Source organism: Mesorhizobium sp. M0496 (assembly GCF_040321205.1).
In the GTDB taxonomy this organism is placed as follows: domain Bacteria; phylum Pseudomonadota; class Alphaproteobacteria; order Rhizobiales; family Rhizobiaceae; genus Mesorhizobium.
Window position 1 is genome coordinate 1 of sequence record NZ_JAMYRC010000028.1, and the last position, 56448, is coordinate 56448.

The 56448-nt window shown below is 60.7% G+C and carries 54 protein-coding genes and 4 pseudogenes (1 of these 58 only partly in view); 32 read left to right on the top strand and 26 right to left on the bottom strand.

Annotated elements, in window-relative coordinates; genetic code table 11:
* Positions 1 to 502: 502 nt before the first annotated feature.
* Positions 503 to 1327 carry a 3-methyl-2-oxobutanoate hydroxymethyltransferase gene (gene panB, locus NKI73_RS21710; RefSeq protein WP_352632938.1) on the top strand — a complete coding sequence of 275 codons (825 nt, stop codon included), beginning with the start codon at positions 503 to 505 and terminating at the stop codon, positions 1325 to 1327.
* A gap of 16 nt (positions 1328 to 1343) precedes the next feature.
* Entirely contained in the window at positions 1344 to 2234 is an 891-nt protein-coding gene (gene panC / locus NKI73_RS21715) for a pantoate--beta-alanine ligase (protein ID WP_352632939.1), read from the top strand.
* Positions 2235 to 2385: 151 nt separating this feature from the next.
* Here the strand turns inward: panC and bioZ are convergent, their stop codons facing one another.
* From bioZ to bioB, 5 genes are read right to left on the bottom strand one after another with little or no spacing between them, the layout of a single operon-like run.
* Positions 2386 to 3369: a 3-oxopimeloyl-[acyl-carrier-protein] synthase BioZ gene (gene bioZ, locus NKI73_RS21720; RefSeq protein ID WP_352632940.1), complete on the bottom strand. Its 984-nt coding sequence runs from the start codon at positions 3367 to 3369 to the stop codon at positions 2386 to 2388.
* Positions 3366 to 4631 (bottom strand): adenosylmethionine--8-amino-7-oxononanoate transaminase, encoded by a 1266-nt coding sequence (locus NKI73_RS21725; RefSeq protein WP_352632941.1) that lies wholly within the window; start codon positions 4629 to 4631, stop codon positions 3366 to 3368. Before NKI73_RS21725 ends, bioZ begins: the two co-directional genes overlap by 4 nt.
* Positions 4628 to 5266, bottom strand: coding sequence for a dethiobiotin synthase (gene bioD / locus NKI73_RS21730; RefSeq protein WP_352632942.1), 639 nt, complete (start codon positions 5264 to 5266; stop codon positions 4628 to 4630). The genes NKI73_RS21725 and bioD overlap by 4 nt, the downstream gene beginning before the upstream one ends.
* A complete protein-coding gene (locus NKI73_RS21735) occupies positions 5263 to 6411 on the bottom strand; it encodes an 8-amino-7-oxononanoate synthase (protein WP_352632943.1) in 1149 nt (382 codons plus the stop codon). Before NKI73_RS21735 ends, bioD begins: the two co-directional genes overlap by 4 nt.
* Positions 6408 to 7412 (bottom strand): biotin synthase BioB, encoded by a 1005-nt coding sequence (gene bioB, locus NKI73_RS21740; RefSeq protein WP_352632944.1) that lies wholly within the window; start codon positions 7410 to 7412, stop codon positions 6408 to 6410. The genes NKI73_RS21735 and bioB overlap by 4 nt, the downstream gene beginning before the upstream one ends.
* Positions 7413 to 7687: 275 nt before the next feature.
* Between bioB and NKI73_RS21745 the strand changes: the two genes are divergently transcribed.
* Positions 7688 to 8473 carry a GGDEF domain-containing protein gene (locus NKI73_RS21745; protein ID WP_352632945.1) on the top strand — a complete coding sequence of 262 codons (786 nt, stop codon included), beginning with the start codon at positions 7688 to 7690 and terminating at the stop codon, positions 8471 to 8473.
* A 760-nt stretch (positions 8474 to 9233) separates the two neighbouring features.
* Positions 9234 to 9446, top strand: a complete 213-nt coding sequence (locus tag NKI73_RS21750) for a cold-shock protein (RefSeq protein ID WP_023749661.1) — start codon at positions 9234 to 9236, stop codon at positions 9444 to 9446.
* A gap of 246 nt (positions 9447 to 9692) precedes the next feature.
* Here the strand turns inward: NKI73_RS21750 and NKI73_RS21755 are convergent, their stop codons facing one another.
* The 3 genes from NKI73_RS21755 to NKI73_RS21765 form a co-directional block, all read right to left on the bottom strand.
* Positions 9693 to 10157, bottom strand: coding sequence for a Ros/MucR family transcriptional regulator (locus NKI73_RS21755; protein ID WP_352632946.1), 465 nt, complete (start codon positions 10155 to 10157; stop codon positions 9693 to 9695).
* Positions 10154 to 10414, bottom strand: coding sequence for a hypothetical protein (locus tag NKI73_RS21760; protein ID WP_352632947.1), 261 nt, complete (start codon positions 10412 to 10414; stop codon positions 10154 to 10156). The genes NKI73_RS21755 and NKI73_RS21760 overlap by 4 nt, the downstream gene beginning before the upstream one ends.
* A gap of 385 nt (positions 10415 to 10799) precedes the next feature.
* Positions 10800 to 11102: a hypothetical protein gene (locus tag NKI73_RS21765; RefSeq protein WP_352632948.1), complete on the bottom strand. Its 303-nt coding sequence runs from the start codon at positions 11100 to 11102 to the stop codon at positions 10800 to 10802.
* A gap of 1370 nt (positions 11103 to 12472) precedes the next feature.
* Here NKI73_RS21765 and NKI73_RS21770 point away from each other — a divergent pair.
* Positions 12473 to 12772: a hypothetical protein gene (locus tag NKI73_RS21770; RefSeq protein ID WP_352632949.1), complete on the top strand. Its 300-nt coding sequence runs from the start codon at positions 12473 to 12475 to the stop codon at positions 12770 to 12772.
* Here NKI73_RS21770 and NKI73_RS21775 read toward each other — a convergent pair.
* The 3 genes and pseudogenes from NKI73_RS21775 to NKI73_RS21785 all read right to left on the bottom strand — a co-directional run bounded on the left by NKI73_RS21775 (position 12757) and on the right by NKI73_RS21785 (position 16459).
* Complete coding sequence (locus NKI73_RS21775; RefSeq protein ID WP_352632950.1) at positions 12757 to 13908, bottom strand: porin; 1152 nt, start codon at positions 13906 to 13908, stop codon at positions 12757 to 12759. The two genes, NKI73_RS21770 and NKI73_RS21775, sit on opposite strands and share 16 nt — an antisense overlap.
* Positions 13909 to 14226: 318 nt before the next feature.
* Positions 14227 to 14886, bottom strand: a complete 660-nt coding sequence (locus tag NKI73_RS21780; protein WP_352632951.1) for an antitoxin Xre/MbcA/ParS-like domain-containing protein — start codon at positions 14884 to 14886, stop codon at positions 14227 to 14229.
* A gap of 624 nt (positions 14887 to 15510) precedes the next feature.
* Positions 15511 to 16459 (bottom strand): annotated as a pseudogene (locus NKI73_RS21785) (NUDIX hydrolase).
* Between the two features lie 800 nt (positions 16460 to 17259).
* On the opposite strand from NKI73_RS21785, the gene NKI73_RS21790 reads away from it, so the two are divergent.
* Positions 17260 to 17511 carry a DUF309 domain-containing protein gene (locus NKI73_RS21790; RefSeq protein WP_352632952.1) on the top strand — a complete coding sequence of 84 codons (252 nt, stop codon included), beginning with the start codon at positions 17260 to 17262 and terminating at the stop codon, positions 17509 to 17511.
* A 261-nt stretch (positions 17512 to 17772) separates the two neighbouring features.
* On the opposite strand, the pseudogene nadA reads toward NKI73_RS21790, so the two are convergent.
* Positions 17773 to 17978, bottom strand: a pseudogene (nadA, locus tag NKI73_RS21795) (quinolinate synthase NadA); the annotation flags it as partial.
* 63 nt (positions 17979 to 18041) lie between these two features.
* Positions 18042 to 19004, bottom strand: coding sequence for an NUDIX hydrolase (locus NKI73_RS21800; RefSeq protein ID WP_352632953.1), 963 nt, complete (start codon positions 19002 to 19004; stop codon positions 18042 to 18044).
* A 282-nt stretch (positions 19005 to 19286) separates the two neighbouring features.
* Here NKI73_RS21800 and NKI73_RS33685 point away from each other — a divergent pair, with 282 nt between their 5' ends.
* The 17 genes and pseudogenes from NKI73_RS33685 to NKI73_RS21885 all read left to right on the top strand — a co-directional run bounded on the left by NKI73_RS33685 (position 19287) and on the right by NKI73_RS21885 (position 36545).
* The gene (locus tag NKI73_RS33685; protein ID WP_502909582.1) at positions 19287 to 19436 is read left to right on the top strand and encodes a hypothetical protein; all 150 of its coding nucleotides are present in this window, start codon (positions 19287 to 19289) and stop codon (positions 19434 to 19436) included.
* 300 nt (positions 19437 to 19736) lie between these two features.
* On the top strand, positions 19737 to 20201 hold the full coding sequence (locus NKI73_RS21810; protein ID WP_352632954.1) for a cold-shock protein: 465 nt from the start codon (positions 19737 to 19739) through the stop codon (positions 20199 to 20201).
* Positions 20182 to 20334 carry a cold-shock protein gene (locus NKI73_RS21815; protein ID WP_352633011.1) on the top strand — a complete coding sequence of 51 codons (153 nt, stop codon included), beginning with the start codon at positions 20182 to 20184 and terminating at the stop codon, positions 20332 to 20334. Before NKI73_RS21810 ends, NKI73_RS21815 begins: the two co-directional genes overlap by 20 nt.
* Before the next feature lie 432 nt (positions 20335 to 20766).
* The gene (locus tag NKI73_RS21820; RefSeq protein WP_352632955.1) at positions 20767 to 20970 is read left to right on the top strand and encodes a hypothetical protein; all 204 of its coding nucleotides are present in this window, start codon (positions 20767 to 20769) and stop codon (positions 20968 to 20970) included.
* A 592-nt stretch (positions 20971 to 21562) separates the two neighbouring features.
* Positions 21563 to 21688, top strand: a complete 126-nt coding sequence (locus NKI73_RS21825) for a hypothetical protein (RefSeq protein WP_352632956.1) — start codon at positions 21563 to 21565, stop codon at positions 21686 to 21688.
* A complete protein-coding gene (locus NKI73_RS21830) occupies positions 21685 to 21945 on the top strand; it encodes a hypothetical protein (protein WP_352632957.1) in 261 nt (86 codons plus the stop codon). Before NKI73_RS21825 ends, NKI73_RS21830 begins: the two co-directional genes overlap by 4 nt.
* A gap of 381 nt (positions 21946 to 22326) precedes the next feature.
* Positions 22327 to 22395 carry a hypothetical protein gene (locus NKI73_RS21835; protein ID WP_352633012.1) on the top strand — a complete coding sequence of 23 codons (69 nt, stop codon included), beginning with the start codon at positions 22327 to 22329 and terminating at the stop codon, positions 22393 to 22395.
* A 1123-nt stretch (positions 22396 to 23518) separates the two neighbouring features.
* Positions 23519 to 23707: a hypothetical protein gene (locus NKI73_RS21840; RefSeq protein ID WP_352632958.1), complete on the top strand. Its 189-nt coding sequence runs from the start codon at positions 23519 to 23521 to the stop codon at positions 23705 to 23707.
* Positions 23708 to 23887: 180 nt separating this feature from the next.
* Positions 23888 to 24787 carry a DUF3991 and toprim domain-containing protein gene (locus tag NKI73_RS21845; protein ID WP_352632959.1) on the top strand — a complete coding sequence of 300 codons (900 nt, stop codon included), beginning with the start codon at positions 23888 to 23890 and terminating at the stop codon, positions 24785 to 24787.
* Between the two features lie 303 nt (positions 24788 to 25090).
* Positions 25091 to 25696: a DUF1419 domain-containing protein gene (locus tag NKI73_RS21850; RefSeq protein WP_352632960.1), complete on the top strand. Its 606-nt coding sequence runs from the start codon at positions 25091 to 25093 to the stop codon at positions 25694 to 25696.
* A 10-nt stretch (positions 25697 to 25706) separates the two neighbouring features.
* Positions 25707 to 26105 (top strand): DUF3085 domain-containing protein, encoded by a 399-nt coding sequence (locus NKI73_RS21855; protein ID WP_352632961.1) that lies wholly within the window; start codon positions 25707 to 25709, stop codon positions 26103 to 26105.
* 86 nt (positions 26106 to 26191) lie between these two features.
* A pseudogene (locus NKI73_RS21860) lies at positions 26192 to 31281 on the top strand (helicase-like domain-containing protein).
* Between the two features lie 329 nt (positions 31282 to 31610).
* Positions 31611 to 31799, top strand: coding sequence for a hypothetical protein (locus NKI73_RS21865; RefSeq protein ID WP_352632962.1), 189 nt, complete (start codon positions 31611 to 31613; stop codon positions 31797 to 31799).
* 418 nt (positions 31800 to 32217) lie between these two features.
* Entirely contained in the window at positions 32218 to 32688 is a 471-nt protein-coding gene (locus NKI73_RS21870) for a Ros/MucR family transcriptional regulator (RefSeq protein WP_352632963.1), read from the top strand.
* Between the two features lie 659 nt (positions 32689 to 33347).
* A complete protein-coding gene (locus tag NKI73_RS21875; protein ID WP_352632964.1) occupies positions 33348 to 35090 on the top strand; it encodes a ParB N-terminal domain-containing protein in 1743 nt (580 codons plus the stop codon).
* Between the two features lie 97 nt (positions 35091 to 35187).
* Positions 35188 to 35664 carry a UCP036055 family protein gene (locus NKI73_RS21880; protein ID WP_352632965.1) on the top strand — a complete coding sequence of 159 codons (477 nt, stop codon included), beginning with the start codon at positions 35188 to 35190 and terminating at the stop codon, positions 35662 to 35664.
* Positions 35661 to 36545, top strand: coding sequence for a DUF7007 domain-containing protein (locus tag NKI73_RS21885; protein WP_352632966.1), 885 nt, complete (start codon positions 35661 to 35663; stop codon positions 36543 to 36545). The genes NKI73_RS21880 and NKI73_RS21885 overlap by 4 nt, the downstream gene beginning before the upstream one ends.
* A 344-nt stretch (positions 36546 to 36889) precedes the next feature.
* Here the strand turns inward: NKI73_RS21885 and NKI73_RS21890 are convergent.
* Positions 36890 to 37189, bottom strand: a pseudogene (locus NKI73_RS21890) (alkylphosphonate utilization protein); the annotation flags it as partial.
* 509 nt (positions 37190 to 37698) lie between these two features.
* On the opposite strand from NKI73_RS21890, the gene NKI73_RS21895 reads away from it, so the two are divergent.
* On the top strand, positions 37699 to 38286 hold the full coding sequence (locus NKI73_RS21895; protein ID WP_352632967.1) for a hypothetical protein: 588 nt from the start codon (positions 37699 to 37701) through the stop codon (positions 38284 to 38286).
* 225 nt (positions 38287 to 38511) lie between these two features.
* Here the strand turns inward: NKI73_RS21895 and NKI73_RS21900 are convergent, their stop codons facing one another.
* Positions 38512 to 39021 carry a GrpB family protein gene (locus NKI73_RS21900; protein WP_352632968.1) on the bottom strand — a complete coding sequence of 170 codons (510 nt, stop codon included), beginning with the start codon at positions 39019 to 39021 and terminating at the stop codon, positions 38512 to 38514.
* Positions 39022 to 39139: 118 nt separating this feature from the next.
* Positions 39140 to 40024, bottom strand: a complete 885-nt coding sequence (locus tag NKI73_RS21905; protein WP_352633013.1) for a LysR family transcriptional regulator — start codon at positions 40022 to 40024, stop codon at positions 39140 to 39142.
* A 137-nt stretch (positions 40025 to 40161) separates the two neighbouring features.
* On the opposite strand from NKI73_RS21905, the gene NKI73_RS21910 reads away from it, so the two are divergent.
* The 3 genes from NKI73_RS21910 to NKI73_RS21920 all read left to right on the top strand — a co-directional run bounded on the left by NKI73_RS21910 (position 40162) and on the right by NKI73_RS21920 (position 43436).
* A complete protein-coding gene (locus NKI73_RS21910; protein WP_352632969.1) occupies positions 40162 to 41073 on the top strand; it encodes a DMT family transporter in 912 nt (303 codons plus the stop codon).
* A gap of 439 nt (positions 41074 to 41512) precedes the next feature.
* Positions 41513 to 42439, top strand: coding sequence for an ArdC family protein (locus NKI73_RS21915; protein ID WP_352632970.1), 927 nt, complete (start codon positions 41513 to 41515; stop codon positions 42437 to 42439).
* A gap of 688 nt (positions 42440 to 43127) precedes the next feature.
* Entirely contained in the window at positions 43128 to 43436 is a 309-nt protein-coding gene (locus NKI73_RS21920; RefSeq protein WP_023819777.1) for a DUF736 domain-containing protein, read from the top strand.
* A gap of 191 nt (positions 43437 to 43627) precedes the next feature.
* On the opposite strand, the gene NKI73_RS21925 is transcribed toward NKI73_RS21920, so the two are convergent.
* The 4 genes from NKI73_RS21925 to NKI73_RS21940 form a co-directional block, all read right to left on the bottom strand.
* Positions 43628 to 44923 carry a DUF2130 domain-containing protein gene (locus tag NKI73_RS21925; protein WP_352632971.1) on the bottom strand — a complete coding sequence of 432 codons (1296 nt, stop codon included), beginning with the start codon at positions 44921 to 44923 and terminating at the stop codon, positions 43628 to 43630.
* A gap of 166 nt (positions 44924 to 45089) precedes the next feature.
* Positions 45090 to 45677: a DUF309 domain-containing protein gene (locus NKI73_RS21930; protein ID WP_352632972.1), complete on the bottom strand. Its 588-nt coding sequence runs from the start codon at positions 45675 to 45677 to the stop codon at positions 45090 to 45092.
* Positions 45678 to 45946: 269 nt separating this feature from the next.
* A complete protein-coding gene (locus NKI73_RS21935; protein ID WP_031193926.1) occupies positions 45947 to 46159 on the bottom strand; it encodes a hypothetical protein in 213 nt (70 codons plus the stop codon).
* 160 nt (positions 46160 to 46319) lie between these two features.
* Positions 46320 to 46724, bottom strand: coding sequence for a hypothetical protein (locus NKI73_RS21940; protein WP_155924271.1), 405 nt, complete (start codon positions 46722 to 46724; stop codon positions 46320 to 46322).
* Between the two features lie 334 nt (positions 46725 to 47058).
* Here NKI73_RS21940 and NKI73_RS21945 point away from each other — a divergent pair, with 334 nt between their 5' ends.
* Both NKI73_RS21945 and NKI73_RS21950 read left to right on the top strand, forming a co-directional pair.
* Positions 47059 to 47445: a hypothetical protein gene (locus tag NKI73_RS21945; RefSeq protein WP_502909583.1), complete on the top strand. Its 387-nt coding sequence runs from the start codon at positions 47059 to 47061 to the stop codon at positions 47443 to 47445.
* A gap of 330 nt (positions 47446 to 47775) precedes the next feature.
* Positions 47776 to 50619: a valine--tRNA ligase gene (locus tag NKI73_RS21950; RefSeq protein ID WP_352632974.1), complete on the top strand. Its 2844-nt coding sequence runs from the start codon at positions 47776 to 47778 to the stop codon at positions 50617 to 50619.
* A gap of 278 nt (positions 50620 to 50897) precedes the next feature.
* On the opposite strand, the gene NKI73_RS21955 is transcribed toward NKI73_RS21950, so the two are convergent.
* Positions 50898 to 52553 (bottom strand): MFS transporter, encoded by a 1656-nt coding sequence (locus NKI73_RS21955; RefSeq protein WP_502909581.1) that lies wholly within the window; start codon positions 52551 to 52553, stop codon positions 50898 to 50900.
* A gap of 329 nt (positions 52554 to 52882) precedes the next feature.
* On the opposite strand from NKI73_RS21955, the gene NKI73_RS21960 reads away from it, so the two are divergent.
* A complete protein-coding gene (locus tag NKI73_RS21960) occupies positions 52883 to 53155 on the top strand; it encodes a hypothetical protein (RefSeq protein WP_352632975.1) in 273 nt (90 codons plus the stop codon).
* Between the two features lie 503 nt (positions 53156 to 53658).
* On the top strand, positions 53659 to 53883 hold the full coding sequence (locus NKI73_RS21965) for a hypothetical protein (protein ID WP_352632976.1): 225 nt from the start codon (positions 53659 to 53661) through the stop codon (positions 53881 to 53883).
* Between the two features lie 134 nt (positions 53884 to 54017).
* Here the strand turns inward: NKI73_RS21965 and NKI73_RS21970 are convergent, their stop codons facing one another.
* A complete protein-coding gene (locus tag NKI73_RS21970) occupies positions 54018 to 54725 on the bottom strand; it encodes a phosphotransferase enzyme family protein (protein ID WP_352632977.1) in 708 nt (235 codons plus the stop codon).
* A complete protein-coding gene (locus NKI73_RS21975; protein ID WP_352632978.1) occupies positions 54670 to 54933 on the bottom strand; it encodes a hypothetical protein in 264 nt (87 codons plus the stop codon). Before NKI73_RS21975 ends, NKI73_RS21970 begins: the two co-directional genes overlap by 56 nt.
* Positions 54934 to 55158: 225 nt before the next feature.
* On the opposite strand from NKI73_RS21975, the gene NKI73_RS21980 reads away from it, so the two are divergent.
* The gene (locus tag NKI73_RS21980) at positions 55159 to 55347 is read left to right on the top strand and encodes a hypothetical protein (RefSeq protein WP_352632979.1); all 189 of its coding nucleotides are present in this window, start codon (positions 55159 to 55161) and stop codon (positions 55345 to 55347) included.
* A gap of 215 nt (positions 55348 to 55562) precedes the next feature.
* Here the strand turns inward: NKI73_RS21980 and NKI73_RS21985 are convergent, their stop codons facing one another.
* The 3 genes from NKI73_RS21985 to NKI73_RS21995 form a co-directional block, all read right to left on the bottom strand.
* Positions 55563 to 55835, bottom strand: a complete 273-nt coding sequence (locus NKI73_RS21985) for a WGR domain-containing protein (RefSeq protein WP_023819768.1) — start codon at positions 55833 to 55835, stop codon at positions 55563 to 55565.
* A 211-nt stretch (positions 55836 to 56046) separates the two neighbouring features.
* Entirely contained in the window at positions 56047 to 56388 is a 342-nt protein-coding gene (locus tag NKI73_RS21990) for a hypothetical protein (RefSeq protein ID WP_352632980.1), read from the bottom strand.
* Positions 56385 to 56448, bottom strand: partial view of a nucleotide-binding protein gene (locus tag NKI73_RS21995; protein ID WP_352616720.1) — the end only. Its footprint extends 629 nt past the window's final position; 64 of the gene's 693 nt are visible here — the last part of the coding sequence; the start codon falls outside the window, past its right edge; its stop codon occupies positions 56385 to 56387. Before NKI73_RS21995 ends, NKI73_RS21990 begins: the two co-directional genes overlap by 4 nt.

Genomic DNA, 56448 nt, shown 5'->3' on the forward strand with positions numbered 1-56448 from the left:
GATCGATGCTCCAGCGCGAACGGCCCCGAGGGCAGGCAATCCCCCTGCCCGATGGTGAGAACCGCTGGTTCACCGTCATTGACGGCCACGACAACGGCAATCAGCTCCGCTTCGACTTTTTTGGCCTTGGCGGCGGCCCTGCCGTTGCGTGTTGATTTTGGGTGATCGTCCATGGTTGCCTGGGTTGGGCAGTGAGAAGCTTCTCAATCGATTTAACCAGCGTGTAGCAGCCCCTTTAGCCTGTCAACACCACACTCTCCGTAAAGGCCTAGACCTTCGGTCTACACAAGAGTGTCGCAAACGCGAAGCCGCTCGGCAGTGACGCCAGGGAAGTGGACTGGGCGCTTAGGGGCCCCCCGCTTTCAGACTCGTGCTCATTCGAAGCGGCGTCGCAGCTTGCGGAATAAATAGTCAGCAAATTATTATGCACTGCAATTTCTTCTTCGCATCTGCACAAATTTGTGGCAGATGGCTTCGGGTTGACCTTACGTGAGAGAAGTTGGTGAGCGCAACGCGAGCAATCAGGGCCTTGACCCCACCGGACATTGCGGCACGCAAGGGTGGGACGCCGCTGGTCTGTCTGACTGCCTATACAACGCCCATTGCACAACTGGTCGATGCTCACTGCGATGTGGTGCTTGTCGGTGACAGCGTCGGCATGGTGCTTCACGGGTTGCCTTCGACGCTCGGCGTCACGCTCGAAATGATGATCCTGCACGGCCAGGCTGTGCGGCGGGGCCTCGAACGGGCGCTGATGGTCGTCGACATGCCGTTCGGCTCCTATGAGGAAAGTCCTGAACAGGCTTTTCGCAATGCTGGTCGCGTGATGGCGCAAACTGGCTGCGCGGCGGTTAAGCTCGAAGGCGGCGAAAGCATGGCCGCGACCATACGCTTCCTTGCTATGCGTGGCGTGCCGGTGATGGCTCATGTGGGGCTGACGCCGCAGGCGGTGAATGCACTCGGCGGCTACCGCGTCCAGGGGCGGGGCGACGATGCCGATCGCATCCAGCGTGATGCGGTCGCGGTCGCCGAAGCAGGCGCCTTTGCGGTCGTGCTGGAGAAGACACCTGAAGCCCTGGCGCGGCGGATCACGCAGGAGATCGCGATCCCGACCATCGACATTGGCGCCTCGCCGGCCTGCGACGGCCAGATCCTCGTCGTTGACGATATGCTGGGCCTGTTCGGCGCCTTTCGTCCAAAATTCGTCAAGCGGTACGCCGAACTGGGCGAGGCGGCTTCCGCGGCAGTCTCGGCCTACTCGCATGACGTTCGTGAGCGCCGCTTTCCAGCGGCAGAACACGTGTTCGGGGACGAGCCGAAGACCTGAAAAGAGGAGATCCAACGTGGGCATTCCCATTATTCGGACAGTTGCTGAACTGCGCAGCATAGTTGCCGTGTGGCGCCGGGATAGTTTGAAGGTGGCGGTCGTGCCGACCATGGGCGCTCTCCACGAGGGTCACCTCAGCCTTGTGCGTGCCGCCCTCGCAAAGGCTGATCGGGTGATCGTCACGCTCTTTGTCAATCCGAAGCAGTTCAACAGCCCGGCGGATCTGATCGCCTATCCGCGAACCGAGTATGACGATGCCGCCAAACTGGCGCCGCTCCGCGCCCACATCCTCTATGCGCCCGACGCGGCGGATGTGTATCCGCAAGGTTTTGCCACGACGGTTTCGGTGAGTGCGGTGAGCGAGGGGCTTTGCGGCGCGTTCCGGCCTGGCCATTTCGACGGGGTGGCGACCGTCGTCACCAAGCTTTGTCTCCAGACCGGTGCCGATATGGCATTCTTTGGCGAGAAGGATTTCCAGCAATTGCATGTGGTGCGGCGGCTTGTTCGCGATCTCGACATTCCCATCAAGATCGTCGCCTGCCCGACGGTGCGTGAAGGTGATGGGCTGGCGATGTCCTCGCGCAACGCGCGGCTGTCGGCTGCGGAACGGCGCGCGGCACCCCGCCTTGCCGAAATCTTGTTCGAAACTGCCCGGCGGCTGAACTGCGAAGATTGCATCGATCGTGTGCTCGATGAGGCACGGCAGGCCATCCTTGCTGCAGGCTTTTCGCAGGTCGAGTATCTTGAGCTGCGGTCAGGCGAGGACCTGGCTGTCATCGCCATCCCCAACCGACCGGCGCGACTGCTCGTCGCCGCCTCGCTTGGCCAGACGCGGCTGATCGACAATGTCGAAGTGTGGTCGCCAGGCTCGGTACAAGGTTTCGTGCAGGCCGCCGCCGCAGCGTGATGTTCTTCGCTGCTCTCCCAGCAAGCAAGGAGCGCCTCCAAGGTTCTCGTCACGCCGGGCGCTGCCGCATTGGGATGTGCCCTGCACACCACCGGCGACAATCCACGCAGCCAATGGGCGCCTGAGTTGCTGCCCGCCCTCTAGTCTTAGTCTAGACGCCGATCACGAGCGCGCCGCCGGTAAGCCCGGCTCCGGCCGCGGCGAGCAGAAGCCTTTCGCCCGGCGCAAGCGGGTTGGCCTGATGGGAGAGGGACAGCGACAGCGCAATTGTCGCGGCAGAGGAATTGCCGAACTCTGCAATGCTTCTCACCACCTTCTCAGGGCCAATATCGAGCTTGTCGGCGACGGCATCGAGAATGCGGGCGTTGGCCTGGTGTGGAACAAACCGATCCACGGACTGAGCTGAAACGTTCGCTATTTCCAGCGCCTCGACCGAACAGCGCGCCATCATCTCGACCGCCTTGGCGAACACGGCGCGTCCATCGGCGATTGTCATGCGGGTTTCGGCTATGTCGAAATCTCCGCCAAACGGCCGGCTGCTGCCGCCTGCCGGGATCTGAATCAGGCCATAACCCGATCCGTCGGAATCCAGCGAAGCGCCGAGGACACCGTGATACGGATCGGACGACGGGACCAGCAAGAGCGCGCCCGCGGCGTCGGCGAACAGCACCGCGCTGGCACGTTCGGCTGGGTTGATGCGGCGGCTCAGAATATTGGCGGCAATGACCAGCGCCGGCTTGCCGTGCGTGCGCACGAAGGCGTCGGCGAAAGTAAGCGCATAAACGAAACCGGCGCAGGCGCCGGCAAGATCGACCGCGCCGGCATGAGCAAGGCCCAGACGATGCGCGACCAGCGGCGCGCTTGGCGGCAGCAGATGATCGGGCGTCGATGTTGCCAGTAGCAGAAGGCCGATCGCGGCGCGGTCGGTGCCAGCCATGTCCAGCGCCATATCTCCCGCCTGCCCGGCCAGGCCCGATAACGTGTCGGAAGGCTCGGCCCAGCGGCGTGACCGGATGCCAGTCCGCCTCTCGATCCAGCCGGCTTCCAGGCCAAGCGAGGCCTCGATTTCGGCATTCGGCACGGTCCGCGCCGGCGCGTGGTGGCCGAGACCGATGATCTTCGCGCCTCGGATCATCCGGCTTGCCCAACAAGGTCGGCGGCCTCGTCGATCGCATCATGCAAGCGACCAAGCTCGCTGGCGCTTACGCAGTAGGGCGGCAGGAGATAAATTACATTGCCGAGCGGGCGTACCAGGAGATCGCGCTCAAGGAAGAAAGCGCGCAGCTTCGGGCCGATTTCAGCCAGGTAGCCGGAGTTGGCGACCGCCAGTTCGAAGGCGGCAACCGTGCCGGTCACCCGGACATCGGCGAAGCGGGGATCTCCGGCAAAGCGGCGAGCCCCTTCGGCCTGCAGTCGCGAGAGGGTTGTGACGCGCTCCATGACCGGCTCGTCGCGCCAGACTGCGATGTTGGCAAGTGCGGCCGCGCAGGCGATCGGATTGGCGGTATAGGAGCTCGAATGAAAGAAGGTGCGGCTGCGATCCGGCGAATAGTAGGCCCGAAAGATGGCGTCGGTGGCGAGCGTGGCGGCAAGCGGGATCGCGCCGCCGGTCAGCCCTTTCGACGTGCACAATATGTCGGGCGCAATAGCTGCTTGCTCGCAGGCAAACAGGGTGCCTGTCCGGCCCCAGCCGGTCATCACCTCATCGGCGATGAACAGCGTCCCGGAGGCCGCGGCGATACGTTTCAATTCGGCCAGGATGCTTGGCGAATACATCCGCATGCCGCCTGCGCCCAGGACCAGCGGTTCTACGATCAGCGCCGCCGCCTTGCGATCACGGCTGAACGCCTCGAAAGCGTCGAGCGTTTCCTGCTCGCGGCCCGCGGCAGGGAAAGGGATGGTGTCGACGTGGAAGAGCAGGGGTTCGTAGGCGGCGTTGAAGACGCCGCGGGCGCCGACGCTCATCGTCCCGATTGTGTCGCCGTGATAACTCGATTCCATCACAACGATACGCGAGCGCGGCGCGCCGATGTTGCGGAAATAGCCAAGCGCCATTTTGAGCGCCACTTCGACACTGGTCGAGCCGCTGTCGGAATAGAACACCCAGTCCAGACCCTTCGGCGCCAGGCCGATGAGCGCGCTCGCCAGCTCTTCGGCGGGCGCGTGGGTGAGACCGGCAAATATGATCTGGTCGAGCGTTTCGGCAGTTGAGCGGATTGCCTCGACGATTGCGGGATGGCGATGGCCGTGGGTCACCACCCACCATGAGGATATCGCGTCGAGAATGCGCCTTCCGTCATCCGTCTGCAGGTAGGCGCCTTCCGTCCGAACAATGTTCGGCAGCGCCGGTTCGACGGCGTGCTGGGTAAAGGGATGCCAGACGGCCGAGCGGCTCATGCGCTGGCCTGCTGAAAAGGCACCATGTCGAAATGCGCTGCCATGGCCGACAGGAGAGTGTCGGGCGCCAGCGGATCGAGGAAAGGCAAGCGACCAAGCACACGCACCTTGCCGATCGCAGCGATCGTGCATTCAGTGTCGGGCATAGGGTCACCAATGAACGCTATGCCCAAAAGCGGAATGTCGCGGCGGCGCAGCGCCTCGATCGATAGAAGCGTGTGGTTGATCGTGCCGAGCGCCGTGCGCGCACAAAGCACGACCGGCGCGCGCCAGCGGGCGAACATGTCAATGAACAGGAAGTTGCGCGTGAGCGGCACCATGAGACCGCCAGCTCCCTCGACGATCAGCGGACGCGCCATTATGGGCAGAACGAGGCGGTCGGGATCGATCAAAGCGCCATCGAGTTCGGCGGCGCGATGCGGCGAGAGCGGTCGCACGAGCCGCCAGGCTTCCGGGACGATCCGATCTGGGGGCAGCTCCGCGAGCCTGGCTACCGTCTGGGTATCGGTTTCGCCGTCGAGCCCCGACTGCACCGGTTTCCAGTAGGCGCCATTGAGCAGGCCGGCCAGACCAGCCGCTATAACCGTCTTGCCGATTCCGGTGTCCGTGCCGGTGATGACGAAGGTTTGGCTCATGCCGCCATTCGCTCCCATTCCTCTGCCAGTGCCTTGATCATCGCAGCGACGTCGGCCTGCTCGACATTGAGCGTCAGCGAAATCCTGAGCCGCGCGGTGCCTTCAGGCACGGTTGGCGGGCGGATACCGCGCACGTCGAAGCCGCGCGCCTGCAGCGAGTGGGCGAGCGCCATGGCGCGGGCGTTGTCGCCCACGATCACCGGAAGGATCTGCGAGCCGCTCGGTGTGATTGCGCAGCGGGCTTCGATCTCCCGGCCGGCGAAGGCGACGAGTGCTGCCAGCCGCTCGCGGCGCTCGGGTTCGTCACGTAGGATGGCGAGCGCCTCGGTTGCAGCGACCGCCATAAGCGGCGAGGGGGCGGTGGCATAGATGAACGGTCGGCAACGGTTGATGAGATAGTCGCCGATTACCTTGGGTCCGGTCACCAGCGCGCCGGAGGCGCCGAGCGCCTTCCCGCAAGTGTGCAACAGGACAACGTTGTCGCGGCCTTCGAGGTCGTGCGCAAGGCCGCGTCCGTCGGGACCATACACGCCGGTGGCATGCGCCTCGTCGATCAGGAGGAATGCGTCGTGACCGTCGGCAAGTGCTGCCAGATCAGCAAGGGGCGCGCGGTCGCCGTCCATGGAATAGAGGCTCTCGACCACGATCCACGGGCGGCCGGTGCCGCCCGAACGGCGCCACGCCAAGATGGCGTCTTCGAAGCCGTCGACGTCATTATGTGGGACCTCCGCCACCGCCGCCCGGCCAGCCCGCGCGCCCTCATGGGCGCTGGCATGGATGAGTGCGTCAAGCACGACGAGGTCACCCTTTTGGGGAAGGGTCGTCAGGACGGCGAAATTCGCGACATAGCCCCCGCTGAAGAAAAGCGCACGTTCGACACCGAAGAAGCGCGCCGCTTCGGCTTCAAGCGTCTCGTGCTCGGGCGTATTGCCGCGCAACAGGCGAGACCCCGTGGCGCCGATCGGCGTGCCGGCAGCGAGTGCTGCTGCGACGGCTTTGGCCAGGCGCGGCGAGGCTGCCAATCCGAGATAATCATTGGAGGCGAAATCGAGGCCGGTACGCGGCGACAGCGCGCGCAAACGGTTCTTGCGCGCAAGCCCGCTTAGCGTCGTCTCGTAACGGTCGAGCAAGCCCCCTGCGCTCACCGGGCGGAAAGCTCCATTGGTTCAATACCGAGCTTACGAAACAGGGCAGTGTCCTTATCCTCACTCGGATTGTCCGCCGTCAGCAGCGTATCGCCGACAAAGACCGAATTGGCGCCGGCAAACAAGCACAGCGCCTGCATCTCCTCGCTCATTGCCGTGCGGCCGGCCGACAGGCGAACATGGGATTGCGGCATCAGGATACGGGCGAGCGCAATCGTGCGGACGAATTCGATCGGCTCTATCGGCTGCGCCTCACCAAGCGGTGTGCCTTTAATCGGTATCAGCATGTTGATCGGAACGCTGTCGGGCGGCTCCGGCAGATTGGCAAGGGTCACCAGCATGTCCACGCGGTCAGCCAGTTCCTCGCCCATGCCGACAATGCCGCCGCAGCAGACTTTGATGCCGCTGTCGCGAACATTGTCCAATGTTTCGAGCCGGTCGGCGAACGAGCGCGTCGTAATGACTTCGCCGTAGTAGCGCTCGGACGTATCGATCTTGTGATTGTAGTAGTCGAGCCCTGCCGTCTTCAGTTGCTGAGCCTGCTCAAGATTGAGCATGCCAAGCGTCATGCAGGTTTCCATGCCGAGCGCCTTGACGCCTTCGACCATTGCGACCACCGCGTCCATGTCGCGCCCTTTGGGGCTGCGCCAAGCCGCGCCCATGCAATAGCGCGTCGCACCCATATCGCGCGCCTTGCGGGCTTCCTCGATGACGCGTTCGACCGCCATCAGCTTGGAGGCCTTCAGTCCGGAATTGTGATGCGCGGACTGGCTGCAATAACCACAATCCTCGGGGCAGCCGCCGGTCTTGATGCTCAGCAGCCGGCTGAGCTGAACGCGGTTGGGATCAAAGTTCGCACGATGGACGCAATGTGCGCGAAACAGCAGTTCGTTGAAGGGAGACTCGTAGAGGGCCCGGGCTTCGGCTTGGCTCCACAGGCGGCGGCTTCTGGCAGCTCCCCTACCTGCGGTCGAACCTTCCGTGGGCGAAACAAGCGTCATGATTTCCCCTATCCGTGAGCAGGCCCGCGCTGTTTACAGCAGGCGGCGGGTTTTTCCAGCCGAAATCTGAAATTCACTGCGGGTCAAAATGTCATTTCCCTCCGCCAGCATAATGGGCCCAAGAACCGACCGAGGCGAAGTGTCGGCAGGACGCGGGCGCATTTGCTCGACCTGGCCTTGAGGACCCTGCCGGTTCGGCTCCTCGCCGGTGTGTCCAGAACAATCCTAATCAAGCTGGTAACATGTCATTCAGCCGGACTGTCTATAGCAACACTATGACGCCGCGCAGCAAACGGATTCTGGGCAAATCTACAGTCGTGACGATAATTGCAGTCGTCGCGACTTTCGGGCTGTCGTTCACGGCAAGACTTGGCCTGCAGATGCCGATCGACTGGCTGAGTTGGGTGGAATGCACCGTCATCCCGATTCTCATCGGATTGCCCGTTAGCGCCTTTATTTTCACCCAGGGGGAAACGATCCAGGAAACATGCGACAAGTTGGAGAAATCATACACAGCCCTGAGGGACGCACATGATAGGCTGACCTTCGTGACCAGTCACGACCCGATGACGGGCCTTCTCAGTCGCGGTGAATTTATCGCAAGGATGGACAGAAAGCGTGACGAAGGTGAATGCGACACACTGCTCCTGATCGATCCGGATCACTTTTCCATGATAAACGACCAACACGGCCATTCCAAAGGTGACGAGGCTTTGGTTCGAATTGCAAAGGCGCTCGTTTATCTGACACGCCCGGGAGACTCGATCGGTCGTCTTGGCGGAGAAGAGTTTGGTGTGTTGCTACGCAGCGCGCGTAAAGAGCAGGCAGGTACCATCGCGGAAAACATACGCCGTCTTATCGAGGCGGGCCCGATGGCGAAAGGCCAACAGGACGGCGTGAAAGTGACTGTCAGCATCGGCGGCGCGGAAATCTCTCCCGATGCAGATGCTCAAGACGTCCTTCGCACCGCCGGACGCTGCCTTTTTGAAGCGAAACAGCGTGGACGAAATCGTGTTTCGTTCGACTATGAATCGGCCAAATTGCGGGCCGTGACGCCATAACCCAGCTTAGGCCCAGCCTGACGCGGGCAGAGTGTTGCCTGATGGGCCTGCTTTCGGCCTGCCCATCTGCACGACCAGCCCCAGCCAGATCACAAGCCGCACAGCCTTGCGGACCGTTTTTCCAGTAGACGGCATTGTTGGAGCCGTCTCCCAAGTGACACAAAAAAGCCCGCTCCATTGTCTGGAGCAGGCCTTTATGTGCGGTACTCAGAACCGTGCCGCTGCGCGAAAGATAGAAGCGAATGGTAAACACCGACTGAAGGTCGATGCCGTTTTGATGGCCTTTGAGCTTCCGGCCCTGCCAGCCGACAAAGCTGGCGAGTTGACAGCCTGCTCAATGCAGGCCGAACTCGCGCAATCCCTCCCCTCGCGATAGCGCATAAACCGGCTTTCGCTGCGCTCGCGCGGCCGCGGCAAGTCAACGGTGATGAAGCCGCGCCGCGCCGACCTTATCGCAGCACCCTGTCGGCGAGATAGATCGCCTAACTCGAGTTCATGGGGAACGATGACCACGGATCGGCAGCCACTCGCTGCTTTCAATCCAGCTCCGCCACGCGGGATGTTCGGTTACCCGGCAAACGGCTGCCCAGCAATTGCGCAGGCTCGCGATGTTGTCTTTAACTGACCGGTCGTGACGCCATCCGAGAATGCCGGGTCTTGCAATTTTTTCTTTGCTGCGTCTAATTCCAATGCCTTGATCTGAACCGGCCTGGCACAACTGCCAGGCCACACTGCAATTGTTACGAAGGAATACGTAGATATGGCGACCGGCACCGTGAAGTGGTTCAACAGCACCAAGGGATTTGGATTCATCCAGCCCGACAATGGTGGTCAGGACGTTTTCGTCCACATTTCCGCTGTCGAACGCGCGGGCCTCTCGACCCTCGCTGACGGCCAGAAGATCAATTATGAGATCGAGCAGGACCGCCGCACCGGCAAGTCTTCTGCTGGCAGCCTCAGCAAAGCCGGCTGAGTTTTCTGCTGCGTCCCGGCAAGAGCCGGACGCGGCAGGTCCCGGATGTACTGGCGACCGCTCGACAAGAGCGAGCAAGGACATGGCTAAACCGCAAGGCCGGGGCAGCAGATTGCTGCAAGGGCGTTGCGAATTCCTATGAAATAGAGTCGTTCGAAGGGAAAGGCGGGGCTGGTCCCGCCTTTTGATTCCGCGCAGATTACGCCAATGGCTGCTGCCCACCAGAACGAAGCCCAAAGATTGATGTCAGGCTGCGGCCTTCTTGCGCGTCTGTTTCTTGGGCGCCGTCGCTTCCGCCTCTTTCGGTTTGCGGCCGAGACCCATCGTCTTGGCCAACGCCGAGCGCGTGGCGGCGTAGTTCGGCGCGACCATGGGATAATCCGAAGGCAGACTCCATTTGGCACGATATTCGTCCGGCGTCAGCCCATAGCGGCTCGACAGATGGCGCTTGAGCGACTTGAATTTCTTCCCGTCGTCAAGGCAGATGATGTAGTCCGGCGTCACTGACTTCCTGATCGGCACAGCAGGCTTGAGAGCCTCCGTCATTTCTGCGGGAACGTTGCCAATCGTGCCTTTCAGTGCTGCGTGCACTTGGCCGATCAGCGCAGGAAGATCGCTCACCGGGACCGGATTGTTGGAGACATAGGCTGAGACGACATCGGCGGTGAGCTCGATGAGGGCGTCGATGTTGTTGTCGGCTTCTTCTGTCATGAAAAATCTCCGGGTGGGCTGAAAGACAGTCGGCGAAGTGTTGCTTCATAGTGGCGGTTGTCGGTGGAAGCAACAAAACCCCGACAAATGCTAACCGAGATAAGCATGATCAGACGGTTGGCGACGCGACCTGCCAGCAGGCTCATTGGCGTTGCGGCAGCAGGGCTGAACCAGCCGCCTGTTGCTTGCCCCTGCTCCTCTTCGGGTGGCGGGCCTTTTGCTTTCGGCGTCACCGCTTCTCGATGATCGATCGCCAACTGTCCGCGTCCGCATCCCGAGCTTGTCAAATATGGAAAGCGAGCGTGCCGGTTTGCCGCGGCGCCATGGCCCTGAGCCTGCCTGGCGGCCGGGCCCATGTTTCGGCCAATCATCTCGACGGTGACGAGGCGTAACGATGAAATGTCTCGCGAGCAAGGTGAGTTGGTGCATCGCGCGGAACGCCTCCGTGGCGCGCCCCGAAGTCGTGATCATATACGGCTCGTACGCGTCCTCAACTGCCGCAGCTTTCATCGGCTCCGCACTTCGCCATCCGGGCTTGGGACACTGCCTGCTCTGCTTCCGTGCAAAGTCCGCGATGGCGGCTCGATTCCTCGGCCGAGACGCCATTTTTGGGCGGCAATTCCAGCGCCGGCCCTGAACGGATCATGCCGCATATCTCTTGGATTCCCCATCGTCGTGGCCCCGCTTAACCCGGCCGGGCCTCCCGACCGCCGGATCGATAATGATGATCGCCTCTGGAGAATTGTTCTTGTTGTCGAGCGCGACGGTCTCCACCGTCTTGCCGTGTTCGACTCTTTGCCAATGGCCGGCACGCGGCCGAGCGATGTCATGGGCGTCGCAGGCCTGCGCGACGTGCTGGTCCCTGACGCCATGTAGTCTTGCGATCTCGGTCATCGGTTTCGACCAGACAAGCCCATGAAGCTCGGCACGCGTCATTTTCAGCATGTTTCTTTCCGCTCGCATCAGTCATGAGCAACGCCAGTCAGCCTGTCGACACGACGAGGTCCCCTGCCTTATCTGCACCGTGTGAAGTTTTTTGGGTCGCTCAGGCCGCGTCACCCCAGCCTATCTTCCTCCACCTCCAACAGCGAAGCATTCAATCCTAATTCGTGAAGCATGGAGAAAACAAAAATTTGACTGGCAACCCAGGCTTCTGCGGCGCCGAGTTTCCCTGGATGCGAGAGCCAAACAGCCCAACCCACTGCGGAATGCTTGCTGCCTAGATCTCGCTCCAACCGGCCGAGCGCCCTCTGCGGTGCAGCTGTCAATCCGGACTTTCCGACGCCAAACGTCGCCGCATCCGTTCACGGCTCAATCGTGATTGTCCATTCCACCGCCGTCGCTTCCTCTCCAGACAAAGCGACGGTGATGGAATGCGCAGGCCTGACAACCCGTGTCCAACCCAGAGAAGTTTCCACTCGCGTCCTTACGGGCGCGATACAAAGGGCACAGGCTGAACCTGGCTGCCGGGAGCAGGGCTTGTCGACCGCTGGATCGAAAGCGCGAGACGAGGAGGACAACCAGCCGCGGCAACGAATGACAATTGCACGACGTGATTCCATCCTTCGTGCGCGACCACAGGAGAGGCCACGTGACGGAACTGACAAAACATCTCGGCACCGTGATGGTGAAGTCGGACGGCACCGTCCTGTCGGCTCCCGGGCGCATCAGGATACGGCGGCGCGGTGGCTCGGCACGGCGCCTCAGAATGTCGAGACGAATTTCTGGCTCCGCTGGACGCTGGATGCCTCGTTCCCTAACCTGAAAGGCACGTCCGCTTTGGCGTTTTGCGCTCAAAAGGAATCGTTTAGTCTTTCTCCGGCTGGCGTTCTGGTGGGACATTCTATCCGCCTTGTCTGCAGAGGAAACTATGAAGAGACTATTGTTTGCATTTGCATTTTCGGTGGCGACATCGGGAGCGTTCGCTTCCGGGCTTGGTGTCTCATTTGAATGGGGACCTACGAAAAGGCAACAAATCGGCACCAGAATGAATATGGCCGCGCGAACTGACAGACGCGTCAACTATCGGCATCTCGCATGGTCGGTGGCAGTGGACTTGGCGCGAGATCCGCCCACCGTGCTAGCGCGGTTCCCCATCAACGTCGTCGCGGTTTCGCTTGGCGAGAAAAACGCCCGCGTGTGGCAGAATATATCGGCAATCCGATCTCAATAAAAGTCGAGGAGATCGGCGAAAGCGCTTTCGATACCGCCGGCAGGGAACGCCTAACTTTCCAAGGGCGGGAAGCTGGTCCAGGACGGCGGCGCGGACCTCTTGCCGGCCGGGCATCGGGTGGCCGGATGCTGGATCGAGGCCTTTGCTTTTCAACGTTGAACTGCCGCCAGCGCCGTTTTGCGGGCATGGAAGAGCGGTCCGCCGCACAGTTGCGCGCGATCCATCTCGCTTCCGCGAGCCTGATGATAACGCACAAAAAAAGGGCGCCCGGGAACTGGGCGCCCTTCTCATCGACGAAATGCTCGGATTGGAGGTCCGTGATCAAGCAATCCGCCGACAACCTCTTCGAACCTCACCACAATGGTTCAGCCGCAAACTGAAGGCTCGCAGTTACCGCTTCGAACGCAGCAACGGGCCCTTCAATCCTCAGAACGAGCGCTGAAAGCGGAGGAAACCGCCAACGTTGTTCTTCTTGTCGGCAGCGGTCCAGTTGCCGTACGGGGTGCCGTCGTTGAAGTGACCATAGTGATCGTAGTCAACTTCCGCGGTCATCGTGAGGCCAGAGACGATGTCGTAGGCAACGTTCGCCGCCACGCCATAATTCTTGTCCTGGTCACCCGAAACCTGCAAGTTGAACGAGGTCTTCTCGTTGAACTTGTAGGTGCCACCGCCCCACACAGCCCAGTGACCGCCCCACTGCTTGTAGAAGCCGCGACCGCTGGCAAAGTCGACATAGTTGTCGTCAGTGCCGTAGCCGGCCATGATGAACAGCGACAGCGCGTCGTTGACGTTGACGTCCAACCGAACCTTGCCGGCCCATTCTTCGTAGTTGCTGTCATAGGCGACGACGCCGGTGATGGCGCCCCAGCCCTGCGTATACTTCACGCCACCGACGACATGCGGAACATAGCTGTCGATCGTGCCCACGTAAAAGACATTGTTGGTGTCCACCGAACCTTCTTCGAGTGAAACAACCGCCGAGAAGCCGTTGCCAGCATCGAAGTTGTACTGGACGACGTTGGTATAGAAATCACCGTACGGAACGATCGTATCGTTGATCACGTTGCCGGCGTAGCCGATGAACGAATCGAAGGCTGAATCGTCCAAACCGACGCGAAGGCCGCCGAGTTGGATCCAAGCCTTATTCAACGTAGCGCCCTTGTTGTGAGCGGGATTGCCGTCGTCCCCAGCGTAGTAGGCCGAGTTACCGAAGTTGAAGCGGGATTCGGTGTAGGTCTTCAACGTGCCGAGTTCGGTTTCCTGGCCCGTCCAGGTCTTCAGCGAGAATCGGGCGTTCTTGTGCCAAGTGCCCTGGTCCTTGCCGTTGAGAACGTCTGTCGAACGTGCGCCATCGAAGCTGCCGACATCGCCAGCGCTGATGTCGTAACGGACATAACCGCCGATGCGCAGGCAGGTTTCGGTGCCGGGGATGTAGAAGTAGCCCGAGCCATAGACGTCGCAGATCTTGACGTATTCGGCCGGTTCCGGCTCGGCGACGACGACGGCGTCGGCGGCCCGCGCACCGGAAACTGCGATCAGGGCCGCAGCTGAGCCGAGAAGAAGGCTCTTGATGTTCATGCTTGATCTCCATTCATTGATTTGACAAGGGCGAGGACGTCGATGGACGAACCGCTCCCTGTCCCCACGATCGAAAAAGATGCGCATCGCGATGCATCCTTCCCTGCTCGAACGCTATTCACCGGGCGAATTAGTGCAAGTTCAAATTCCGTTTGCCGGACACATAACGAAGTATCAGTTGCATTTTTATCACTAAATACTCGGAATTACTTGCACAAATTGTACAACTATACATTTGCACAAATCGCACAATTGGTACATTCGCTGTTTGCGCACGTATAGAATGTGCGCGAGCAGCCACCGGCGTCCGGCCAATCGTCAGATCGATCCAACCAGAGAAACAGCCTGGGCGGCCGATGAAACAACTTCTGTGTTCATACCTTCTCTGAGCAATTCGATAGGGACGCGACCCTTGAGAAGAGGCGAGGGGCTGATCAGCCACAGCCAAGCCAATCTGGGATCGGAGATCGAGGAAAGGACCTGCCTGATTCCGGGCATAGGCCTGCCGTCGATGAACTGAGCTAGGGGAAATACATGCTTACGGGAGCCTCTCCGAAAGGCAACCACATCATTGTGCCGCTGCCACCAATGCAGCGTGGACCGCGGTATTCCAAAACGTCTCTCGAGATGCGTCGACCCCGCAACTGGACCGGCCCACTCTGCAATGCGCGCGCCTTCTCTCGGACAATCTTTCAGAACCGGATGCCCGAGCGGATGATCGGCTGCCCGGGGTCGCGAAGCGATCTCACCCGCCTGGGCGTTTAGCCGTCGCGCTGCTTCGGCCTCGAGCCTACCAAGAAATTCGGCGGCCACGGCGGTCGTATCGTTGGAAGGAGAACCCGAAGGCGCAAAAAAAGCAACCTTGTCACCCTGCTTCGCCTCATCGCATTGGGCAAGAATGCGCTGCACCTCCCTCATGACAAAGCTTGAAAGCTCGGTCTGGCGCTTTTCATCCCCAAGATCACTCGACGCGGACATATGTGGCTTTCCCAATAGCATTCCCTCAGCAAGCCGCCGAAAGAGCGTTGAAGACACGAAGTTTGGGGGACGGCGATGTGTTGCGTTTTCGTATGCTCGCAACCTAGCAGCCGTCTTGCGGCTTCAACTTGTGCCTCTCAATAAAAAAAGGGAAGAACATCAATGGACGACCGTCTTGCCCCCACGATCGAAACAGACGCACATCGCAGTGCATGCTTCACAGCGCGAAGCTATCCGTGACGCTCATTTGTGCAAGTTCAAAGTTTATCTTGCAAGCTTTGTATAATTAGACGTTGCTTTTATGCAACAATGTGCCAAGTGTTACTTGCACAAATCGCACGTATTGCACATTTGGACGAACTGTACATTCGACCGAGACTTTGACGCACGCATTTACTGGCGGTATACATCCTTCACCATTGCCGCAAGGCATTGGCCCGGCGCGCGGCACCTCCTTCATGACAAAGGGTAAAAGCCCGTCCTCGGGCGTTTCATTTCCAAGATCACTTCATCCACTCATACGGGCTTCCGGAGCGAGACCGTGGCTTCGGACGGTGCAAAGGAATATCCCGTTATAATCGAATTGATTATAAGGACATATTTCTACGTTGAGTATAAAGGATGTCAAGCCCGCGCCAGCGGTAATTTTGTCCCGGCGACCGCCGTTTCGTAGAGGACATCTTGGCGGAAGCGATAAAGCTTCGCCGACCGACCGCCGGTATCAAAAGCACTTTCGCCGGTCTCCTCCACCAGTTCCTGCTGCTCCATCAACCGGCGAAAGTTCTGCTTATTGATGAGCCTGCCGGCGAGCGCTTCCACGGTCCGCTGCAGTTGCAGCAGCGTGAAGGCCGATGGCATCAGCTCGAAGACGACGGGCCTGTATTTGATCTTCGAACGCAAGCGCGCAATGGCTGTGGCCAAGATGCGGCGGTGATCACCAATCATCGATTCGCCTAGCATCGAGGCACGCGCGGCCGACCGCCTGTTGCGCGTTGCATCTTCCACGAGGCGTGCTTCGTAGAGCAGTTCATAGCGGCTCAGAGCCAATTCTTCATTCCATGACCGGCCCTCGAGGCCGAACGCAACCGTGGCTTGACGCCGGCGCTTCATGCGGATCGCGCTTTCTGCCCAAGCGAGAAGGCGCGGCGATATCGTGTTCTCAATTATCGGGGGCGTTCCGAAGCGATGGTCTTCCCAAGGGAAGTATTGGTACCAGCTTCGCCAAACGCACCCCTGCGTGCCAGTAGCGTCGTCTTTGCGGGTCAACGCCAGATAGCTAATCGAGATAATCCGCTGCTGGTCAACCTCATCGACGCGATCCCGGTCGGCGAACGTATAAAGCTGCTCGATGTAGCCCAGTGGATGCCTATTCCAGCCAGTCTCTCAATCCGGTCTGAAGCGATCGGCGTTCAAACGCGAAGGGCCCTGATGGTAGGGTATCACCCTGTCCCATCGTGAGGGCTAGTGGTTCCCCGTCGTTTACAGCCACGACTACGGCAATCAGGTCCACTCTGACGTCATTTGCCATGCTGGTGGTTGTGTCTTTCCTTGTTCCCTTTGCCCGCTCGACCATGGTTCCAAAAAACGTTGCGAGAATTCAGAATAGCACCTTACGGGATCCTAATAGGCCAGCGGGTGCCGCACATCTAATCGGAAACCGAGATTCACCTACAGGCATGGGAAACGCCTCGTCAGGCCTGTGACGGCCAATTGAGATTCGCGATTGTGGCCCTCAGGAAAGAGCGAGCAGCGGCCTCGCTCTTTCCTGCCTTCTATCGCCTTGGTCGGTAGTGACGAGGACGGCGCCTAGCCCTCGGCTGCAGATAGGGCCGTCAGTATCTTGTCTTCGGAACGGCGGTCGCGACTGCCGCCGTTGGCACATTTCGGCTGTGGAGCGAGCGGGTCTTTCGATCCTTATCGAGGGTCGGACGATCAACTACGAAATCCAGCAGGATCGCCGACGGGCAAAATCCTCCGCCGGACTCTCAGCAAGGTACGCCAACCGTCCCTTGCGCTCCATCCGGACCAGGCGGATGGCAAAGGCATGTGCCGACCCGCCGCAGCGCCCTCGGGCCCCACCGAAGACATCAAAGCGGTATGTGCGCGGGGCGGGCTCGTATTCGGCAAATCGGACTGCGCGGCGTCCAACTCGTCAACTCACCGGCTATCGAAAACCTTCCAAGGAGAATGCAGGGCGGTGTCCCGTCAGATTCCATGTGACATGAATTGCCGTCAACGTGCGTTCGTGATTGCTGAGTCTATGTCACGTCCTCGCTTGCTGCCCGAAAAGGGTTCCCGAGCTACGCATACCTACCTGGCAAAAATCCACATCCGGTTCGTGACCCATTGGGTCACAGTTACCAAAGCGACCCGGTGACCGTTGTTGGCGTCGAGGAAGCTCTTAGCTCAAACGTGTTCCGATGGGGAATCGACCTTTTCAATCACGGCTATTACTTGGAAGCTCACGAAGCCTGGGAGCCTCTTTGGCACGCTGCGAAACAAAGCGCTCAGCATCGGCTGTTCTTCAAGGGATTGATCCTGTTGGCGGCGGCCGGGGTGAAGATCCGCGAAGGAAAGCAGGTCGCCGCCGCGCGCCATGCGGCAAAGGCCGAACGGGGTCTTTGAGACTCGGGATGACACCTGCCGCGCTTGCAGTATATGCCGCAGCGGCCCGTAACTTCCCCGGCTGTTTTGCGAGAGCCGATTGCCACAGTGCTCTCGGCGGACTTGGGGAGTTGCGAATGTCGTCTAGGCGGATAGCATGCCTTCGTCCACCTGCTCCCAGGCATTCTCCAACGGTTTCTTTGCCGTCGCAAGCCACGAGACTGAAGCGGCTCACCGCCGACGCCTTGCCCACGCTCCTGATCTCTTGTCCTGCCTTGCGGGCAAGATCAGGCTGTCGCCGACGATGTCTGCGACCCAGTGGAAGTTTCCGGTGTCTGGTAGTTGTGCGCCAGGATGACGGCGTTTCGGCGCCGCTTCAAATCGAGGATGGCGTCGATATCGTCGACGAAAGTCAGCCATTCGGCTGGCGGGATCACGCGCCGGACGCGATCGTACAGGGAAGCGCCCGAAAGCAGCACGGTGCTCATCGAGCCCTCCGATTATATTCCAACTGAATATAACGCGTATATATTCGTGGAGAGTATAAGCGGTCAACCCCGTGCCAGCGGCAATTTTGTCCCGGCTATCACCCTCTCGTCGAGAACAGCGTGGCGGAAGCGAAAAAGTTGCGCCGGCCGGCCGCCGGTTTCCGCGGTCGTCTCACCGGTCTCTTCGACCAGCTCCTGCTGTTCGATCAGGCGGCGAAAGTTCGGCTTCCGCACGAGCCTGCCGGCGAGTGCCTCCACCGTGCGCTGCAGCTGCAAAAGCGTGAAGATCGGCGGCATCAGTTCGAATACGACCGGCCGGTATTTGATCTTGGAGCGTAGCCGCGCAATGCCCGTTGCCAGGATACGACGATGATCGGCGATCATCGATCTGCCCGACACCGAGGTGGACGCCGCCGAATATCCGCCGCGTATTGCTTCCTCCACCAGGGCGGCTTCGTAGAGCAGCTCATAACGTTGAAGCGCGAGTTCCTCGTTCCAATGGCGGTCGTCAAAGCCGAAGGCGATCGCCGCCCGCCGTCGTCGGTCGAGGCGTGTCGTGCCGTCGTCAGTGCCATCCGCCCATTCCATCAGGCGCGGCCGCAATTCGTCCAGCACGACCGCCGGTGTGCCGGAGCGGTGATCCTCCCACGGGAAATAGTCGTACCAGCTTCCCCAGTGTGGCCCGGCCGAGCCGCCAGCTTCGTCTTGGTGGGTGAGCGCCAGATAGCTGATAGAGATCACGCGGTCATCAGCGCCAACCCGGTCGCGATCGGCGAAGGTGTAGAGCTGTTCGATATAGCCGAGCGGCTGGCCCGTCTGCTGTTCCACCCATCCCCTGAGGCCCGACTGCAGCGAACGGTGAGTAAGCTCGAACGGGCCCGAGGGCAGGGCGTTTGCCTGCGGGATGGTCAGAACGCAGGGGGCGCTGGAGTCCATGGCGACCACGACGGCGATCAAATCCGCATTGACGTCGTTGGCCTTGCCTCCAGCTCCGCCTTTCCTGATCCCTTTTGCGCGATCGTCCATGGTCCCCGACGTTGTTGGGCAGAGCGCTGCCGCGTAGGCGGCTGAACCGATTTAATTTGGTTTTGTCTGATAATTGTCGACGCGCGTCAACACCAAGCGTCGTGGCGATTTTAGCTGGTCACAGCTGCACCAAAATATGCGAAGCGCGACACCCGTGTTGGTAACGTTGGGGAAGGAAACGGCCATTATGGCGGTGGCTGACGCCAAGGCGATCACACCGGATGTCCGTTCGGGCAAAGGTGGGGGACGCCGCTCGTCTGCCTGACGGCCTATACCACGCCGATTCCAAAGCTCGTCGATCGACATTGCGACATTATCCACGTCGGCCACAGCGGCATGGTTCTCCACGGCTTGGCGTCGACGCTGGGCGTGACGCTCAAGATGATGATCATGCGGAGTCTGCCCTGCGCTGTGGCCTGGGGCCGGCGCTGATGGTCGTCGACCCGCCCCGTTCGGTTCTAAGAAAACCCGGAGCGGGCTTTCCGCAATGCCTGATAAGGCCCTTCCAGTTCGCCCGCGCCGCCATCATCGCATTCGCACTCCAGCACTACCTATGCGAGTCAGTAAATCGACTCGCCGGCACTATTGTTTCAGGGGAAATGAATCTAGTTTTAAAGGGTTCGGCCGGTAGGCCGGGCACAGCTGCGGCCATCACGGCCTTTTAAACGCGTCGCCCGATTGAGATTATCTTGACGGTAGCGTAGTGCGCCATCCATGCCAGTCGAGATGATCATGGGCAAATATCGAGACCATCGCGAGCCACGCGGGCATCGCCATGAAGATGACCCCGTTTCCTTTTCGGAAAGGACCTCCGAGCCAAGCTACTTTCAGCGCCCGGCGCCCGTCACCGCACACCCTGTCGACGCGGAGGTATTGTGGTTCACAGTCAGCAAGGGTTTTGGCTTCGTCAAACTGTCGGTCGGCAGGGAGGCCTATCTGCACGTGCGAGTGCTAGACGCGGCCGGAAGCCGGGATGTTGCCGCGGGGACGCCTCTCAAGTTCACGGTCGAAAAAAGTCCAAAAGGTCATCAAGTCGCGCAGGTGCTGGAGATCGGCGATCACATCGCGAAAACTCCGTCACATACGCGCTTCGTTGAAGGGACCATCGTCGAGACGGGTGCGCAGCTAGAGAGCGGGGCACGTCAAGTGGTACAAACCCGACAAGGGCTTCGGCTTCATTGCTCCCGACAACGGTGAGAAGGACGTCTTCCTTCATGCCAGCACCCTGACCCGCTCAGGGCTCAGCGTGCTGGTGGAGGGACAGAAGGTGTTTGTCAAATGCGGGCAAGGCAAGAAAGGCTTGGAAGTCCGGAGCATTCGCCTCGCCTAGACGGCGATGCATCGCCCATGGCCCGGAACTGCCGCTCCGCTCATACAAAGAAAAAGCCACTGCCAGGCGGAGGTGACAGCGCGCTTGATTTGAATGCATCGCGGGAGGATGTGCGCCGCATTCAGCGCCCGCATCACATCTGGGAGGACTAGATCTTCGAAGACAGGATCATATCCAAACGCAAATTATTGCAATGCACAATTTGCCCATCGCACAGGCGCAGGCGTTACCTAGCCGGGCGGCATGATCGGATCTGCCAAGAAAGAGGAATCCGCGCAGGCTCTGCTGGGCGGTGCAGCTGGCCGCGCGAGCTATGGACCAATTTGGTATGGGCATTTTCGAAGAAGATGCTCTTTACAAGAACCTGCCATGGGCAGCTAATCATTGTGGGCTCAAAGAGGGGATGGTTGGGAACCCGGGAGGAGATGATCGATGGACTACGAACTTGGTATTCGCAATCAAGATGACGATCGGCCTTACGAGCTTACCTCCTTCGCCAAAAAGCATGGCCTGACGCTTCCGATTGCGGATGCCGTACTGTTTGCAAAAGGGCCCTCTCGAACGGCGTGTGACACCGCTGCTTTGGCTTTCCTCTGCGCCGTCGCCACATATGCCAGGAAACAATCGGCGCGCTAGTTTTCGTCGAGAAAATCCCAGTAGCGAAGCGTGGCGCAAGTCCGGTTCGCTTGGCAGGTGGCTGATACTGCCGATCCGGCCGCCTTCAGCCGGCCGATCGAAAACTCATCTTCGGGCAAGAGAAGCCCGAGCGCCGGCTTGAGATTGCAACGCTAGCGGCTTTGCGACGAGCTGGATGCCGATGTATCAATCATCCATGAGTTCGTTCCTACATGAAGGCCGGCTCTTTGAGCCGGCCCTTCCCTTATTAGCGTCGGCAGGCGATCCGGCTGGCGTCCAACGGCGAAGTCCTCACCTCGGACCAGCCTCAACGCGACGACCATTCTTACCAAGTGACTATCAGCTCCGTCGAAGCCGACATTCGCGAGGTCAACAACGATCAATGGTGATGGCCCGCATCTTTCGTGTTCACAAGGTCACCGTCGGTCGCATCGGTGCCGAGGTCAGAACAGAAGTTCGCTGATTGTTCTGTCAGGGCCCGTTTTCAGAGCAACGTACGCGCTGGGCCCGATGTCAGTCTCGTAGGGCTTCCAGGCGCCGATTTGGCCGGTTAGGCTTTGCAGGGGCGCGAACAACCGGATGAACGAACGGCATGATGCTGGAAAAACTGCGCGCCTATTGGGGCTTTAGCCCCACCGTCAATAGGAACGTCGCCCTGGTCGAAGGCTTTCTGAAGGGCAAGCGCTTCGCCGACCTGGCGCAGGAACATGGCTTGTGACAACGAGGGTGCGCCAAATCATCGAAAGGGCCGATCGGTTCGTGGGCGGCGGCATTCTGACCGAGGCTAAACCGTCCAAGACCTCGCCTCGAACCGAATTCATGGCCGACTATCCGTATGTGTGGAACCTGGCCCAGATGCACAGGCTCGGCAGGGTCACTCCGCACCATTTTTTTAGGGAGTTGGAACGCGCGGGATCGCTGGAGCGCCTGATTGACAAGATGAAGCGGTTGCCGAGCCGCGCACGAACAACATGAGTTGGTGCGCCTCGTTTGGCTAAAGAAGAAGGGCGAGAGCCCATGGCCTGCAATGAAGCGATCAAGCATTGCGATCGTGCAACCAGGCTACCCGGTCGACCATCCGGACCGCGGCCTTCGGTGCCAGCTCGCCTTGGGACCGGCTTTTCAGCAATTGTTTGAGCGCGCAGCGGAATCCGGTGGACCGAGGACGAGATAGCCTGTGCGCTCCTCGAGCTCGCTCGCGTGCGTCTCAAGGGACAGCAACCGAGCGGGGCGTTATTTGATCGGTATGGTACCTGAGGCATGGAATTTAGCCATATTGCCAAAACAGCTATTTCAAGGGGTCAAGATGGAGAGCCAGGATGACCAGCTTCCGACCTCGACAACAAGTCCGGCGAGGTGGTCGAGGCGGCATACCGAGGACCTGTGGAGATCACAAAGCGCGGCAGCGCAAATTTGTGCTCCTGACCGGAGCAGGTCGACCGATTGTCCGGACGAAGCGCACAGCGAGCGTATCGTGTCGAAGAGCTCAAGGGAGCCGAGCGTGATGAAATTCTCGCTGGCTTGGACGCCGTCACCTTGAGGGATAGCGGAGAATGACGGAGCCTGAACACGGCCACCTCATTTTCTATTCCTACCTGTGGGCGCGAGAATTCGATCGCGGTGAAGAAACTGGCCGAAAGGTCGGCCGACTTGCGTGATGGTAATCGTCGCAGGCAAGGATCGCCGCACGCGGCCTCTGCTTTTCCCATCACGAGTAAGGCTCCGGGACCTGACCGAGCGTTGCGTCGAGGTCCCGGAGACTGAGGCGAAGAGGGCGAAGCTCTATACGCCGGCCTGGGTCATCGTGGACGAAAATCAATGTCGATGACCGCGCGACTTCATGGGCTTTGGAGTCCAAGGTTCCGGTGGGCCAGTTCACGCGACGTTTCATGGCGAAGGTTGCGGCTGAGGCAGCGGCGGCCATCCGGGCCAAAAACATCCGCAGCATACCGCGGTAACGATCATCGCATTGCTCGCTGAAATCCGGCGCGTCCCTCACTTGATCAGTATCGACGAGGGGCGCGCCGGATTACCCCGGTCGCCTTTCCAGCCTCCCCATCGATACCTGCAAGAACCTGGAACGCGGCTTTTGCAGCTCCTCCACCGCCAGTCCTAGGCGACAACGCTATCGGCGGTCAGCCCGATCAGGCTTGATGTGCCTCTCGTATTCTCGGCGGCCATGGTGTTGCCCGGATGGGTTCTTTGTGCGGACGCCACTATCGTGGCGGCGTCATCGGCACAGGAAGAACGGCTTTTTTCGCCTAGACCTTGATGAAGCCGGCATAACTCAGCCGCAAAGTGCTGCAGGCATGAATCCGCGAGGTTTCGTGGCGAGTGACTTGGCTCCTGTGCGGGGTCCATTTCCCGCTCTTTCGGCTTAATTCCCTTGTTCCAGCCCGGACCTTGCCGATCAACCCGCTTCGGGGGTCGGACTACGCAAGCGTGCCGTCGCTCAAGGCTTCGCCATCGCGATGATCGCGGTCCCGGCTGGACCCGACGGGCGCCTGTCGAGCGGGGAATGGTCCCCGCGAACACGGGAGCCAAACAAATGTCGCACGAACTCAGCCTCGCTCAGAGCCACGCCTGGAACCTCGCTCGCACCTTGATGACGCCGGTCATCCTGTTCAGGGTCAATGACAACGAGTACGGCGTTCTCCCTGCCGAAGACCTCGACGGCGACGAGGTCGAGGCGATCGCCGAATACTGTCCATACACAGGAGGCCGGCCGGTTCATTGAACCGGCCTCTATGCCACGGCGTGCCGCTTGCGAGCGGCAGGCCGCAAGGGAGGCTGCGCCGCGGCGAAAGCCGCGCCCTTGCGCCCTTTGCTCTTCGCGGCGGTTGGGGAGTGTTCCGCCAGTAGTGCGGAACAAATTGACTTGAAGAAAGGCCGGCCGGAAGGCTCTCGGGAGAGAAAAATGGAAAAGACGAATATAGAAGCGCTGCGCGGCCGGGTCGGCTGTGCCGCGGTGCTGGAGACCAGCGGCTTCGCGGTCGACCTCAAGGAAAGCACGCGCAAAGCGGTCAAATACCGTCGTGGCGACGATATCATCATCGTCATCCATGACGGCAAGGGATGGTTCGACCCGTTGTCGGATGCAAAGGGCGATGTCTATTCGCTGGTGCAGCATTTGGACGGCGGCGATTTCCTGGAAGCCCTCTTGCAGGTAGCCTCGCTTGCGGGGTTCGTGCCGAGCGAGCCGCAATGGAAACGACAGTCGCGGAAGACCGAACCCGGCCAGTCAGTTCCGAAGCGATGGGCGGCCCGACGCAAGCCGTGGCGCGGATCGGCGACCTGGCGCTATCTGCGCGATGAGCGGCACATTCCCGAACAGGTCATTGCGACTGCGATCGCTCAGAACGTTCTGAGGGAAGGCCCGCGCGGCAGCATGTGGGCCGCCCACAGCGACGCGGCCGGTCTCGTCACCGGCTGGGAGGAGCGTGGCCCGCAATGGCGTGGTTTTGCCGCCGGGGGCGGCAAGGTGTTGTTCCGGTTGGGGTCCGAGACAGCCACCCGCATCTGCGTCAGCGAAGCGGCCATCGACGCCATGAGCCTGGCCGCGATCGAACGGATCCGGCGCGATACGCTCTATGCCAGCACCGGCGGCGGCTGGTCGCCGGCGACGGACACGGCTCTTCGCCTGTTGGGAGGAAGGCCGAACAGGCGGCTTGTAGCGGCCACCGACGCCAACCCGCAGGGTGAGGCATTCGTGTCGAGGCTGCGTGAACTTGCCGGCGAGGTCGCCTGTGACTTTGAGCGGCTGAAGCCGCGCGCGGAAGACTGGAACGCGATGCTGCAGGACGCGGCATCCGCATGACGGCGCCGATCACTCAACCGGGGCGCAGAATTGAAGATCGCCGGCCGTAGTCATGTCCGCTCGAAAAGGTGCGCACGTTGCCACCAAATTGGGGAGGGCAACATGGGAAAGGTAGAAAAGGAAACCCGGCTGCCGCATGCCCGCCGGTCGCGTGCAAGGGTGAAGCTTCGCCCGGCTGCGCCGGCCCTTGACCCGCCCGGACGGAGAGGCGGCCGCAGGGGAGGGGTCATGAAGGGCTGAAGACGATGGGCATCCACGAGGGTGCTGCGCGCTCAGGCCCGACGAGGCTGAAGGAGCCCGCAAATGAACCCCTTTTTTCCCAATTGTAAAGTCTACCAGGGCATCGCCGACCGCCGGCAGATGTTTCGCATGTTCGATCGCCATGCGCAGCGCCCGAACCGGGAGCATGTCGATGCCGGATTTCTCTATAGCGGCGAGTGGTTCGAAGTCGGCCGCGTCGAGCACGACTACATGCTGGAGATCCTGCCACCGCTCTGGATGCGGGGCGACATGTTCGCGCTGCGCGAGTTCCTTACCGACAGCATCACCAGCGTCTTCTACACGCTGCGCATCGACGGCAAAACGCGCTACTTCCATGCCTACTGCGACCTGAATGTGGCGCGATCGGCTGCCGAAATGCGCGATGCCATCGTCGAGCGCGAGTCCTGGCCGGTGAAGGCGATGACGCGCGAAGAGCGGCTGGAGCATCTCTGGAGCGCCACCCACGACGAGTACCGTGGCTATGCCGGGGACCGCTGGCTGCCGGAGCATCACGGCAAGCGCACGGTGCTCTGTTATGGCGGCCGGCAGGGCGCCATGCTGAAGCTGCTCGACGAACTCACCGATGATGAGATCGCGGCGAAGCTGCCGGTGCATCTGCGCCACCTTCCCCTGGCCGTTGCCGCGTGAGGGGGATGCGATGTTCACTTTTCCCATTCTTGCCGTTCGCAAAGTCATCGAGCGCGGAAAAACCGATGCCGCCAACAACGGTGGTTTCCGCAATCCCTATTATGGCCTCAAGCCCGGCCAGGGCGAGATCCCCGGCCTGTGGCTGGTCGGAGACCAAGGGGTCTACATCATATCGAACGGAAAACTCGCAGACGGCGCGCGCCCGCTCGTCCTCTATTCCGAAGAATGCCACCCGATCGGCAACCCCGACTGGTTTCACTACAAGCAGCGCCATTTCGGTGGTGATGACGGCATCGAGTTCATCGACGCCGAGCAACTGATCCCGCTGTTCGATCGCAACCTTCGCTGCACGCATCTCAACGTGCAGCTCACCGAGACCGAAGTCTCGCTGTCCCTGATCGCCCGCTAACCGCTTCCAAACCTGCCAGCCCTTTCACGCGGCCGCCAACGCCGTACGCCCGATCGTGCTCGCCCTCAAATCCAAGGAGATTTTCCATGGCTCATGACGACCCCTTTACCATCGACCTGTTCGGCAGCACGGCCATTTCGTCCGGCCTTGGCCTTGGCGTCACGGCCTTCGCGGCTGACTTCCGGCCGGGCGATGAGAATGATCCCGATTCTTCCGCGCCTTCGCCGGTCACGCCGGCGGTTGCAGCCATGCAACCGACGTCGAAGCCTCGACAGGTTCATGGACTGAACTTTCATCTTGCCGGCGATCGTGGGCTGGCCCGTGGCCGGAAGGATCGGGCCCGCGACAACATCGCCTCGATCAGGCTCGCCGCCGAGATCGAGGCCGACGAGCGTCCTGCCACGCGTGAGGAGCAGGAGCGGCTGATCCGGTTCACCGGCTTTGGCGCGTCCGACCTTGCCAATGGTGTCTTCCGCCGTCCCGGCGAGCTCGGATTCCGTAAGGGCTGGGACGAGATCGGCTCGGACCTGGAACATGCCGTCGGCGAGATCGACTATGCCTCGCTCGCACGCTGCACCCAATATGCCCACTTCACGCCTGAGTTCATCATCCGGGCGATCTGGTCAGGTCTCCAGCGTCTCGGATGGCGCGGCGGTCGGGTTCTTGAACCGGGCGTCGGAACCGGCCTGTTTCCGGCGCTGATGCCCCAGTCCCTGCGCGGCGTCTCCCACGTCACCGGGATTGAACTCGATCCCGTCAGCGCGCGCATCACCCGGCTGTTGCAGCCGCAAGCGCGGATCATAGCCGGCGATTTCGCCCGCACCGACCTGCCGGCGAGCTTCGACCTCGCCATCGGCAATCCGCCGTTTTCGGACCGAACCGTGCGCTCCGATCGGGCGTATCGGTCGATGGCATTGCGGCTGCATGACTATTTTATCGCGCGCTCCGTCGACCTGTTGAAGCCGGGGGCATTCGCCGCCTTTGTGACCAGCTGCGGCACTTTTGATAAGGCCGACAGCACCGCGCGCGAGCATATCGCGAAGACCGCGGACCTGATCGCCGCGATCCGCCTGCCCCAAGGCAGTTTCCGGACCGACGCCGGCACGGATGTCGCGGTCGACATCGTGTTCTTCCGCAAGCGTAAGATCGGCGAGCCAGAGGGCGACCTGTCATGGCTCGACACCGAAGAAGTTCGGGCCGCGACCGCAGATGAGGGCGCGATCCGCGTCAACCGATGGTTCGCGCGCCACCCGGAATTCGTGCTCGGCACACATGCCACCATCTCGGGGCCTTACGGCGAGGCCTATTCCTGCCTGCCTCATCCCGGTGTCGATCTGGAGCGGGCGCTCACCGCGGCGATCTCCCTCCTTCCGGAAGCCATTTATGACGGCGAGCCGGACGAGATTGATCATGACGCCGAGAACTGTGCCGATGGCGTCGATGCCCTCCCGGAAGGCGACGGCGTGCGCGAGGGCAGTTTCTTTGTCGCGAAAAATGCCGCCCTGGCGCAGATGATCGACGGTGCTGCCGTCACCATCACCGTGCGCAACGGCCGGGCGAGCGAAGGCGTGCCCGAAAAGCACGCGCGTATCATCCGCAAATTGATCCCCATCCGTGATGCCGTGCGTGAAGTCCTGAAGGCGCAGGAGTTCGACCGGCCCTGGAAGCCGGCCCAAGTCAAGCTGCGCATCGCCTGGTCGAATTTTGTGCGCGCCTTCGGCCCCATCAACACGACCGTCGTTTCCACCAGCGAGGACACCGAGACCGGCGAGGTCCGCGAAGTGCATCGCCGGCCGAACCTCCAGCCCTTCCTCGACGATCCCGATTGCTGGCTGGTGGCTTCCATCGAAGATTACGATCTCGAAACCAATACCGCGCGGCCGGGTCCGATTTTCACCGAGCGCGTCATCGCGCCGCCCGCGGCACCCATCATCACAAGTGCTGCCGATGCGCTTGCCGTCGTGCTCAACGAACGCGGCCATGTCGACGTCGATCACATCGCCGAGTTGCTGCACGCCGATGCCGAAGCAGTCATCATCGAACTTGGCGACGCCATCTACCGCGATCCCGAGACCGGTTCCTGGCAAACGGCCGACGCTTATCTCTCCGGCCAGGTCCGCGACAAGCTCAACGCCGCAAGAGCCGCCGCTGCCCTCGACCCCGTCTTCGAGCGCAATGTCCGTGCCCTGGTCGAGGTTCAGCCGGCCGATCTTCGGCCTTCCGACATTACCGCCCGTCTTGGCGCACCATGGATACCCGCCGCCGATGTTGCCGCCTTCGTCAAGGAGACGATGGGCGCCGAGATCAGGATCCATCATATGCCGGAGCTGGCCTCGTGGACCGTAGAAGCACGGCAATTGGGATGGATGGCGGCCGGCACGTCCGAATGGGGCACCGATCGCCGTCATGCCGGCGAGCTCACAGCCGACGCGCTGAACAGCCGCGTGCCGCAGATCTTCGACACTGTGAAGGAGGGCCCGGCTGAAAAGCGCGTGCTCAATGTCGTGGATACGGAAGCCGCCAAGGAAAAGCTGCAGAAGATCAAGACCGCTTTCCAGAACTGGATCTGGTCCGATCCCGACCGGACCGATCGGCTGGCGCGGGTCTATAACGACCGCTTCAACAACATCGCCCCCCGAAGATTCAACGGGGATCACCTGCAACTTCCAGGCGCCTCCGGCGCCTTTTGTCTTTATGGGCACCAGAAGCGCGGCATCTGGCGCATCGTCTCGGCTGGCTCGACCTACCTCGCCCATGCCGTCGGCGCCGGCAAGACCATGACGATTGCCGCGGGCGTCATGGAGCAGCGCCGGCTTGGCCTGATCGCCAAGGCCATGTTGGTCGTTCCCGGCCATTGCCTTGCACAGATGGCTCGCGAATTTCTGGCGCTCTATCCGACCGCGCGAATCCTGGTGGCCGACGAGACGAATTTTTCTTTAGCCAAGCGACATCGCTTCCTGTCGCGTGCGGCGACGGCGACCTGGGATGCGATCATCATCACCCACAGCGCCTTCCGCTTCATCGGCGTGCCGTCGGCATTCGAGCAACAGATGATCCACGACGAACTGGAACTCTACGAGACGCTGCTGACCAAGGTCGAGAGCGACGACCGCGTCTCGCGCAAGCGTCTCGAGCGGCTGAAGGAGGGGCTCAAGGAACGGCTGGAGGCGCTGGCGACCCGCAAGGACGACCTGCTCACCATCTCCGAGATCGGCGTCGACCAGATCATCGTCGATGAAGCCCAGGAGTTCAGGAAGCTCAGCTTCGCCACCAACATGTCGACGCTCAAGGGCGTCGATCCGAACGGCTCGCAGCGGGCCTGGGACCTTTATGTCAAATCCCGGTTCGTGGAGACGAAGAACCCGGGCCGGGCGCTCGTGCTGGCGTCCGGCACGCCGATCACCAACACGCTTGGCGAGATGTTCTCGGTGCAGCGCTATCTCGGTTACCAGGCGCTGCTCCAGCGTGGCCTGCACGAGTTCGACGCCTGGGCTTCGACCTTTGGCGACGTCACGACTGAACTCGAATTGCAGCCATCCGGCAAATACAAGCCGGTGACGCGCTTCGCCACCTTCGTCAACGTGCCGGAGCTGATCGCGATGTTCCGCTCCTTCGCGGATGTGGTGATGCCGCAAGACCTTCGCGACTATGTGAAGGTGCCGGCGCTTTCGACCGGCGCACGTCAGATCATCACCGCCAAACCGTCCGCCGCCTTCAAGCGCTACCAGATGGTGCTCGACGCCCGCATCAAGGCCATCGAGGAACGCGACCGTCCGGCAGAAGCTGGTGACGACATCCTGCTGTCGGTTATCACCGATGGCCGGCACGCTGCTATCGACCTGCGCCTGGTTGATCCCGACAATGACAATGAGCCGGACAACAAGCTCAACGATCTGATCGGCAATGCCTTCCGTATCTGGCAAGAAACAGCGCAAAGCAGCTATGTCCGCGCCGACGGCAAGCCGTTCGAGCTTCCTGGCGCAGCGCAGATGATTTTTTCCGATCTCGGCACGATCAGCGTCGAGAAAACCAGAGGCTTTTCGGCCTATCGCTGGATCAGGGGCGAGTTGGTCCGCAGGGGCGTTCCGGCATCGGAAATTGCGTTCATGCAGGATTTCAAGAAGTCGGAGGCCAAGCAGCGCCTGTTCGGTGATGTGCGGGCCGGAAAAATCCGGTTCCTGATCGGCTCCTCCGAAACGATGGGCACCGGCGTCAACGCGCAGCTCCGCCTCAAGGCGTTGCATCACCTCGATGTGCCGTGGCTTCCCTCCCAGATCGAGCAGCGCGAAGGTCGTATCCTGCGGCAGGGCAACCAGCACGATGTCATCGATATCTTCGCCTACGCCACGGAAGGATCGATGGACGCCCAGATGTGGCAGAACAACGAGCGCAAGGCCCGGTTCATCGCGGCCGCCCTCTCCGGGACACGTCCATTCGGCGGTTGGAGGATATGGGTGAGGGGCAGGCCAACCAGTTTGCTATGGCCAAGGCGATCGCCTCGGGCGATTCACGTTTGATGCAGAAGGCAGGGCTGGAGGCAGACATTGCCCGCCTGGAGCGCCTTCGCGCGGCCCACATTGATGATGAGCACGCCGTTCGGCGGCAGATCCGCGATGCCGAGCGCGATATCGAATACGCGACCCGGCGCATCGGCGAGGTGGGCAAGGATATCGAGCGCCTCATGCCGACGACCGGCGATGGGTTCAGCATGGTGGTCGGGGGCGAGGCGTTCACGCAGCGCAAACTCGCCGGTCGTGCACTGATGAAGGAAATCCTGACTCTCGTGCAGCTTCAGCAGGAGGGCGAAACCACTATCGCCTCCATCGGCGGCTTCGATTTCGAATATTGCGGCGAGCGCTTCGGCAAGGACGGCTACCGCTATGCCACCATGCTGATGCGCACCGGCGCCGATTATGAAATCGAGCTGCCGGTGACCACTACGCCGCTTGGTGCGATTTCTAGCCTCGAGCATGCCTTGGCCGGCTTCGAGGGCGAGCAGGTACAATACCGCCAGCGTCTTGAGGATGCCGAGCTCAGGCTCGTCTCCTATCGCTCGCGTCAGGGCGGCGAGTTCGGATTTTCTGGTGAACTGGCTGAGAAGCGCCGGCAGCTTGCGGAAATCGAAAATGATCTTGCGTCTTCGATTGATGGCCAGGATCCGCGTGCAGCCGCATAGCAGGCTCGATACAGGCTGCCGCTCATTGTCTCAGGCATTGACCGGCGGCAAAGGTTCAAGGTGGCTCGGGTGCAGGCGATGCAGGAGGCGCGCTGAACTGCTTAACATGTCGGATGCCGCGTTTCTGTCATGCTCGGCTCCGGCCAGCCAGACCACATGACGTAACGTCAAGAATCAGCTAACTGGATCACCGCGGCGGACCTGATTGGACCGTCCGGCTGGCGCCTGCCAGAGCCCCCCGCAAAAGCAGGCGCCGGCCTTTTAGCGCTTGAAAGATCGAGCAGTCATATTGTGTCGACTTGTCCCCATCCAGACACGAGGCAGTTGCGATGGAAGACACCAAAGGCGGCGCAAACCACACGTCCGTTGAGATAGTCGAGGCCATGGGCGAGTGGTTCGTCCGTGTTGTTGGGAACGGCGAAGAACTTACCCGATCATTCGACCTGGAATCGGTCGCCCTTGCCTTCGCGGAAGGCCAGCGGATACGCCTGGGGCTTAAGGACTTCAAGCGGATCTGACCCGACTTCCGCGTTCACACATGGCCGCCTAAATTCAGTTTGCTATTAACGTTGCGGGACGGCCCTATGTCGTGCCGATCAACTTCCGTTCTTCACCATAAGACGGCAGGACCAAAGTCTTGCACCATGCGAGCAAAGGTCTGACGTAACCGCTTTGGTTCCGTACTTGTCCGGTGGACGTTCCGTTATTTTAGCTAATCGGCATATAATCGGCCCGTCACTTAGATGACTGATAGGCCGTCAGTTTTATTCGTCTACAGCAAAGTCGCGGCCAAAAAGAACGCGTCAATTTTGGCGTCGCTCTTGCCCAGCGCCGCAATGCCGGATGCCATCATTGGCTTAGAATAGATCAGGCCCGGTTGCGTACTGGACATTGCTCAAATAGAGATGGGACATATCAGACAAAAGGACCGACACATTGACAGAAGAATCCGACCACCGCGCCGCCGAACTAGCCGAGCTTACTGCGGAGATTGTGTCCGCCTACGTAAGTAAGAACCCTGTACCGGCTACCGGCCTTCCTGAACTAATCGCATCCGTGCACATGTCTCTGTCCGGGCTTGGTACGCCGATCGCGCCTGTCGTTGAGCCGCAAACTCCCGCGGTCAACCCAAAGAAGTCGGTGACGCCAGATTTCATTATCTGCCTCGAAGACGGCAAGAAGTTCAAATCCCTGAAGCGGCACCTTAGCACGGACTTCGGTCTGACGCCGGACGCCTATCGCGAGAAGTGGGGCTTGCCGCGCGACTATCCGATGACGGCTCCGAATTACGCCGCTCAGCGCTCGCAACTGGCGAAGTCCATCGGGCTTGGGCGCAAGGCTGAACCCGTCGCACCAGCCAAGAAGGCACCCGCGAAGCGGAAAACCAAAGTGACCGCCACCACCTGACGCTACGTAACGACTCAGCTATGTCAAGGCGCGGCGGATCCCAATCCCGCCCGTGGCCGGCGCCATTCGGATAAGCTCCAGCGAGGGCGCCGGCCTTTGTTCTTAGCGTGGCGGAACTCGCCGGGCGAAGAAACACCACCTCAAGCCCGGCGGGCCTACACCTGATCAAAGTACGCGATCAGGACCGGGATCAACCGGCACCACGACCGAAGCGAGCGCAATGCCAACACTTTGGTCCCGAAATAGGACAATGCCGGGTTCCCTCGCTAGCACCCGGGTTTCTCTTCAGAAAGACCAACGTAGAACAAAAACCCTGTGAGCTTTCGCCACGGAGCCGCCGCGCCAAGGCAGAGAACCGTTCTGCTTATCGCTATGCCCCGGTCTACGTCGCAGGGTTGAGGAAAGGAAAACTTAGGAGGAATAAAACCCGCTCGCAGATCGGGCGGGCCGCTGACGCTGGCGCTCAACCGCGCCGCTCGCGATCCCGGCCGCGTCGTCCTGCGCAGGGCTGTTAGCCCCGCTCGGCCAGCCGGGCAGGGACGCTCGGCCGCAGGTGCACCGGCCCGCCCGCTCCGCGGGCCGGGGGATGTCTTCAGGAAGAAGACGAGGAAGGACGCAGCGATCAGCGGTGTCCGCAAAACCCTTGAAGGAGCATCTCCATGGAACTGAAGTTTGTCGACCCGCGCGCGCTGAAGGATAACCCTGACAAGGCGCGACGCTCGAAGTCGAGTCCGCAGGCCGACGCGCTGCTGCTGGCTACGATCCGTGCCGTCGGCATCGTGCAGCCGCCCGTCGTCGCGCTGGAGACCGATGGCGGCAATGGCTACGTCATCGATGCCGGCCATCGTCGGGTGAAGCAGGCGATCGCGGCCGGTCTCGAAGAGATCGCCGTGCTGGTGATCGAGAGGGCCGAGGATGGCGGCGCCATGCGCTCGCTAGCGGAAACGCTCGCTCACGAGCAGCTCAATCCCGTCGACCAATGGCGCGCCATTGAGCGGCTGGTCGCGCTCGGCTGGACCGAGGAAGCGATCGCCGTCGCTTTGGCGCTGCCCGTCCGCCAGATCAGGAAGCTGCGCCTGCTGGCCAACGTTCTGCCGGCCATGTTGGAGCAGATGGCCAAGGGCGACATGCCCAACGAGCAGCAGTTGCGCACCATCGCCTCGGCTTCGCTTGATGAACAGAAGGAGGTCTGGAAGAAGCACAAGCCCTCCAAGGCCGATCCCCAGGTGTCGTGGTGGAGCGTGGCGCAGGGCCTGACGAAGCGCCGCATGTACGCGCGCGACGCCAGCTTCGGTGACGATCTCGCCCAGGCCTACGGCATTGCCTGGGTCGAGGACCTGTTCGCTCCGGCCGACGAGGACAGCCGCTACACGACGGATGTCGAGGCCTTTCTTGGCGCCCAGCAGGAGTGGATGGCAAACGCTGTGCCCAAGCGTGGCGTGATCGTGGAAGCCGGTCAGTGGGGCGAGCCGAAGCTGCCGGCCAAGGCCGAGCGTCTGTACGGTAAGCCGTCGAAATCCGATCACACCGCCATGTATCTCGACCGCGACGGCAAGGTGCAGTCGGTCGCTTATCGTATGCCGGCGGTCAAAAAGTCCAAGGACAAGAATGGCGCTGATGTCGAGGCCGATGGCGATGATATGGTCGTTACGGCAAAGCCGCGTCCGGACGTGACGCGTAAAGGCATGGAGATGATCGGCGACCTTCGTACCGACGCACTGCACGAGGCGCTGTCGCGCGCACCGATCGAGGACGACACGCTGATGGCGCTGCTCGTTCTCGCCTTCGCCGGCCACAATGTGACAGTGGCATCTGGCGCCCGCGACATCTCCTATTACGGGGCGACAGGCCTCGGCGAACATGCCGCGCGCCTGTTCGACCAGGAGGGCAAGCTCGCGTTCGACATGGACACGCTGCGCATTGCCGTGCGGTCCCTGCTGATCGACGTTCTGTCCTGCAGGGAAAATCGCTCGGACAGCGGCGTTGTCGCCCGTGTCGCCGGCGACGTCATCGCCGCCGATAACTTCCTGGCCAACATGGGGACGGAGGATTTCCTGTCATGCCTGTCGCGGCAGGCATTGGAAAGCGCCTGCGCGGATACATCCGTCCTGCCCCGTCAGAAGGTCAAGGATACCCGTGCGGCCCTTGTCGAGCATTTCAAGGAAGGCCGCTTCGTCCACCCGTCGGCGCGGTTTGGACCCACTCCGGAAAAGCTGACCTCCTGGCTGAAGAAGAACGAGGCCAGGGAACAGCCTGAGGACGGCACGCCGGAGGACCAGGACGAGCTCGACGGCGATGCGATCGTCGATCCTGCACATGACCATGTCGGCGACGATGACGCTGCGCAGGACGAGGACCTCACGGACGAACAGATCGAGCCTTACAAGGTGGCCGCCGAGTAGGCGGCTGCGCCTTACCTTTCCCTTCGAACGATCATTCCGCCGCCGGCACATCACCGGCGGCGGTTCTGTTTCCACCATGAGCACCACGGAGAAAACTATGTCCGCCCAATTAGTCTATGACCTTGTTCCACTCGCATCCATCGTGACTTATTCCGACGGATCCCCACGCCCGCCAGAGCGGCATCGCAAGAAGCTCGCAGCCTGGGAAAATCGCAACGGCGGCGGTCGCCTGATCCGCAAACAGGCCGAGGCCCGCGTCGGCAGTACGACGCTGCCCGCCTCGATCACCCTGCACAAGGGCGACTATGGCGGTCAGGGAACCATTGTGCTGCGCGTCCACCAGACGTTTTCGGTGAACAGCGACCTGAAGTTTTCGGTCAAGCAGCGGCCCGCCATCGGCTCCGTCCTGGTGCTCGACCGCGCCGGCGACGATGCGGAGCTTGTTCATCTTGCCGCCAATCGCGCGGCCGCCGAGGAATGGCTGACCCGCCACGGCTATCCGAACGCCGTGTTTCAGCAGGTCGTGGCCGACACCGTAGCGGCGGACACCGTAGAAGGGAGGACGGCAGCATGACTGCGCGAACTTCTGAAACCCATGTCGTCGAACCCCCCGGTTCTCCGGAAGTTACTTTTGGCCGAAGCGCCGATGGGCTGCGCGTTGCCCTTGTCGGTGAGCACGCCTTCGCCATGGCTCCGGCCCGCGATGGCCGGCACTATCTTGTCACGGGCTGGCGTATCCGCCGGCCCACGGCCGAATGGACGCGCGGCGATTTCTACGGCCATGCCGGAGAGCTTGCCGACAAGGCGGCGTTTCGCGCGCATGTCAAGGAGAGCGCCCTTCACCAGCGGCAGCGCGCGGCTCTCGGACGTCGCGAAATCCACTCCCGTGCCCACACGCCATGGGGAACGTCGCAGGGAGCGACCGTCTATGCCGAGGGCGTCGTGGCTCACTCGACCGCAGGCCATGGCGGGTTCCATCTGTCGGCGGAGCGAAATCGCAAAGTCCATCAGATGCTCCGTGCCAATGATGGCTGGTATGAAGAGGATTGCCATTGGGCGGCCGTCGCCCAAGCCTTCCCCCAACTCTTCACGGACTTCGAGAGGGCTTGTGCGGAAAAGTCGATACGCGACTGGTACCCGGATGCCTGGGACGCGATCCACGGGAGGGTGCTCGAACCCGGCCAATCCGCGAAAAAGGACGAGCGGGCATTTTTCGAAAAGCATACCGATGACTGGGTCGTTGTGTCGGCGATCCGTTCCGGGCACCAGGCCGGATTCACCGAGGTTATCGCGACCCCTGGCGGCAGGCGCGGAGCGGGCACGGAGGAACGTCGCTTTCTCGTTGCGACCGACGAATACCATGTCGGCCGCTTTGGATTCGTCATCGATGTTGCGCGCCACCGTGTCTATGGCGGGCCCTCAAGCTTCATGGATTGGCAGGGGAGGGACACATAATGTCTGTCCCCGATCGCCGCGCACAGCTCTTTCGCATGGAGGAGGCTCGGCGCCAGACACAGCGCCAGCTCGATATGATCGACCGGCAGATCATGAGGCAGAGGACGGCGATCATTCCGCAGCTCAAGCTCCAGCGTATCGGCCACCGATGCCGAAACCCTGCTGATGCCAGGACCTTTCTGGAACGGTATCGATCGAACCTTGCCGCGATCACACAGGAAAGACAGCACGAAATCGATGCGCTCTCACGCAAACTGGCCAGGCAGGACGCTGCAATCGCGGCACTGCGTGACAGGATCCCGCAGGACCTGCTGCGTGCCTAATACTGGTGTCTGCTCAGCGCTGCGTACGAATTCGCTTCGCAACACCAGCCCCTTGATCGCATCATGCCGGCAATCGATTTCTTCGGGATTGTCGGTGAGACGGATCGACTTGATCACGGTCCCCTGCTTCAGGGCCTGGCCGGCACCCTTGACCTTGAGGTCCTTGACGAGGACGACGGAGTCGCCATCGGCGAGCACATTGCCGGCGGCATCGCGCACTTCAATTTTCCCGGCAGAAGCTGCAATGGCAGCCATCTCCGATGCTGGTCGCCATTCCCCTGTCGTGTCGCCATAGACGTAGTCGTCATTCTGATCGGTCATTGCTGCCCTCGTTTCGGAGTTGAACACGCTACGCTGCCAGCCCGACATGGGAGCAGGCCAAAGAGTTGATCCGCAGCAGCGGACCGGCGCAGCTCATCTATACCGGCAGGAGCCGAAGTTCAAACCGCTGACGTCCCTCGCGCAGCCTGGCGGGCAGGCGTATTGGCGGCGGGAATGAACACTGCATTTCCTCGCGCATGCCGATGTCAGAATTCATCCCTTGCCGGTCTTGCCGGCGGGTTTGCTGCGGTCTGAACCGGCGGCTGTCCGCTTCAAGGCCGCTATCGCGCCGCGGGGCGGCCGGATCCCGCCGATCTCGGCAAGGCTGGCCCGCGTCCCGCGCAGGGCCAGTGAAGAACTGACCCCGCTTGTCCGCAAGCCAACCTCGCTCGCCTGGCAGGCTCCGGACCCTGAAGCGTCCAGCTTCCGCCGGTTCCTTTTGACCGCACCCGCAGGAAAGACCGGCAAGGGCCGGAACACCTGAAGGGCATCGCTAGAAGGAAAGCTCAATGTCCAGTTCAACCCGCTCCACCAAGGCCAAGGCCCGCGTCGTCCAGCTCCGCAAGGGCACAACCCTCGAAATGGTCCGGCTCTGCTGCCCGGATGGCCACCAGGCCACCCTCATTTCCGAAAGCTTTGGCCTCTCCGTCCTCGACAGCGACGGCATCCGTGAATTCCACGAGCGCAGCCTGTCCGATGGTGCAGACACACTCTCCGAAGGCCTTTCCGACAAGGCGATGCAGATCCACCTGCAGAGGATCGTCGGCTCTTATGTGGGCTCGGCCTTTGGAGCAGGCCAGTTCTACTCGAAGGCCGTCACCGAGGCGAAGGATGCCACGGCCAGGCTCGCCAATGACACCCGCGACGAGGACATTGACGGTCCGGTCGGCTTCGACAGCAAGGCCCAACGCAAGCGCGAATTCGCCGCCGAAATGGGCCTTCAGGCACACGCGCTGCGCATGGCGGCCGAGGGCGCCGTTGCCGCCTACGAGCACATCGTCGGCGAGAGCTGGAAGCCCTACGAACGCCAGACCGAGAACCCAGGCCAAGGCATCAGCCGTCAGGCAGCCGATCTCCAGATGGCGGCCCTTGGCTAACTGCCACCGGGCGGAGTTTCGGCTCCGCCCGACCCTCTTCGTCGACGCCTGCGCCATCATCGTGCTCCTCTCCGACGAGCCGAAGCAGCAGCCCTCGGCCTCGCAAGTTCGGTATCTCTGTCGAGGCAGTCGAATCGATCATACCGAAATTTCTGGAAGTGCTCGGCATCAAGATTCGCCATCTGCCGCCAGCGAAGCGCACCACCCGTATTCCGGGCCGGAAAGTCAGGAGTTCCGCGACTGCTTTGAGAGTGCTTCGGCGATGAATGCCGTTTTGGCGTTGCTGTAGCCTTCTCGATCAGAGCCGAACCTGTCGGCAAGACGCGTCTTGAGAAGCCCATATGTTCTCGCCTCGTCGGGATTGGCGCGCAGATAGTCGCGAAAAGCTATATGCCGCCCGAGTTCTTGATTGGCCGCTGCGCACACGTAGAGGTGATGCGCCGGCAAGCTGATCGGCTGAGTAAAGGCGTGACGCCCATCAATTCCCCTCTCCCCATCATACGCATATCCAATTTTCGAGAGCTTACCGATTGCAACAGAAAGGTCGGCTTCGGTTGGAATCACGACGTCCATGTCGATTATGGGCTTTGCGGCTAAACCGACGACCGCGGTGCTTCCGATATGCTCGATCGCAAGCGCCGTTGTCCCTAGAGCTGGCGCGATCTCATCTCTGATATGAGCAAAAACATCGGGCCATGCAGGGTCATACGGCACGATAATCACAGGATTGAACATTTTTCCAACCGATAGCCTTTGTCGCGACTAAGGCCTGTGATGTAGCAAACTTTAGGAGTTTTGCGACAGGTAGTCCGCTTAGCAAAACAAAGCGGCCGTCAGACCCTGGAGATTCCGACTAACGGACGGCGGCAAACGCTGAAAAGTCGAAGGTATTCACATACTCGCGGAATGCGGTCTGCGCCTTTGACTGGTTCTTCGGATTGGGAAAGATCAGCATCATTTCATAGGGTGGAATTTCCCATCCCGATAACAGTTCCATGAGGCGGCCGGCCGCGACGGATGGCTGGCAGACATAGGCGGGAAGGAGTGCGACCCCGCCGCCCGCGATGCAGGATTGCAGCAGGAACCCCATGGAATCCGAGGTCACGGCCGGCGGCGGTCGCATGACGATCGGTGTGTCGTGCGACGAGAACACCCATTCGAGCTGCGCATCATGAACCAGGCAGCGGCGATGCAGGAGATCTGTCGGTTCCCGAAGAGGACCGCCAGCCGCCAGATAGGCCGGGGCAGCGACCAGAACCCGTCTGATTGAGGAGACACGGCGCACGATCAGGTCCTGACCTGTGGTCGTGCCAACGCGAAAGGCGAAATCAACCCGCTCGCGGATGATATCGAGATGACGGTTTGTGGCGATCAGTTCGACCGCAATCCGGGGAAACTGCGTGGTGAATCCGTGCAGGAAGGTCGGCATGAAATAGCTGGCAGTTACTTCTGGGCAGGTGATCTTCAGCGTCCCGACAGGCTGTTCCTTAAGATTCGCCATCGCCATGTTCGCGGCCGAAACCTCTGCGCGGAGGCGGCGACAGTAATCGAGATACACCTGGCCGCTGCCGGTGAGGCTTACGTGCCGGGTGGAACGGTTGAGGAGCCGCAATCCCAATCGTCCCTCAAGCTGGGCGATGCGTTGACTGACTGTCGACTTCGGCATCCCGATCCTCTCCCCGGCTCGGGTGAAGCTGCCGGTCTCGGCGACTTCTGCAAAAAGGATCATGTCGTCCACACTGTTCAAAGCCTGCTCCCTTTCTTGTCGTCGTACTCATTGTACAACACTATGGACAATGTAGCCGTAAAATCCGAATTGTTGGAACGTTCGCGGCCCGGTAAAACCTCGGCGTACGAGGAAGGAAACACAAAAGAATGTCGGTCAGTCAGACCACGCCGAAGTCGGACAGGGTAGGCATTGCCGTTGCGACGATGGTTTTCACTGACCTGACGCTTTCCATCGCTGATGCGATCATCAAGGTCACGATCTCGGACATGCCGCTGTCGCAGTTCATTTTCCTGCGGTCCTGCGTCACGCTGCCCCTGTTGATCTCGATCCTGAAATGGCGCTATCCGCAGGTATCGTTGCGCCCAAACCATCCTGGCTGGGCCATCCTGCGAAGCAGCCTGCTTCTGTCGAGCCTGTTGATCTATTACGCTTCGCTACCGCGCCTCGACTTCTCGATGGCGGCAGCGGTCTATTACACGATCCCGCTGTTCATCACCCTTTTTGCGGCCTTCTGGATCAGGGAACCTGTCGGGGTGCAAGGTTGGGCCGGGGTCGGCCTCGGCTTCCTTGGTGTGCTGCTCATGCTGAAGCCTCAGGCAGGCGATCTTAGCATCCATGCCGTGATGCCGCTGGTTTCCGCCATTCTCTACGCTCTGGCGATGGTGCTGACGCGCACCAAGAGCCGTGGCGAAAATCCCTTCGTTCTGGCGCTGATCTTCAACCTGATAGCGATCGTTCTCGGGGGTGGCGCTAGCCTGGCGCCCGTGATGGCAGGGAGCGAGGGTGGACAAAGCCTGTTCATGGGCGCGTGGATTCCGATGGGCTGGACGCTATGGGCGCTGATCGGGCTTTTGAGCATGACGATGCTGATCGGGAGCGTCGGCACGGCCATCGCCTACCAGTGGGGACCATCGTCGATCATCTCGACCTGGGACTTTTCCTATCTGGCCTTCGCAGTGCTATGGGGCGTCGTGGTGTTTTCGGAACGTCTGGATGCGGTTTCCATGCTCGGTATCGTTCTCATCGCACTGGCTGGGATTATCGTCATCCGTCGTTAGCGGCGATATATTTGGGCACCGAGCCCGATGATGGCTTCGGCTTTTGCGACTGTCGCAGAACTCTCAAGTTCGTTCGGATTTGTGCGACGGATTTTTGCAACATCTAAAGTCGGCCGAGCGAATACCGAAATCAATATTCCACATTTGTTCGTCAACTTGGCCATTTTCTCAGCTTCGGGCCGACTGGGCCTAATCAAAAGATGAGAAAGCAGGAAGACCCCCTGATGGGGCCGGGCCAACCGCGGTCGTCCCGAATGTTGGTCCTGCTCCGGTCCTCGTTCTGCTAAACGGCTTCGCCGTCCTCCACTAACGTTGCGGCCCTCAAGCGATGTGTCCCTTCCTGACGATTGATCTTCTGCGGGTTCGCGGACCTGCGGTCCTGCGCTGTCGGACCTCGTGACGGCCGCGATTGGCGCGGCCTCGAATGGAGGTCCGGCAAATGGACAGGAAGAGCAACAAATCCCGCGTCGATATCTACGCGAAGATCACCGACCGCATCGTCGCGGATCTGGAAAAAGGCGTGCGACCGTGGGTGAAGCCGTGGAGCGCGGCTAATACGACGGGGCGTATCACGCGCCCGGTGCGCCACAATGGATTGCCATATCAGGGGATCAATACCCTGCTTCTTTGGTCGGAGGCGGTTGCGAGGGATTTCGTTTCCCCGACCTGGATGACTTTCAAGCAGAGCGTCGAGCTGGGCGGTCATGTCCGCAAAGGCGAAACCGGCTCGATGGTTGTCTACGCCAGTCGCATCGTACGCACAGAAACCGATGCCCAAGGCGAAGAGGTCGAGCGCGGGATTCCGTTCCTCAAGGCCTATACGGTGTTTTGTGCCGACCAGATCGAAGGCTTGCCCACGCAGTATTACGGCAATCCCGCGCCGGTGTCCAATCCGGTGGAGCGGATCAAACACGCGGATGCCTTCTTCGCAAATACCGGGGCCGTCATCCGCCACGGTGGCAACGAAGCGTACTTCAATCCGGCTCTCGATATTGTGCAAATGCCGCCGTTCGAGAGTTTCCGCGACGGGCCCGGCTACTATGCGACCCTCGGACACGAAATGACTCATTGGGTTGGGTCGGAAAAGCGCCTTGATCGCAACCTTTCCCGTTATCACAAGGATCGCTCATTCCGGGCCCACGAAGAACTCGTGGCCGACCTCGGCGGCTGTTTCTTAGCAGCTGACCTCGACATCGTACCAGAGCTCGAGCCGCGGCCTGATCATGCCAGCTACCTGGCAAGCTGGCTCGAAATTCTCAGGAACGATAAGCGATTCATCTTTGCCGCGGCGGCCCATGCCCAGCGTGCGGTCAAGTATCTGCATGGTCTCCAGCCGAATGCGACACAGATCGCGGAGGCGGCATGATATTGTATTCTCCGATCTATGTCGGGGGTGGCGCGGAGCCATCCCATCCGCCTTCGTGTCCTCCGCCTTGGCACCGGTCAGTTTGGGTAGTAGCCCGGCGTGCCGATCCAGATCAGCCGGCCCGTTCCGACGTCCAGCCCGAGACGGGCATTTCATGACCTTAGCGGCCATCTATCTTGAAGGGGCAGACGCCGGACCACGGAGTTTCGCCAGTCGGCCCAGTCGTCACCGACCGAAGTAAGGCGGGTTGCTTCCCTTTCCGGCTCTTTCGTTATGCGATGGCGCCTGTTGGAAGCGTCGGGTTTGATGGCGCCTCACGATGGCTGCGGTTGCGGTGATCATGCCGGTGGATTCGCCTGTCGTCTGACCGGCGGTTTCATGGAAGGGCGCACCACCTGCGTCCTCGATGGGGCTGGTCTGACCGAAGGCCGTCTTCGCTGCGCTACGCCTCGTTCTCAAACCCGCAACAGCCGGTCGCGACTTTCTTCCCCTGGCGACTGCGCCGCCATTCCGCGCGGAACAAGAACCCCCCCCCGGGGCTGCCCTTCACTGGGGTGGCGCCCAAACGCCCCACCCCTTGCCCCACACCAATGGGGGACCCCGGTGGGTGCGGGCCGATCGCCTCCGGTCCATCGACCGCCATCGAGGTCGCGGTGGTCGCGGCCCGAGAAACTCACGGAGACGACAAATGGCTACCATCGGCACATTCACCTCAAACGGCAACGGCTTTTCCGGAGCCATCAAAACCCTCAACCTCAACGTCAAAGCCAAGCTGATCCGCGTCGAGAACCCTTCCGACAAAGGCCCCCACTTCCGCGTCTACTCGGGGAGCGTCGATCTCGGAGCCGCCTGGCAGAAGGTCTCCAACGAGGGCCGCGACTATCTCTCGGTCAAGCTGGACGACCCGAGCTTCCCCGCTCCGATCTACGCCACCCTGATCGAGGTGGAAGGCGAGGAAGGCCTGCAGCTGATCTGGTCTCGCCCCAACCGGGACTGATCGCCTCGACGAGGGCTCCGCCGCAAGGCGGGGCCTTCGGCCGTTCCCAAACCAAGCCCGCAGGCGGAACGAGAAAGCGTGACAAAGCGATGGCTGCGGAGCAGGGGCTCGGGTCCCGTCTTCTGGTGGCGTCTCAGTTGGGCTCAGTCGTTTTGAGGAGTCCTGATCGCCTTGGCCGACCTGAAGGTCTCCTATTCAGTTTCAGGCGAAGAGGCTTCAAGCGCCAGCACATCCAGCCCCTCAATCTCCTGCATCACTTTTCCGGCGATACCCTGCAAGTCACCATACATGCCGACAGTCGACTCGATCACCCCTTGGATCTGCGCCTCGCGCTTGGCCCACAGGCGTGTTGTGACCTTGCGTTCCTTGGCGAGGTCCTCCTGCATATCCGAGAATTTCTCCACGATCGCCTCGACACGGTGGCGGAAGCGCGGACCGGTCAGATAGCCGTAGACCTGTTCCATTTTGGTGGCCTGGCCGTCCTGGGCGAGGCGGGAGTTGGCAAGCTCGATCAGGGATTGCCGAAGCATGATGGCGATCGGGATCGCACACTTGGGATGGGCGACATAAACTCCGTCCACAAGATCGAAGGTTTCCACGCCGGGAGGCAACGCTTCCGAGATCATCAGCGCAATATCCGCTTTCGCGGCTCGTTGATCTCCTCTGAGTTTCCCAAGCCAGCCGTGGCTCCAGTTCTTGGTGCGTTTCGATTCCCATAAAATGGCGCCGCATGGCTGGCCGGCGGGTCCGACCACGCGGTGCAGGACATCTCCGCCGAACTCGCCCTTGGCGACCGGTTCGATGGTGTCCATCGGGAACCGGCTGGCAATGAGGGACTCGAGCTCAAGCTCGAGGACCTCGCCCTGCAGCTGCTGAGAACCCTGTTCCGCACGGCGCTTCAGCTCCTCGATCTGACGCTGCATGCCGGCGATCTGTTCTTCTTTTTCGGCAACCTTCATTTTGAGCCCGTCTTCGGCTTCGGACCTCGCCTTTACGCGAACGGCGTCCAATCCTTCCTGGATCTTCCTTTCGATGGTCAGCGCCATCTCGCGCTTTTCATCGTCAAGCGCACGCTGCTGTTTGAGGAATTCCGCCTGTTGCTGCTGGGCCTCGGCGAGCTTTTCGTCGCGCGCCTTCAACGTCGCCTCCAGCTCGGCAAGCTTGTTATCCCTGTCCTCCAGATCTACCGAAAGCAGCAATTTTGCCTTGCGGGCTTCCTCGACAGCGATTGCGGCACGCTCAAGCTTGATTTGCTCAGCCACCTGGTTGCCGATGTCCTCTTTGGCGGCGTCGATCGCGGCCCGCTCACGTTTAAGCTCTTCCTCCCGGGCCGCCATGGACGCGTTGCTCTGCTCCAAACGCCGTTCATAGTCCTCGCGAGTCGCGGCAATCAGCGGCGCCGCGAGCGACTCGTTGAGCTTGATCTCCGTTTTGCAGCTTGGGCAGCTGATTGTCGGTTCATTGAGAATCCTGGGCTGCACAGTCATTTGGCGCGCTGACTCACTGAGGGCTGATGTAGTTTCAGACTATATATTACCGCTCTTTTTTGGAAAAGAACAAAGAGCGAACAAGGGTGTTATCCCCAGCGTAAGGACGGAACGCCGATTTCGTCGTCGAATTCCCGGCAAAACGGCACGGTGAATCCGCCGTCTTCTACGAATGACTGTTTCTCTTTTGCGATCTGATCGGCATTCCGCCGGAACGTGACCCGAGAATGAAATCAAACACGGCTTGAGGCTGACCCAGCGCTGTCGCCTGCAAGGCTGCCGGAATCCTTGCTGCGGCTTCGGCCTGTTCGGCAAGCATGGTGAGTGACATGCCGAGCGCGCATTCGAAGGCGCGATCCGGCGCGTTCATCAGCCGACGAAGGAGCGCCGCGGCGCGTCCGGCATGACGCACCGCCGCCGCATGCTTGCCCTCGCGGATCTTCACGCCGGCCGCCGATAACAGGATCAATCCCTTGAAGAGCATCCGAAGCGGAGCGCCTCGATCTGCAACCTGCCAAAGACCTTCCCAAGCCTCATGGGCTTCCCAGTAATAGCCATGATTGAAGAGGTCGATACCCCAGAGGAACATGTCCGAGTCAAGCGACGCCTCTTCAGCAATCTGAATTGCTTCGCTGTGATAGCTGTGTCCTGCAGGATCGCGCACGGGATGCGGCTGCCGGCCGGGAAGATACGCATAGGACGGAAAATTCTTTTCCGGTAGCCAGCGCGGGCGCAACGTCGAACTAATAGCCATCAAAGACGCATTTTGTCACTTGGCAATCAATTACGATAGAGGTGATTTGGCCGCGACGGGCGGAGCCCGCAGGCCGGTCGCCCCTCGTCCGGTACTATGGAACAGGAACCCCTTGCGGGTTGTCTCCAGGCAGTCTCGTGTGCCTGCGCGTCTGCCGCCCAGCGCAGCTTGAAAGGGTGCTCCCGACCGAGCGGCGTCAGACGGCTGGCCTTGTGACAGCCCCGACGCACAGCCCGGCGTACCGCGCGGCAACTTCGAGAGCATCTCATCTAACCCCCACATTTTTCCGCTATTCCGGCGATACATTCCTCGAGACGCTCCAGGCGGAATTTCGCAATGCGAAGTTCGTTCCCGGCTTCGAAACGTCGATGGCGTCCCTGAGGTGTGGTCGCAATGAGGTTGCGCTCAAGTTCGGCAATGTGCGCACGCACCTGTTGGGCATCGTCCTGACGCAACGCCTTGATCCATCCACGCCCGCGCATCAGTCTTCCTGCCAGTACCCCGAAAGTCATGCCCGAGTTATGCCACCGAGACCCTAATTTGCGGCAAGCCGAAACAGTCGAAATTTAACTTCCGCTGACGCGATTATATTTTGACAAGGCGTTCATCCGGTGGAACGGGACCAGGTTCGGTGAAGAACCTCTACCGGCCTTGCTCGATTGAACTCGTGCCCTTGGGCGCGAAGAAACACGTCCATCTGAACCTCTGGTAGGCCTCGAACTTCATATGCGGAATGATCGTTCGATAGAACGTCATCAATCGCTCACAGAGATGATAGTGATCATCGGGGGAGGCTTGGACACGCTCCCTAGGGATAAACCACTCTGGCTCTTGTGGCTCATTCAGATATGAAGGGCGAGGCAGGCTGACGTAATAGCCGTCTTTCGTCTCCCTGACATCGCGAGGGTCTATGGGATGGCAATCTTTGTTGCCGCAGCAATCATAGAGCAGGACCGGGTCTTTTTTGCCGGTATACCAGTCGTGAGCATCCGCATTGCCAGTTAAGACAAGCCACGCCAGCGCGATACGTCTTCGTGGCTGTCTCATGACACCCCCCACATGCCGCATAGCATATATTAGCGAAGTCTAATTGTCATCCTGGAGCCGCATGCGGTCGAAGCCGCGAATGGGTTTGTCAAATACTTAATCGCCTCCGCTCATGCGAGGAAAACGAAACAGTCCGGCAAGAGAGGGTGGCGACAGGATTGTCGCGGGCCTTGATGCGAGGGCATGTCGAGCAGTTCTTTCTCTCAGCCGCAGGCAAGACGGTGCTTTCGCGCCGAGGCGTGCCCCATGAAAGGGCCGGAGAGTTGGGTTGGTATGTGGATAATCAGCGCTAGTGTCTTGCCGATTGCGCCAGCCGGCGCGCACTCTCGCCGCCATGGTGGCGGAGCATGTTGAATTGGCCTTGTTTGAGCAGTCGCTCGGCAATATCGAGGGCCTCAATCGACCGTTCTGTGATCGTGTGGCTGACGCTGCGGAAAAAACCGCAGGGTCGGTTCTGTTCGATGTTCGCGTCGACGGCGATGTCTGCGTACAGCGGATGGCTGCGATTGGATATGGCGTAACCGGCACTGCGATAATCGTGATGGAGAAGAACGGACAACTTAGATGCGCATCGATCAACGAAGATACCGCGCTTTTGGTGGCGGAATTGGCTGCCTGGAATGCGTCTCCGCTGCGTGAGCAAGCGAGGGTTGACCACCGCGCAACGGCCAGCATCCTGCTAGCCAAGCTTCGGAACTCAGGTCACTTCGCCCGTTTCTAGGCGGCTCGGCGCTGCTCGTATCCGGCGGCCAAATGGCTCCTCGGCTCACACAAGACCCGACGGCGATATAAGCGCACGCTGAATAGGCCATGTAGTCCAAGGTCTCCCGATGGTGTTGATTGTGGAGCGGCGGCGGCGTCGCTTCGATTGAGGATAGCCCGAATCTGGCTGACCTTTCAGGCAGGAGCGTGTTATGCGACCTCGCCTTTCACGCCCCGCCAGCGGGTCGTTCAATCCACTTGGTCAACGTAGCCTAATCGCGTACCAAGAACTCGTGCTCATCGGCGCGCCTTGGTGCACCAAAAATGCCAGAGAAGAAAATTCCCCAAAATGCTCGACAAAACCTATGATGCCGCCACGGTCGAACCGAAGATCGCCCAAAAATGGGATGAGGCAGACGCTTTTCGCGCCGGTGCGAACGCCAGGCCGGGCGCGGAAACCTTCACGATCGTGATCCCCCCGCCGAACGTCACCGGTTCGTTGCACATGGGGCATGCGCTGAACAACACGCTGCAGGACATCATGGTGCGGTTCGAGCGCATGCGCGGCAAGGATGTGCTCTGGCAGCCGGGCATGGATCATGCCGGCATCGCCACGCAGATGGTGGTTGAGCGACGCCTGGCCGAAAAGCAGCAGCCGGATCGCCATAGCATGGGCCGCGAAGCCTTCATCGAGAAGGTGTGGGAGTGGAAGGCGGAATCGGGCGGTGTGATCTTCAAGCAGCTCAAGCGTCTCGGCGCATCCTGCGACTGGTCGCGCGAGCGCTTCACCATGGACGAGGGTCTGTCGAAGGCCGTTCTGGAGGTCTTCGTCACGCTCTACAGGCAAGGCCTGATCTATCGCGACAAGCGACTGGTCAACTGGGATCCGAAGATGCTGACCGCGATTTCGGATATCGAAGTCGAACAGCATGAGGTTCACGGGAACCTGTGGTATCTGCGCTACCCACTGGAGCCAGGCATCACCTACCAGCACCCGGTTGCTTTCGACGAAGACGGCGAGCCCACGGAGTGGGAGATGCGCGACTATCTCGTCGTCGCCACCACCCGTCCTGAGACGATGCTCGGCGATACCGGCGTTGCGGTCCATCCGGATGACGAGCGCTACAAGGCAATCATCGGCAAGCACGTCATCCTGCCGATCATCGGCCGCCGCATCCCGATCGTCGCCGACCAGTATCCGGATCCGACAGCCGGAACGGGCGCGGTGAAGATGACCCCGGCGCATGACTTCAACGACTTCGAGGTCGGCAAGCGGCGCGGCCTGCGTGTCGTCAACGTCCTGACGCCTGATGCGCGCATCACCATCAAGGACAATGAGGATTTCCTCGAAGGTCTCGATCGTCCCGCCGCCCTGCATGGCGCCTGGGATGAACTGGAAGGCAAGGACCGTTTCGAGGCTCGCAAGATCATCGTGCGCATCTTCGAAGAGGCAGGCCTGATGGACAAGGTCGAGCCGCATAAGCATACGGTCCCGCATGGCGACCGCGGCGGCGTGCCGATCGAGCCCAGGCTGACGGAACAGTGGTTCGTCGACAACAAGACTTTGGGGAAGCCTGCCCTGGAATCGGTGCGCGAAGGAAGAACCAGGTTCGTACCGCGCAACTGGGAGAACACCTATTTCAACTGGCTGGAAAACATAGAGCCGTGGTGCATTTCCCGCCAGCTTTGGTGGGGTCACCAGATTCCGGCGTGGTACGGGCCCGACGGGCGCGTCTTTGTCGAGAAGACCGAGGAAGAGGCGCTGCAGGCGGCGATCGAATATTATCTGGCGCTGGAAGGGCCGTGGAAGGCCTGGGTCGAGGACAAGCTCGAGAACTTCAAGCTGGGCGAAATCCTGACCCGTGACGAAGACGTGCTCGACACCTGGTTCTCGTCGGCGTTGTGGCCGTTCTCGACGCTCGGCTGGCCGGATCAAGCGCCGGAACTTGCACGCTACTATCCGACCAACGTGCTCGTCACCGGCTTCGATATCATTCCCTTCTGGGTCGTTCGCATGATGCAGATGGGCCTGCACTTCATGAAGGACGAGAATGGCAGACCTATCGAGCCTTTCGAGACGGTCTATATCCATGCGCTGGTGCGCGACAAGAACGGGCAGAAGATGTCGAAGTCGAAAGGCAACGTCATCGATCCGCTCGATCTCATCGACGAATACGGCGCCGACGCGTTGCGTTTCACCCTGACGGTGATGGCGGCGCAAGGCCGTGACGTGAAGCTCGATCCGGCGCGCATCGCCGGCTATCGCAACTTTGGCACCAAGCTGTGGAATGCGACGCGCTTTGCCGAGATGAACGAAGTCGCACGCAACGACGGTTTCTGGCTGAACGACGCCAAGCTGGCGGTCAACCGCTGGATCCTGACCGAGCTGACGCGCGCCGCGCGCGAGATCACCGACGGCATTACCTCATACCGCTTCAACGAGGCGGCGGGTGCCGCATACCGCTTCGTCTGGAACCTGTTCTGCGACTGGTACCTGGAACTGCTGAAGCCGGTGTTCATGGGCGCGGACGAGGCGGCCAAGGCCGAGAGCCGCGCCTGCGTCGCCTTCGTGCTCGACGAAATCTACAAGCTGCTGCATCCGATGATGCCGTTCATGACCGAGGAGCTGTGGGCGCAGACGGCCGGCGAGGGCAAGGAGCGCTCCTCGCTGCTATGCCATGCGGCCTGGCCGTCGCCGGACTTCGAGGACGCGCAAGCGGCCGCCGACATCAACTGGCTGGTCGACCTCGTCTCCGGCATTCGCTCCGTGCGCTCGGAGATGAACGTGCCGCCGGCGGCAATCGCGCCGCTGGTCGTGGTCGGCGCCAATGATTTGACCCGGGAACGGTTGGCGCGCGAGGAGTCCGCGATCAAGCGGCTGGCGCGGGTCGGCGACATCTCGCTCACCGATGTCGCGCCAAAGGGTTCGGCGCAGATCGTGCTCAACGAGGCGACGATCTGCCTGCCGCTTGGCAGCCTGATCGACCTATCTGCCGAAAAGGCGCGTCTCGAGAAGGCGATTGCAAAAACCGAGCAGGAGACCGCTCGTATTTGCGGCAAGCTTTCGAACGAAAAGTTCGTTGCCAACGCAAATCCAGATGTGGTGGCCGCCGAACGTGAGCGTCTCGGCGATCTGAAGGGACAAAATGCCAGCCTCAAGCTTGCGCTGGCCCGGATCAGCGACGCGGGCTGAGGAAGACGCTAAATTCAAAAGTTGGCACGCGGCGATAGTCGCGTGCTGTTGCAGTCTCAGGCTCCGCCAGCACAGGAACAGCGGTTTTCCTTAGTTTGTCTGCGGCGGCTTGGCTGTCGATGCTCTTCAAGGCAGGGGCCGATCGATCGCACTCGCAGCCTATTGTTCTTCTCCGCCACTGACCATCGAATCTTGGAGGATCGTCCGCCTCCGCCCCGCACCATTTGAGCGCGACAGGTAAGCGATCGCTGATGCCCCAGATATGTGCAGGCCGGGGTTCAATGACGGGGATGGCGAAAAACTGAGTGCTCGGGCTTGCGGGCCGAGCTTGTCGGCCGCTCGATGGAAAGTGTCATCTGAGGCGGGGACTCTGCCGCGTGCAGCTGGAAGACTCGTTCGTCCAGTTCCTTGTCTACTTCCGTGAGACGATGATTGAGGCGAAGGTAGTCTGTCCAGGTCGGCGTGCGGAATGTTTCTGTCCATTGCATAGGCTTCTGCAGGTTGCGCTGGAGCGTCCAGTTCCGCGCACCGACGCGGCTGTGTACATGACGCCGCTGCCGCATGAGGTCGAGGAAGGCCTCGAGATTTCTCTCGGCTATCAGATATTCGACCTTGACCACGATCGGGCCGCTCCTCGGCTTCAAATTGAGAGCGACAGCTGGGGCGTCGAATTCGCCCAAAGGATCGGGTTCGGAGTCGCGGCGCTCGCGAAGAGGAAACAGAACGCCGGCTGCGGCGACGAGCAACAGGGCTCCAGCGGAGCCCTCCAGCGCCCAAGTCAGGGAATGGTTCTGGGAAACCGTGCCCCACACCCAGCTGCCGAGCGCGATGCCACCATCAATCAAGGCATAGTAGATCGAGATTGTGCGCCCCACGACCCAGCGCGGGCTCGCCAGCTGCACGCTCACACCGACCCCGGACCAGGCGGTCACCCAACCGGCGCCGCCCAAGGCAAGTGCAATTGCCGCCACCGCAATCGAGGATGTCATTGCCAGGAAGAGAGAGCACGCCGCGCAGGCGACGCAGGAGAGCCTCATCAGCCTTTCTTGCGACAAGCTCCGTCTGAACAGGCTGTTGGAGAGGCCGGCGAAGACGGCACCCGTCCCGAAGCCGGCCATGAGCGCGCCATAGGCGAGCGGGCCTCCTCCCAACTGGTCGCGGACAACCACCGGCAGCAGCGCGAGTATGGCGATGCTCGCCAAGCCAAAGAGGGTTCCGCGCGCGATCGCCGCCTTGATTTCCGATGACATCGCAGTGAAGCGCAGTCCATCATAGATCGCCGTCCTCATCGGCTCACGCGGCAGAGGCGAAGAACGAACCTTCCACTTGCAGCGCCATATGGTGGCCAGAGGGACCAGGTAGGTGAGCGTGGTCACGGCGAAAGCCGTCATAAGCCCAAACGAAGCAACCACGATGCCGCCGAGTGCCGGGCCCACGGTCCGGACGGTGTTGAAGCCAACAGAAAGCAGGGTGACGGCTGCGGGAACATCGCGTCGGTCCACGATATCGCCGACAGATGCTTGCCAGGCGGGATCGTTGAGAGCGCCACCAGATGCGATCAAAAAGCTGAAGCCGAGGATCATCCACGGATTGACAAAGCCCAGCGCCACGGACGCGGTCAGCATCGCGGACGCCATCACCATAAGGCACCGACCCGCGAACATGACCCGGCGCCGGCTGAAATTGTCGGCGAGAACTCCGGCGAACACGGACAAAATGAAAGCGGGCAGGTTCGATGAAGCCTGCACCAGCGCAACCATCAAATCGGAAGTCGAGATTGTTGCCATCAGCCAACTGATGGCGACAGTCTGCATCAACCAGCCGAGACTTGAGACCTGCGTCGCGAGCCAGATCGAACGAAAGGTCGGCTGCATGAGGGGCGCAAATGTCGTCGGCGCAGCCAAATCTTCGTTTGATCCAGCCACCCTACTCATTTTGCGAACCTTTGCTTTCCGTTATTGTCGTTTCCCATGTAATCTCGACTGAACCGTGGCGGCTGACAAAATTGAGACAGAAACTGTTTTGCCTTCGGCGAATGCGGCCACAGTTCCATCTGACCAGTTTTGCGGCGGAGACGCAGACTTGAGCCGGCTCACTCTCCTTCGAAGACATCACCTGGGTGAAGCCCGGATTCATGCTTGTTGTTTGACGCAGCATGCTTCATCAACAGGCACTTCGTGAGACGCGACCATGTTCTTTCGTTGAAAACTCACTCACCAACGGCGTTCGATGCGTTGAGTGTGGCTTGGGAGAGTGAGGACGCTTGCAGATCTTTGACAGGATCGATTCACTGATAGACGCAGGCGATTGTCGGGCCGCGATCGAAGAGGCGCGCGCCTTGCTACTTCAATTCGAACAAAGGTCCGATGCGCTCACACATGCGATCGACGACTTTCTGCTCGATCTCATGACACTGGCTTTCATTGTTGAATGTTATGGACGCGGCTTTGAACTTCTGGCGCGAACGCTTGCCCGAAGAAGACTGGCAAAGGTCAGGCTTTTGTCGGAAGGGGTCAATTCTGCCAGGGAGAAATGACACCCAAAGCTTGCTGGCTGAACCGGCGATCGCGCCGCGTTCCACACAGTGACGAAGGCAATCAACGACGTTCGGCCGCCAAAAAAATAGGGCCATCGGTAAACCGAGGCCCTTTAGGTGTGAAGGTCAAAACCTTCAGAGGGGAACAGCTGATACGATGGAATGGGAGGAAACCATCGCGTGCATCAGCTGTAGGCTTAATGGCTAAAAGTTGTGCAATGCGCAAACACGTTTTGTGCAATGCAGCTATGCAAGAACGGAGAGGGTCCCTCTCCACCCCCAAAATTTGCGCTTGGAATGTTTGTGCTGCTCGCAGGTGCTGATGAGGGAGATCCTGACGCTCGTGCACCTCCGGCAGGAGCAGAGACGATCATCGCTCGATCGGCGGTTTCGATCTCGAATGTGAGGGTCAGCGCTTCGGCGGGGAGCTACCGTTACAGCACCATGCCGATGCGGACCGGCGTGGGATTACGATATCGAGCTCCCCACGACCGTGAGGCCGCTTGGGCCGTCCCGCCCTCGAGCCCGCCCTCGACGATCTAGAGGGTGAACGGGAGCGCTTGCGCCAGCTTTTTGCCCATGCGCCCGCAGGCTCGCGTCATACCAGTCGCGTGATAGTGGTGACTTTTGCGTTCACCGGCGATCTGGCCGCGAAGCGTCGTCAATTCGCCGAGGTGGAGGCAACCGACATCGATCGCGATGACGAAGGCGAGGTCACTTGTACGTAGGGCGCTTCCGATAGCGGATGAATTTCGCTCGGGTTTGGACGGCTCGAATTACTCATTGTGCGATCCAACTTCCGCGTCGCGAAAATTCCCAGTATTGTTTCAGATGATAAGCTGACGTTTGCTACGCATCAAACTTAGGAGTGCTGCGACAGCGCGAATACGTTCATCGCCCTTTCAAACATTTCAGTCCACAAGTTATCGGTCAACGCACAATAGCGCGCGAGAAACAGCAGCGAGCGAGCTTCAGCAAGGGCAATGAAAAGGGGCAACACGTCGAGTTCAATCTTGGACAACGGGCGGATCTTTTCATATCCGGATATCAATGAAGCGACCATCTCACCGGAATTGGGGCTTTCGGCGCGCGCTGAGTGCCATGCCGCCGTGCCGAGGTCGAGAACAAGAGGGCCGTGCCCAAAATCATCAAAATCGAAAAAGTGGACCTTCCCCTGGTGAACGCGAGTATTGCCTGGCCAGGCATCGCCGTGACACAGGCCGGCTGGAAGGGAGTGCAACTCAGATCGCCGCAAGCATGCCAGGTAGTCGTGCTCAATCACTCCCGAGACTTCGCGGCTCTCAAGGATGGGAGAAAGTGCCAGCAACGTATCTTGGACTATCGCTATCGGCTCAAGGCTTCGGATGTCTCCGCCAATGGCGGTTGGCATAGCCAGGTGCAGGTGCGCGATGGACGCTCCAAACTGCGCCATACCAGCAGGTGTAAGCTCGATCGGGTCCCCTTCGACACTTTCGAAAAGGCAGGCATGACGAAGGCCACCACCACATGCCAATTCAAGGATATGGGCGGATCTGTCGGCCGTGGCGACAGGTCGGCTTACACCCCACATCCGCGCGGTCAGGAAACTGCGTCAGCAGGGTTACCTCGGCAATGATGTGCGAAAGGGGCCTTCCCGATGCGCGGTAGAGCCGTAAATAGAAATACTTCTGCCCCGCACGTGCCCGATAAGTACGATTCACGCCGTCAACAACCGATTCAATGGCGTCAAAACGGAGCAAGTATTGGGAAGAGAGCCAATCCTTGTCGATATCGATCATAGGCTCCAAATACACATTTGGTCCCAATGTCGCAAAAATCCGAAGCCATCATCCGGCTGGGTGCTCCAATGTATCGCCACCAACGCCGGATGACGATAATCCCGGCCAGTGCGATGAGGACGATACCCAGCACTGAAGCCGTAATCATCGCTGATTCCTCGATACAAGCCGGAGTCGTGGTCGCTGGAGACCGGGCGTCTTTGCCGGATCGGGCAAGCCGCTTGTGTGCCCGCCGCCATCCTGACCTATCCTGACAGACAAAAAGATCAAAGCCAGAACGGTGGCGACGGTGGCATAGCGGAACAGGGATCGTGCCAGAACATGGCGGGAACATTTTTGGCCCAGCGCATCAGTGAAGTTCGCATGCGCGATGTCGTCACCATGCTGGTCGAGGGCAGAGTGGCTGCCGGGTGAATTGTCGAACGTCTCAACGGTTCGCCGAGAATTTCGTCGTGCTCCGGACGATCTTCGCTGTCGACTCCACCCGACCTATCGCCTCACAAGTGCCCGCCGACATCTTGCCACGGTGTCAAGATCGCTGACTTCCCACTGGCGACATCGCGCCCGCGCCCGGTACACGAAGCGACTTTGTTCCAAAAAATGGCTCCCGTCGCTCTACCGGCTACCTGTCAAGACGGGATCGCTTCTGCGCGTCGGGCGGATCGCGGCTGATAGCCGCGCATCCGCTTGGCGCGCAGCAGCTCGAGGAAAAGGGCGACGGCTTCGCCCTCGGTATCAAAGGAGTGCTGTACCGTGCGGCCGGTGGTTCCGATCCGGCCCCAACGCCGGACCAGGCAGGTCTGGCCGAACAGGGTCTCCTCGATCGACAGTGCATAGAAGCGCGCCATGTTCCGATCCGCGTCGCGGCGTTCGATACAGAGGCGATAGAGCTGCGCGATCATTGCGGACAGAATCGCGCAGCCGGACGCGCGCGTCCAATGAATGGTTTGAATCAGCGGACGCGGATCGATTCACTCTGGTGATGGATGGAACCGAACGTCAGTCGTTCAGCACCGTCTTTGATGGCCTTCCCGAAGAGATGTAGCCAATCCTCGTTGGGCCATAGTCCTGGGCGGTCGGTCGTACGAAAATCGACGCTGATAGCGCGTCTGGCTACTTCGGCTGCCCGGCAAGGAATTCCGTTATCAGGCCCTGCACCACCTCCTGCATGGTTGTTCTGTTGCGCGCGCAATGGACCTGCAGCTCGATCATCTGCGAGACCGGAATGCGTGTGTGCAGCCGGGCTGTCTCGCCGTCTGCCTTCGGCCTTTCGAGCTTCGCTTTCGCCGCTCTGGCAGACTGGGTTCTCGTCTGCTGCTCCAGGTTGTCGGCTTCGCTGATGCTGGATTCCACTATGGCAGCCATGTTGCGCGAGAACGGATCATCCGAACGGGCGCGCGGTTTCAAGGCAGGCAGCGGCAATTGGTTTGCGGTCCGATCGTTTTTCTCGTTCATTGCGGGGTGGCTCCGTTCAGTTTGCGGATGATCTCGGCGGTCAGGGCATTCGTCTGGTCG

Bases quoted from the DNA above. Each gene is read 5' to 3' on its own strand.
- bioZ (WP_352632940.1), bottom strand. From the start codon at position 3,369: ATGATCCGAGGCGCGAAGATCATCGGTCTCGGCCACCACGCGCCGGCG.
- NKI73_RS21725 (WP_352632941.1), bottom strand. From the start codon at position 4,631: ATGAGCCGCTCGGCCGTCTGGCATCCCTTTACCCAGCACGCCGTCGAA.
- bioD (WP_352632942.1), bottom strand. From the start codon at position 5,266: ATGAGCCAAACCTTCGTCATCACCGGCACGGACACCGGAATCGGCAAG.
- bioB (WP_352632944.1), bottom strand. From the start codon at position 7,412: ATGACGCTTGTTTCGCCCACGGAAGGTTCGACCGCAGGTAGGGGAGCT.
- NKI73_RS21745 (WP_352632945.1), top strand. From the start codon at position 7,688: ATGACGCCGCGCAGCAAACGGATTCTGGGCAAATCTACAGTCGTGACG.
- NKI73_RS21750 (WP_023749661.1), top strand. From the start codon at position 9,234: ATGGCGACCGGCACCGTGAAGTGGTTCAACAGCACCAAGGGATTTGGA.
- NKI73_RS21755 (WP_352632946.1), bottom strand. From the start codon at position 10,157: ATGACAGAAGAAGCCGACAACAACATCGACGCCCTCATCGAGCTCACC.
- NKI73_RS21765 (WP_352632948.1), bottom strand. From the start codon at position 11,102: ATGCTGAAAATGACGCGTGCCGAGCTTCATGGGCTTGTCTGGTCGAAA.
- NKI73_RS21775 (WP_352632950.1), bottom strand. From the start codon at position 13,908: ATGAACATCAAGAGCCTTCTTCTCGGCTCAGCTGCGGCCCTGATCGCA.
- NKI73_RS21780 (WP_352632951.1), bottom strand. From the start codon at position 14,886: ATGTCCGCGTCGAGTGATCTTGGGGATGAAAAGCGCCAGACCGAGCTT.
- NKI73_RS21800 (WP_352632953.1), bottom strand. From the start codon at position 19,004: ATGGACGATCGCGCAAAAGGGATCAGGAAAGGCGGAGCTGGAGGCAAG.
- NKI73_RS21810 (WP_352632954.1), top strand. From the start codon at position 19,737: ATGGGCAAATATCGAGACCATCGCGAGCCACGCGGGCATCGCCATGAA.
- NKI73_RS21820 (WP_352632955.1), top strand. From the start codon at position 20,767: ATGGACTACGAACTTGGTATTCGCAATCAAGATGACGATCGGCCTTAC.
- NKI73_RS21825 (WP_352632956.1), top strand. From the start codon at position 21,563: ATGATGCTGGAAAAACTGCGCGCCTATTGGGGCTTTAGCCCCACCGTC.
- NKI73_RS21840 (WP_352632958.1), top strand. From the start codon at position 23,519: ATGTCGCACGAACTCAGCCTCGCTCAGAGCCACGCCTGGAACCTCGCT.
- NKI73_RS21845 (WP_352632959.1), top strand. From the start codon at position 23,888: ATGGAAAAGACGAATATAGAAGCGCTGCGCGGCCGGGTCGGCTGTGCC.
- NKI73_RS21850 (WP_352632960.1), top strand. From the start codon at position 25,091: ATGAACCCCTTTTTTCCCAATTGTAAAGTCTACCAGGGCATCGCCGAC.
- NKI73_RS21855 (WP_352632961.1), top strand. From the start codon at position 25,707: ATGTTCACTTTTCCCATTCTTGCCGTTCGCAAAGTCATCGAGCGCGGA.
- NKI73_RS21865 (WP_352632962.1), top strand. From the start codon at position 31,611: ATGGAAGACACCAAAGGCGGCGCAAACCACACGTCCGTTGAGATAGTC.
- NKI73_RS21875 (WP_352632964.1), top strand. From the start codon at position 33,348: ATGGAACTGAAGTTTGTCGACCCGCGCGCGCTGAAGGATAACCCTGAC.
- NKI73_RS21880 (WP_352632965.1), top strand. From the start codon at position 35,188: ATGTCCGCCCAATTAGTCTATGACCTTGTTCCACTCGCATCCATCGTG.
- NKI73_RS21885 (WP_352632966.1), top strand. From the start codon at position 35,661: ATGACTGCGCGAACTTCTGAAACCCATGTCGTCGAACCCCCCGGTTCT.
- NKI73_RS21895 (WP_352632967.1), top strand. From the start codon at position 37,699: ATGTCCAGTTCAACCCGCTCCACCAAGGCCAAGGCCCGCGTCGTCCAG.
- NKI73_RS21900 (WP_352632968.1), bottom strand. From the start codon at position 39,021: ATGTTCAATCCTGTGATTATCGTGCCGTATGACCCTGCATGGCCCGAT.
- NKI73_RS21910 (WP_352632969.1), top strand. From the start codon at position 40,162: ATGTCGGTCAGTCAGACCACGCCGAAGTCGGACAGGGTAGGCATTGCC.
- NKI73_RS21915 (WP_352632970.1), top strand. From the start codon at position 41,513: ATGGACAGGAAGAGCAACAAATCCCGCGTCGATATCTACGCGAAGATC.
- NKI73_RS21920 (WP_023819777.1), top strand. From the start codon at position 43,128: ATGGCTACCATCGGCACATTCACCTCAAACGGCAACGGCTTTTCCGGA.
- NKI73_RS21925 (WP_352632971.1), bottom strand. From the start codon at position 44,923: ATGACTGTGCAGCCCAGGATTCTCAATGAACCGACAATCAGCTGCCCA.
- NKI73_RS21930 (WP_352632972.1), bottom strand. From the start codon at position 45,677: ATGGCTATTAGTTCGACGTTGCGCCCGCGCTGGCTACCGGAAAAGAAT.
- NKI73_RS21935 (WP_031193926.1), bottom strand. From the start codon at position 46,159: ATGCGCGGGCGTGGATGGATCAAGGCGTTGCGTCAGGACGATGCCCAA.
- NKI73_RS21940 (WP_155924271.1), bottom strand. From the start codon at position 46,724: ATGAGACAGCCACGAAGACGTATCGCGCTGGCGTGGCTTGTCTTAACT.
- NKI73_RS21945 (WP_502909583.1), top strand. From the start codon at position 47,059: ATGGTGGCGGAGCATGTTGAATTGGCCTTGTTTGAGCAGTCGCTCGGC.
- NKI73_RS21950 (WP_352632974.1), top strand. From the start codon at position 47,776: ATGCTCGACAAAACCTATGATGCCGCCACGGTCGAACCGAAGATCGCC.
- NKI73_RS21955 (WP_502909581.1), bottom strand. From the start codon at position 52,553: ATGAGTAGGGTGGCTGGATCAAACGAAGATTTGGCTGCGCCGACGACA.
- NKI73_RS21970 (WP_352632977.1), bottom strand. From the start codon at position 54,725: ATGTGGGGTGTAAGCCGACCTGTCGCCACGGCCGACAGATCCGCCCAT.
- NKI73_RS21975 (WP_352632978.1), bottom strand. From the start codon at position 54,933: ATGATCGATATCGACAAGGATTGGCTCTCTTCCCAATACTTGCTCCGT.
- NKI73_RS21985 (WP_023819768.1), bottom strand. From the start codon at position 55,835: ATGATCGCGCAGCTCTATCGCCTCTGTATCGAACGCCGCGACGCGGAT.
- NKI73_RS21990 (WP_352632980.1), bottom strand. From the start codon at position 56,388: ATGAACGAGAAAAACGATCGGACCGCAAACCAATTGCCGCTGCCTGCC.